The sequence below is a fragment of the Agrobacterium sp. a22-2 genome, assembly GCF_012276985.1.
Taxonomy (GTDB): domain Bacteria; phylum Pseudomonadota; class Alphaproteobacteria; order Rhizobiales; family Rhizobiaceae; genus Allorhizobium.
In genome coordinates this window covers 1-57,671 of sequence record NZ_JAAXMM010000015.1, presented here as the reverse complement: position 1 = coordinate 57,671, position 57,671 = coordinate 1, and the positions used below count along the sequence as shown (strand labels likewise).

The 57,671-nt window shown below is 62.2% G+C and carries 45 protein-coding genes and 2 pseudogenes (1 of these 47 running past the window's edge); 36 read left to right on the top strand and 11 right to left on the bottom strand.

Annotated elements, in window-relative coordinates:
* The 5 genes in view from HFC70_RS21235 to HFC70_RS21215 are tightly spaced (at most 13 nt apart) and all read left to right on the top strand, a layout consistent with a single transcriptional unit that may run on beyond the window.
* Positions 1-803, top strand: partial view of an ABC transporter permease gene (locus tag HFC70_RS21235; protein ID WP_168475296.1) — the 3' portion only. It extends 100 nt beyond the left edge of the window; only the last 803 of its 903 coding nucleotides appear in the window; its start codon lies off the left edge, out of view; the stop codon is at positions 801-803.
* On the top strand, positions 803-2,458 hold the full coding sequence (locus HFC70_RS21230; protein ID WP_168475295.1) for an ABC transporter ATP-binding protein: 1,656 nt from the start codon (positions 803-805) through the stop codon (positions 2,456-2,458). The genes HFC70_RS21235 and HFC70_RS21230 overlap by 1 nt, the downstream gene beginning before the upstream one ends.
* Positions 2,459-2,467: 9 nt before the next feature.
* The gene (locus HFC70_RS21225; protein ID WP_168475294.1) at positions 2,468-3,850 is read left to right on the top strand and encodes a M20 family metallopeptidase; all 1,383 of its coding nucleotides are present in this window, start codon (positions 2,468-2,470) and stop codon (positions 3,848-3,850) included.
* 3 nt (positions 3,851-3,853) lie between these two features.
* The gene (locus HFC70_RS21220; RefSeq protein WP_168475293.1) at positions 3,854-4,675 is read left to right on the top strand and encodes a sulfite exporter TauE/SafE family protein; all 822 of its coding nucleotides are present in this window, start codon (positions 3,854-3,856) and stop codon (positions 4,673-4,675) included.
* A 13-nt stretch (positions 4,676-4,688) separates the two neighbouring features.
* Positions 4,689-6,185 carry an amidase gene (locus HFC70_RS21215; protein ID WP_168475292.1) on the top strand — a complete coding sequence of 499 codons (1,497 nt, stop codon included), beginning with the start codon at positions 4,689-4,691 and terminating at the stop codon, positions 6,183-6,185.
* Between the two features lie 109 nt (positions 6,186-6,294).
* On the opposite strand, the gene HFC70_RS21210 is transcribed toward HFC70_RS21215, so the two are convergent.
* Positions 6,295-8,643 carry a LuxR C-terminal-related transcriptional regulator gene (locus HFC70_RS21210; RefSeq protein WP_168475291.1) on the bottom strand — a complete coding sequence of 783 codons (2,349 nt, stop codon included), beginning with the start codon at positions 8,641-8,643 and terminating at the stop codon, positions 6,295-6,297.
* A 138-nt stretch (positions 8,644-8,781) separates the two neighbouring features.
* Between HFC70_RS21210 and HFC70_RS21205 the strand changes: the two genes are divergently transcribed.
* The 30 genes and pseudogenes from HFC70_RS21205 (at position 8,782) to HFC70_RS21060 (ending at position 46,151) form a co-directional block, all read left to right on the top strand.
* Positions 8,782-9,810 carry an ABC transporter permease gene (locus HFC70_RS21205; protein ID WP_168475290.1) on the top strand — a complete coding sequence of 343 codons (1,029 nt, stop codon included), beginning with the start codon at positions 8,782-8,784 and terminating at the stop codon, positions 9,808-9,810.
* Positions 9,810-10,691, top strand: coding sequence for an ABC transporter permease (locus tag HFC70_RS21200; protein ID WP_168475289.1), 882 nt, complete (start codon positions 9,810-9,812; stop codon positions 10,689-10,691). Before HFC70_RS21205 ends, HFC70_RS21200 begins: the two co-directional genes overlap by 1 nt.
* A gap of 1 nt (position 10,692) precedes the next feature.
* Positions 10,693-12,339, top strand: a complete 1,647-nt coding sequence (gene nikE, locus HFC70_RS21195; RefSeq protein ID WP_168475288.1) for an ABC transporter ATP-binding protein — start codon at positions 10,693-10,695, stop codon at positions 12,337-12,339.
* 17 nt (positions 12,340-12,356) lie between these two features.
* Positions 12,357-13,913, top strand: coding sequence for a hydantoinase/oxoprolinase family protein (locus tag HFC70_RS21190; RefSeq protein WP_168475375.1), 1,557 nt, complete (start codon positions 12,357-12,359; stop codon positions 13,911-13,913).
* The gene (locus HFC70_RS21185; RefSeq protein WP_168475287.1) at positions 13,906-15,039 is read left to right on the top strand and encodes a DUF917 domain-containing protein; all 1,134 of its coding nucleotides are present in this window, start codon (positions 13,906-13,908) and stop codon (positions 15,037-15,039) included. Before HFC70_RS21190 ends, HFC70_RS21185 begins: the two co-directional genes overlap by 8 nt.
* Before the next feature lie 46 nt (positions 15,040-15,085).
* Positions 15,086-16,681, top strand: coding sequence for an ABC transporter substrate-binding protein (locus HFC70_RS21180; protein WP_168475286.1), 1,596 nt, complete (start codon positions 15,086-15,088; stop codon positions 16,679-16,681).
* Positions 16,682-16,848: 167 nt separating this feature from the next.
* Entirely contained in the window at positions 16,849-17,925 is a 1,077-nt protein-coding gene (locus tag HFC70_RS21175) for a DUF917 domain-containing protein (RefSeq protein WP_168475285.1), read from the top strand.
* A pseudogene (locus HFC70_RS21170) lies at positions 17,922-19,457 on the top strand (hydantoinase/oxoprolinase N-terminal domain-containing protein); the annotation flags it as partial. The gene HFC70_RS21175 and the pseudogene HFC70_RS21170, both read left to right, overlap by 4 nt.
* Before the next feature lie 114 nt (positions 19,458-19,571).
* Positions 19,572-20,516 carry an isoaspartyl peptidase/L-asparaginase family protein gene (locus tag HFC70_RS21165; protein ID WP_168475284.1) on the top strand — a complete coding sequence of 315 codons (945 nt, stop codon included), beginning with the start codon at positions 19,572-19,574 and terminating at the stop codon, positions 20,514-20,516.
* 11 nt (positions 20,517-20,527) lie between these two features.
* On the top strand, positions 20,528-21,571 hold the full coding sequence (locus HFC70_RS21160; protein WP_168475283.1) for a dipeptidase: 1,044 nt from the start codon (positions 20,528-20,530) through the stop codon (positions 21,569-21,571).
* Positions 21,572-22,022: 451 nt separating this feature from the next.
* A pseudogene (locus HFC70_RS21155) lies at positions 22,023-23,605 on the top strand (ABC transporter substrate-binding protein).
* Between the two features lie 68 nt (positions 23,606-23,673).
* Positions 23,674-24,654 carry an ABC transporter permease gene (locus HFC70_RS21150; protein ID WP_168475282.1) on the top strand — a complete coding sequence of 327 codons (981 nt, stop codon included), beginning with the start codon at positions 23,674-23,676 and terminating at the stop codon, positions 24,652-24,654.
* Positions 24,654-25,577 carry an ABC transporter permease gene (locus tag HFC70_RS21145; RefSeq protein ID WP_168475281.1) on the top strand — a complete coding sequence of 308 codons (924 nt, stop codon included), beginning with the start codon at positions 24,654-24,656 and terminating at the stop codon, positions 25,575-25,577. The genes HFC70_RS21150 and HFC70_RS21145 overlap by 1 nt, the downstream gene beginning before the upstream one ends.
* Complete coding sequence (locus tag HFC70_RS21140) at positions 25,577-27,421, top strand: ABC transporter ATP-binding protein (RefSeq protein WP_168475280.1); 1,845 nt, start codon at positions 25,577-25,579, stop codon at positions 27,419-27,421. The genes HFC70_RS21145 and HFC70_RS21140 overlap by 1 nt, the downstream gene beginning before the upstream one ends.
* A gap of 73 nt (positions 27,422-27,494) precedes the next feature.
* Positions 27,495-28,256, top strand: coding sequence for a DeoR/GlpR family DNA-binding transcription regulator (locus HFC70_RS21135; RefSeq protein WP_168475279.1), 762 nt, complete (start codon positions 27,495-27,497; stop codon positions 28,254-28,256).
* Positions 28,249-29,544, top strand: coding sequence for a Zn-dependent hydrolase (locus HFC70_RS21130; protein WP_168475278.1), 1,296 nt, complete (start codon positions 28,249-28,251; stop codon positions 29,542-29,544). Before HFC70_RS21135 ends, HFC70_RS21130 begins: the two co-directional genes overlap by 8 nt.
* Positions 29,541-30,506, top strand: a complete 966-nt coding sequence (locus HFC70_RS21125) for a phosphotransferase (protein WP_168475277.1) — start codon at positions 29,541-29,543, stop codon at positions 30,504-30,506. The genes HFC70_RS21130 and HFC70_RS21125 overlap by 4 nt, the downstream gene beginning before the upstream one ends.
* A 14-nt stretch (positions 30,507-30,520) precedes the next feature.
* Positions 30,521-31,456, top strand: a complete 936-nt coding sequence (locus HFC70_RS21120; protein WP_168475276.1) for a phosphotransferase — start codon at positions 30,521-30,523, stop codon at positions 31,454-31,456.
* On the top strand, positions 31,456-32,244 hold the full coding sequence (gene hisN / locus HFC70_RS21115) for a histidinol-phosphatase (protein WP_168475275.1): 789 nt from the start codon (positions 31,456-31,458) through the stop codon (positions 32,242-32,244). The genes HFC70_RS21120 and hisN overlap by 1 nt, the downstream gene beginning before the upstream one ends.
* A gap of 10 nt (positions 32,245-32,254) precedes the next feature.
* Positions 32,255-33,640 carry an ethanolamine ammonia-lyase subunit EutB gene (locus tag HFC70_RS21110; RefSeq protein ID WP_168475274.1) on the top strand — a complete coding sequence of 462 codons (1,386 nt, stop codon included), beginning with the start codon at positions 32,255-32,257 and terminating at the stop codon, positions 33,638-33,640.
* The gene (gene eutC / locus HFC70_RS21105; RefSeq protein ID WP_246735892.1) at positions 33,633-34,427 is read left to right on the top strand and encodes an ethanolamine ammonia-lyase subunit EutC; all 795 of its coding nucleotides are present in this window, start codon (positions 33,633-33,635) and stop codon (positions 34,425-34,427) included. The genes HFC70_RS21110 and eutC overlap by 8 nt, the downstream gene beginning before the upstream one ends.
* A gap of 418 nt (positions 34,428-34,845) precedes the next feature.
* Positions 34,846-36,393: an ABC transporter substrate-binding protein gene (locus tag HFC70_RS21100; protein ID WP_168475273.1), complete on the top strand. Its 1,548-nt coding sequence runs from the start codon at positions 34,846-34,848 to the stop codon at positions 36,391-36,393.
* 89 nt (positions 36,394-36,482) lie between these two features.
* Entirely contained in the window at positions 36,483-37,454 is a 972-nt protein-coding gene (locus HFC70_RS21095; protein WP_168475272.1) for an ABC transporter permease, read from the top strand.
* Positions 37,451-38,290, top strand: coding sequence for an ABC transporter permease (locus tag HFC70_RS21090; RefSeq protein WP_168475271.1), 840 nt, complete (start codon positions 37,451-37,453; stop codon positions 38,288-38,290). The genes HFC70_RS21095 and HFC70_RS21090 overlap by 4 nt, the downstream gene beginning before the upstream one ends.
* A 3-nt stretch (positions 38,291-38,293) precedes the next feature.
* Positions 38,294-39,970 (top strand): ABC transporter ATP-binding protein, encoded by a 1,677-nt coding sequence (locus tag HFC70_RS21085; protein WP_168475270.1) that lies wholly within the window; start codon positions 38,294-38,296, stop codon positions 39,968-39,970.
* Between the two features lie 64 nt (positions 39,971-40,034).
* A complete protein-coding gene (locus HFC70_RS21080) occupies positions 40,035-41,387 on the top strand; it encodes an aspartate aminotransferase family protein (RefSeq protein ID WP_168475269.1) in 1,353 nt (450 codons plus the stop codon).
* A 19-nt stretch (positions 41,388-41,406) separates the two neighbouring features.
* Positions 41,407-42,834: an amidase gene (locus tag HFC70_RS21075; RefSeq protein WP_168475268.1), complete on the top strand. Its 1,428-nt coding sequence runs from the start codon at positions 41,407-41,409 to the stop codon at positions 42,832-42,834.
* Between the two features lie 69 nt (positions 42,835-42,903).
* Positions 42,904-43,980 (top strand): phosphotransferase, encoded by a 1,077-nt coding sequence (locus HFC70_RS21070; RefSeq protein WP_168475267.1) that lies wholly within the window; start codon positions 42,904-42,906, stop codon positions 43,978-43,980.
* Positions 43,981-44,000: 20 nt separating this feature from the next.
* Positions 44,001-45,314, top strand: coding sequence for an aspartate aminotransferase family protein (locus HFC70_RS21065; RefSeq protein ID WP_210259373.1), 1,314 nt, complete (start codon positions 44,001-44,003; stop codon positions 45,312-45,314).
* 99 nt (positions 45,315-45,413) lie between these two features.
* The gene (locus HFC70_RS21060; protein WP_368669769.1) at positions 45,414-46,151 is read left to right on the top strand and encodes a GntR family transcriptional regulator; all 738 of its coding nucleotides are present in this window, start codon (positions 45,414-45,416) and stop codon (positions 46,149-46,151) included.
* A gap of 69 nt (positions 46,152-46,220) precedes the next feature.
* On the opposite strand, the gene HFC70_RS21055 is transcribed toward HFC70_RS21060, so the two are convergent.
* The 8 genes from HFC70_RS21055 to HFC70_RS21020 form a co-directional block, all read right to left on the bottom strand.
* A complete protein-coding gene (locus HFC70_RS21055; protein ID WP_168475372.1) occupies positions 46,221-46,940 on the bottom strand; it encodes an SDR family NAD(P)-dependent oxidoreductase in 720 nt (239 codons plus the stop codon).
* A gap of 112 nt (positions 46,941-47,052) precedes the next feature.
* Complete coding sequence (gene ggt, locus HFC70_RS21050; RefSeq protein WP_168475265.1) at positions 47,053-48,741, bottom strand: gamma-glutamyltransferase; 1,689 nt, start codon at positions 48,739-48,741, stop codon at positions 47,053-47,055.
* A 72-nt stretch (positions 48,742-48,813) separates the two neighbouring features.
* Positions 48,814-49,482: an RraA family protein gene (locus HFC70_RS21045; protein ID WP_168475264.1), complete on the bottom strand. Its 669-nt coding sequence runs from the start codon at positions 49,480-49,482 to the stop codon at positions 48,814-48,816.
* A gap of 30 nt (positions 49,483-49,512) precedes the next feature.
* A complete protein-coding gene (locus HFC70_RS21040) occupies positions 49,513-50,310 on the bottom strand; it encodes an ABC transporter permease (RefSeq protein WP_246735891.1) in 798 nt (265 codons plus the stop codon).
* Positions 50,307-51,179 carry an ABC transporter permease gene (locus HFC70_RS21035; protein WP_168475263.1) on the bottom strand — a complete coding sequence of 291 codons (873 nt, stop codon included), beginning with the start codon at positions 51,177-51,179 and terminating at the stop codon, positions 50,307-50,309. Before HFC70_RS21035 ends, HFC70_RS21040 begins: the two co-directional genes overlap by 4 nt.
* Positions 51,176-52,267: an ABC transporter ATP-binding protein gene (locus HFC70_RS21030; RefSeq protein WP_168475262.1), complete on the bottom strand. Its 1,092-nt coding sequence runs from the start codon at positions 52,265-52,267 to the stop codon at positions 51,176-51,178. Before HFC70_RS21030 ends, HFC70_RS21035 begins: the two co-directional genes overlap by 4 nt.
* A gap of 17 nt (positions 52,268-52,284) precedes the next feature.
* Positions 52,285-53,334: an ABC transporter substrate-binding protein gene (locus HFC70_RS21025; protein WP_168475261.1), complete on the bottom strand. Its 1,050-nt coding sequence runs from the start codon at positions 53,332-53,334 to the stop codon at positions 52,285-52,287.
* A 352-nt stretch (positions 53,335-53,686) separates the two neighbouring features.
* Positions 53,687-54,619 (bottom strand): glyoxylate/hydroxypyruvate reductase A, encoded by a 933-nt coding sequence (locus HFC70_RS21020; RefSeq protein WP_168475260.1) that lies wholly within the window; start codon positions 54,617-54,619, stop codon positions 53,687-53,689.
* A 138-nt stretch (positions 54,620-54,757) separates the two neighbouring features.
* Between HFC70_RS21020 and HFC70_RS21015 the strand changes: the two genes are divergently transcribed.
* Positions 54,758-55,675, top strand: coding sequence for a LysR family transcriptional regulator (locus tag HFC70_RS21015; RefSeq protein ID WP_168475259.1), 918 nt, complete (start codon positions 54,758-54,760; stop codon positions 55,673-55,675).
* 67 nt (positions 55,676-55,742) lie between these two features.
* Here HFC70_RS21015 and HFC70_RS21010 read toward each other — a convergent pair whose 3' ends face one another.
* A complete protein-coding gene (locus tag HFC70_RS21010; protein ID WP_168475258.1) occupies positions 55,743-56,555 on the bottom strand; it encodes a creatininase family protein in 813 nt (270 codons plus the stop codon).
* An 11-nt stretch (positions 56,556-56,566) separates the two neighbouring features.
* Positions 56,567-57,538 carry an ABC transporter ATP-binding protein gene (locus HFC70_RS21005; protein ID WP_168475257.1) on the bottom strand — a complete coding sequence of 324 codons (972 nt, stop codon included), beginning with the start codon at positions 57,536-57,538 and terminating at the stop codon, positions 56,567-56,569.
* Positions 57,539-57,671 lie beyond the last annotated feature (133 nt).

The following is a 57,671-nucleotide window of genomic DNA, read 5'->3' as shown; positions in this document are numbered from 1 at the left end:
TGGTCGGCTTCCTGATCCTGCTGTGTGTTGGCCTTACCGCACTTTTCGCGCCGCTGATCGCCCCATACGATCCCTACAAGCAGGACCTGCTGGCGCGGCTCGCTCCGCCGGTCTTTCTGGGCGGCGACTGGAAGCACCTGCTCGGCACCGATGCGCTGGGCCGGGACTACCTGTCACGGCTGATCTACGGGGCCCGCGTCTCCCTGCTGATCGGCTTTACCGCGGCTCTGATCTCCGCCGTGATCGGTACGACGCTTGGTGTTCTCGGCGGCTATTTCGGCGGCAAGGTCGATGCGGTGGTGATGTTCATCGTCTCGGTACGGCTGGCCTTGCCGGCGACGCTGGTGGCGCTGGCCGTGGTTGCGCTGTTCGGCGGATCGTTGACCGTTGTCGTGTCCGTGCTCGGCTTGCTGCTCTGGGATCGTTTTGCGGTGGTGCTGCGCAGCGCCACGATGCAGGTGCGGCAGATGGACTATATCGCCGCGGCCGAAGTTTTGGGCGCCAGCCTGCCGCGTATCCTGTTCAAGGATGTGCTGCCGAATGTGATGAACCAGCTGATCGTCATCGTCACGCTCGAAATGGCCCATGCCATCATCCTGGAGGCGGCCCTGTCCTTCCTCGGACTTGGCGTTCAGCCGCCGACACCCTCCTGGGGCCTGATGATTTCCGAGGGCAAGGAAATGCTGCTGTTTGAAAGCTGGCTGATCACCATTCCCGGTATTGCTCTGTTCATCCTGGTCTTTTCCATCAACATGCTGGGCGATGGCATTCGCGACGTGACCGCGCCGGAGGGCCGGAACTGATGACCCACGCTGCCACACCCGTCCTGTCGATCCGTAACCTGACCATAGACCTGCCGAAGGGCGGTGATCGCCCGCATGCCGTCAGCAACCTGTCGCTCGACATCCACGAGAAGGAAATCCTCTGCATCGTCGGGGAATCCGGTTCCGGAAAATCGATCACGTCCTTTGCCGCCATGGGTCTCCTGCCGAAAGTCCTGAAGCCGTCGGCAGGCGAAATCCTCTTCGAAGGCCGCGATATACTGAAACTGTCAGAGGCCGAGCATGCCGGCCTTCGCGGCAGCCGCATGGGCATGATTTTCCAGGAGCCGATGAGCGCGCTCAACCCGTGCTACACGGTCGGTAACCAGATCGAGGAAGTCTTCGAGGCGCATGCGCAAATGTCCAAGGCCGAGCGCCGGACTCGAACATTGGCTCTTCTTAAGGAGGTGCGTCTTCCCGATCCAGAACGCCTCTATCATGCCTATCCGCATCAATTGTCGGGCGGCCAACGCCAGCGCATCGTCATCGCCATTGCGCTCGCCATGGAGCCGCGCCTGCTGATTGCCGACGAGCCGACCACGGCGCTCGACGTGACGACGCAGGCGCAGATCCTCGACATGTTCAAGGCGCTGAAGGAAAGCCGCAAGGCCGCCATCCTGTTCGTCACCCATGATTTCGACGTGGTGGCGGAACTCGCCGATCGCGTCCTGGTCATGCAGAAGGGCGTGGTCGTCGAGCAGGGCACCGCCGAACAGGTGCTCAACAGTCCAAGCCATCCTTATACGCGCATGCTGATCGATGCCGTGCCGAAGCGCCATGGCATCAAGGGCCAGCCCGATATGTCAGGGCCGATCGCGCTTAGGGTCGCCGGCATTGAAAAGACCTATTCGACCGCCCGGACGATGTTCAAGCCGGCCCGCAAGGTGCATGCCGTCAGGCCGACGGACTTTACCGTTCTGGAAGGCCAGACGCTGGGCATCGTCGGGGAATCCGGCTCCGGCAAGACGACGCTGGTGCGTTGCCTGATGGGGCTTGTGGAGCCTGACGAAGGGTCGGTCTGGATCGGCAACTCGAGGCTGGAAACGACCACCGCGGCCGGACGCCGCGATTTCCGGAAACATATCCAGATCGTCTTTCAGGATCCCTATGGCTCGCTCAATCCGCGCCGCAAGATTGGCGACCTGCTGGTCGAGGGACCGGTCAATTTCGGCGTGCCGCGCAGCCAAGCCATGGAAAAGGCCCGAGCGCTTCTGAAAATCGTCCGGCTGGAGGAGGATGCGCTCGACCGGTATCCGGCGCAGTTTTCCGGCGGCCAGCGCCAGCGCATCTCGATTGCCCGCGCCCTGATGGTCGAGCCGAAAATCCTGATCGCCGATGAGGCCGTGTCGGCGCTCGACGTTTCCGTGCAGAAGGACGTGCTGAAGCTGCTCGACGACATCCGCAAGGCCGTTGGCCTGACGGTGATCTTCATCACCCACGATCTGCGGGTGGCAGCCGAGATTTCCGACCATATCCTCGTGATGTCGAAGGGCGAGGTGGTGGAATATGGCACGGTCGATGACGTTTTCGGCAATCCGCAACATTCCTATACGCGCCAACTGCTCGCCGCCATGCCCGGCCGCGGCTGGGAAGCGCCAGATATGGCAGCGCTTGGGCCTGCCGACGCAGCGAGGTAAGTGCATTCCATGGACAGAACACAATTGATCGAAGCCGCCGCCCACTATGTCGATGGCGGAGGGCTGGTCGCGGATCTGGCCGCCCTCGTGGCGCGCCGCTCCGTCAGCCAGTCGGAAGGGCGGCGGGAGGACCTCTACGCCTATCTGCAGGAAGACATGCAGCCTCTGCTGTCGGCCATGGGCTTTGCCGTCGAGATTTTCGACAATCCGCGCGACGGCGGCGCTCCGCTGCTGATCGCCAGCCGCATCGAGGACGAGGCCCTGCCGACGGTTTTGGTCTATGGCCATGGCGATGTCTGCAACGGAGAGGCCCATCGCTGGCGGGAGGGTCTTGAGCCCTTCACCCTGATCCGGGAGGGCGACAAGCTTTATGGCCGCGGCACGGCCGACAACAAGATCCAGCATCTCATCAACATCAAGGCGCTGGAACTGCTGATCCGCGAAAAGGGCCGGCTCGGGTTCAATGCCAGGATCATTCTCGAAATGGCCGAGGAGACCGGCTCCTTCGGGCTGCGCGAATTCTTCACCGCCAACCGGGAACGGCTGGCGGCCGATGTGCTGATCGCCTCGGACGGGCCGCGTCTGGCAGTCGACACGCCGACCATGTTCATGGGGTCGCGCGGCGGCATGTCGATCAACCTGATGGTCAATCTGCGGGACGGCGACCACCATTCCGGAAATTTCGGCGGATTGCTGGCCGACCCCGCCATCATCCTGGCCCAGGCGATCGCCACGATCACCGATGCGCGCGGCCAGATCCTTGTCCCAGAATGGCGCCCGACCAGCCTGACGCCCGATATCCGTGCCACCCTGCGTGATCTGCCGCCGCGCCGTCACGATGCCGAATGGGGCGAGAGCGACCTGACGCCGAGCGAGCGCGTCTTCGGTTGGAACTCCTTCGCCGTGCTCGCCATGTCGTCCGGCAATATCGATGCGCCGCAAAATGCCATTTCGGGCACGGCGCGAGCCACCTGCCAGCTGCGCTTCGTCGTCGGCACAGACATCAACGACATCATTCCCGCCCTGCGCCGTCATCTCGATGCCCATGGCTTTCCCATGGTCGAGGTAAGCCCCGCCCGCGGCGAGGCCTTCCGGGCCACCCGCTTTTCGCCGGACCATCCCTGGGTGCGTTTTGTCGAGACTTCGCTGACGCGCTCAGTGGGAAAGCCGCCGCATGTGCTGCCCAATCTGGCGGGTTCGCTGCCCAATGATGCCTTTACCGACATCCTTGGACTGCCGACGATCTGGATTCCGCACTCCCATGCCGAATGCGGCCAGCACGGCCCTAACGAGCATGCGCTGGTGCCGATTGCCCGTGAAGGCATGCAGGTCATGGTAGCGCTGTTCCTCGATATCGCCGAGAACGCCAAAAGCCTGAAGCAGATTGCCTGATCGATGGATTTTGTTCTGCTCTTTGTCTTCCTGGCCGCAACGGGCGCCTTGTCCGGCCTGATTGCCGGCCTGCTCGGGATCGGCGGCGGTGTCGTCCTGGTGCCGGCGCTCTACTATGTCTTCGAGTTCCTCGGCTATGAGAGCGACCGTCTGATGCAGGTCTGCGTCGCCACCTCCGGCGGCACCATCATCTTCAATTCGGCACGCTCGGTTCTGATGCATCATCGGCGCGGCGCGGTCGACTGGTCCGTGCTGAAGCGCTGGGGACCGGCCATTTCTCTCGGTGCGCTGGCCGGGGTGGTCGGTGCCGCTTCGCTGCGCTCGGCCAATCTGTCGGTGATCTTCGGGGTGATCGGCCTGCTGCTCGGGCTCTACATGCTGATCAGCCGGCCCCATTGGAAACTGTCGGACACCCTGCCGGGCCGGGCGCTGGCCAGCGTCTATGGTCTGGTCATCGGCTTTTTCTCGGCGATGATGGGCATCGGCGGCGGCTCCTTCGGCGTGCCGGCCATGACGCTCTACGGCATGCCGGTGCAGAAGGCGGTGGCCACATCCTCCGGCTTCGGACTGTTGATCTCCGTGCCGTCATTTATCGGATTTCTGATTGCCGGCTGGGGCCTTCCGGGGCTTCCACCCTACACAATCGGCTTCGTCAACCTGCCGGCTCTGGTCGTCATCGTCGCCATCTCGACGACCACGGTGTCGCTCGGGGTCCGGCTGGCGCATTACCTGCCGGCCGCCGTTCTCAAGCGGATTTTCGCCGTGTTCATCTCGCTGATGGCTCTCAACATGCTGATCAAGGGCCTCGGCGCTCTCTCGATGTAAAAAAGGTATCGCCATGAGCAAGACCCATCCCGCCGATCTCGATGCGACAGACGCCCGCCGACTGATCGGGCAGCGCCGCCTGTCGCCGGTTGAACTGGCCGAGGCCTGTATCGAGCGCGTCACACAGCTCAATCCTGCGATCAATGCCGTGGTGGCGCAGGATTTCGACCGGGTCATCGCCGAGGCACACCAGGCCGAGCAGAGCGTGATGCGCCATGAGGCGCTCGGTCCGCTGCACGGCCTGCCTTTCGGGGTCAAGGACATGATCGACGTCCAGGGCCTGCCGACCACGTTCGGCTCGGAAATCTTTCGCGACAATATCGCCGCGAAGGACGATGCCATCGTTGCCGCCATGCGCCGGGCCGGCGGCATTCCCCTCGGCAAAACAAACAATCCGGATTGGAGTGCCGGCGGCAATACCCGCAACGCCGTCTATGGCGTCACGGCCAATCCCCACGACACGACAAAAAGTGCCGCCGGCTCGTCGGGCGGTTCGGCAGCCCTTCTGGCCGCCCGCATGGCGCCTTTGGCCACCGGTTCGGACACCGGCGGCAGCCTGCGCAACCCGGCAGCCTTTTGCGGTGTCGTCGGTTTCCGCCCGTCGCCCGGTGTCGTTCCTGGCGATACGCGCGCCATGGCGCTGATGCATCTGTCGACCAGCGGGCCGATGGCGCGCAGCGTCGCCGATGTGGCGCTGATGCTGTCGGTCATGGTGCGCCCCGATCGGCTCGACCCCTATACGGTGGTCGTGGACGGGCAGACGCCGTGGCAGGCCGATCGCTTTGGCCACGGCCGGCGCCCGGATCTGGCGACGCTTCGGATCGCCGTCACCGAGGATTTCGGTTTTGCGCCGACGTCCAGAGTAATCCGCGAGGCTTTCGGCCGGGTGGTGGCGCGGCTTTCCGACCATCTCGGCAGGGTCGAGGAGACCCATCCCGATTGCACCGATGCCGATCGCATCTTTTCCGTTCTTCGCGGCGTGATGTTTCTCGGCCTGCACCACGCGCTGCTGCAGTCCCACCCGGACAAGATCGGCCCGAATGTCCGCGCCAATGTCGAGGAGGGGCTAAGCTATGGCCCGCTCGATATCGCCGATGCGCTGGTGAAACAGGGTCGGTTCTATCGCGACTGGCAGCGGTTTTTCGAAGACCATGATTATGTGCTTTGCCCGGCTGTGACCATCAGCCCGCGCGACTGGCACGAGCTTTATCCAACCGAGATCGACGAGCAACCGACGAAAAACTACTATCACTGGCTGGCCATGGCCTATGCCTCGACGCTGGCCGGCCATCCGTCGATCACCATCCCGGTCGGCCGGGACGCGCTCGGCATGCCCTTCGGCCTGCAGATCGTCGGTCGCCGGCATGATGATGCCGGCGTTCTGCAGGTGGCGGCCGTGATCGAGGAGATCTTTGCGGGCGACCCGGTTTACGGGGTTCCCACTGTCGATGTGGAAACGCTGAAGACGGCTCCAAGACTGGCCGACTGCGAGGGGTTCATGGGTTTCTAAGGCACACCCTTTGAACACCGAACCGGTGTGGGATTTTCCTCTTGGTGACTTGAGTGAGTCCATGCCCCCGTCAGCATCGGCCTGTGATCCTGTCTACGTTTGGGGGGACTTAGAGCCAACCCAGGGCTGTCGCTGCGCGGATTGCTTCGGCGCGGCGGTTGCATCCGAGTTTGCGGAACAGGTTGCCGAGGTGGAATTTGACCGTCACTTCGGAAATGTTGAGGGTGCTGGCGATCCGCTTGTTCGGCATGCCGCCGGCAATCAGCTGTAACATCTGGGTTTCGCGCTGCGATAGGCCGCCATTCAGCGCGCGGGCTTGCGGCGAGTTGACGGATGCGGCGAAGATCGACAGGGCGATACGCACATCCGACGATGTCTCGATGAAGCCCCGGATGCGGTGATCATTGAGCAGAGGTGACAGAAAAATACGCTCCTCCGACAAGACGCCGTTGCATCCGAGGCGGGTCGACGTCTCAAGCGCCGACAGCAGACGGGACCGTGCCGTGGCACTGTCGCCGCGCTGGTGGGCGGTGTAGCTCTGCCATAGAAGCAGGGCCACTCTCTCCCTGTTCGTCACATAGGGATTGCTGATCAGGGCATCGATCTGGCGCGGCAGATACGAGCGCGGTGTCCAGAGATGGGCCGCGTCGCGGATCCAGGCCATGGCATAGGATATCTCGTCGCGGCGGGTGAGACGGGCCAGCTCGTCGGTGGCACTTTCCACCCAGTTTCGACCCATCGGCATGCGGATCGCCGTCAGGGTGGACTGAGCGTCTGCCCAACGGTTGACGTTCTGATAGGCGATGGCGGTGCGGATTTCCATCATGGCATGGAATTGCAGCCGCTCGGACAGATGGATCCATAGACCGTCGAGGAAGCCCGGGCGAATGGTCATCGGGAAATGATCGGCGAGGACCTGCGAGGCATAATGCAGGGCGAATTGCATCAGGCTCGGCCAGATCTCGGCGGCGGCGAAGCTGTCGAAGTCGGCCTGGACGAATTCGACGAGATCCCGCGGCCGGCCGGCTTCATAGGCGATGCAGGCTTCCGCCAGGTGCAGCATACGGAATTCCTGATGCGCATCATGGGGGACCTGTTCCAGCTTGCTGCGCGCATCCTTGGCCGCGCGGCGAGCCAGAAGCGTGTCGCCGCTGATCAGGCGCAGGACGATCTGGTGTAGATGGATGAAGAATTCGAGCAGCGGCTGACCGCCCATGCTGCGCAGGTAGATCAGGGAGCGGGCCGCTGCCGCCTCGGCCTCGCGGAAATTGCGGCGGCGGATCTCGAATTCGAGCAGGGCGTTATAGTACGCGGCCCATTTGGCATGGTCACCCAGCGGATAGTCGGCCATGAACTCGCCGAGCCGGGCGATCATCGCATCGTTGGGCGTCAGATCCTCGCCGATCATCATGTTGAGCCTGAAGGTTCGGGCTGCGAAGGAGAAGCGTGAACCGCGCGCCAGCGCCTTCAGCGGATCGAGGTAATCCGATCCCAGATGTCGACCGAGCAGATGACGCACACGCTGCAACTCGCCCTGCTTGAGCAGGGTCCGGGTGACGGAAAGCAGCACGGTCTCGTTGGTGGCGATCATGTCGTGCGAGAAGCGCATGATGATGGCCTGAAAGGCGGAGAGGCTGCTGCGATAGATCAGTTCGCGTCCCTGCGCACGCTCGAGGATCTGGGCGGCATGCTCCTCATGGCCATGGTCGATCAACAGGGCCATGGCGTCGAGCGACCGACCGGCCTGTTCCCGAGCCGCGGCGATCTCGATGACGGCGCCTTCGGCCTCAAAGATTGCCAGACGCTCGAGGACCGCGGTTTTCAGCAGGCGCAGAAGTTCCGGGTGCTGCTCGGGTGCCCGGGCGAGGAAGGGTGGCAGGATATCTGCCCATTGCGCGCCGGGCGTCGGGGCTTCGAGCCAAATGGACAGGGTGGTGGTCTGGCCCGGAGACAGGTGGCTGAGAATGGTCTCGCGCAGATAGTCGATACAGATGCGGTCGTCCGGGACCGCTGCCAGCGGCAGAAACGCCGGCCAGCCGGCATAACCCTGCAGCAGATGCTCCGCATCTTCGCGCGGCAGGCCCGATAGTTCGTCTGCGGTGAAGGTCAGGTCCGAGGCATCGATCGTTACCGAACCGCGATGCAGGATCTGCCGCGCCAGCCCTGCGATGCGCTGGTCCGGGCGGCAGGCGACGATAACGATATCAACAGCGTCAAGAATCGTCGCGGCAATCCGGGCGGATTTAGCCGAGACCGGCACATCCCAGAGCAGATAACGCCCATGCACGTCATCAAGGCGGGGCTGCAATGCCGTGCAGACCGGTCTGGCCAAGGCCCTGGCGAGCATGCCGAGAAGGGTGGTTTTGCCTGCACCAGCCGGCGCGCGCAGGAAAATCACGCCGGCAGTTTCACGAGCGATGCGATCACAGAGGCGAGGGCGGGGCAGGACCTTGATCATGCGACTTCTATAGGTGAGAAATCGACATCGACCTATACCTTATCGTCAGAAAACTATACCTTCTGGCGGTTGCTCGCATGGCGACGGAAGGGGATGTTCGAGCCTTAGGCAGCTGATGCACAAGGAAACTCCCCGCCGATGCAGCAACATCCGTTGGTCGCAATACTGACCCGGCTTGGCATGTTCATGCTCGTCATGATGGCGCTTTCCATCATGATTTTCGTTCTGGCACGGGTTGTGCCGGGTGATCCGGCGCGCATGGCGCTCGGTCCGGCCGCAACCCAGGAACAGGTTGATGCGTTGCGCCAGCAGATGGGGCTCAATCGGCCGCTGCCGGTGCAATATCTCGACTATGCGAACAGGGCGCTGCAGGGTGATCTCGGGATGTCGCTGGTGTCGCAGCGACCGGTGACCACCGATCTTTCGCAGACGGTCCCGGCGACGGTCGAACTTGTGCTGGTCTCGGTCATCTTCATGTTCGCCGTGGCGATCCCGCTCGGCGTGATCACCGCGCATTACCGCAATCGTATCTTCGACTATGTCGGCCGTTTCCTGTCCTTGACCGGCGTTACGATCCCGAGCTTCCTGTTTGCCATCACCATGCAGCTGATAGCCGCCCGTTATCTGACCGACTGGCCGATCATCGGCCGGCTCGACCATGGGCTGAACTGGCAGGGCGGCCCGACCGGGTTCCTGCTGATCGACGGCACGCTGGCCGGACGGTTTGACGTGGTGCTGAACGCGCTCAAGCATCTGGCGCTGCCGGCCTTCGCGCTGTCGATGGCCGGGATCGGCCAGATCACCCGCATCACTCGATCCTCGATGCTGGAGAACCAGCGCAAGGATCATGTGCTGACGCTGAAAAGCTTCGGCGTTCCGGAACGGGTCATCATCTTCCGTTATCTGCTGAAGCTGTCGTCTATCGCACCGCTGACGATCATGGGGCTCGAGTTTGCCTCGCTGATCGGCAACGCCTTCGTCATCGAGATGATCTTTGCCTGGGGCGGTTTCGCTTCCTATGGCCTGACCTCGATCCTGCAGAAGGATCTGAACGCAGTCACGGCCGTGGTGTTGGTCGCCGGCCTGTTCTTCATCATCGCCAACCTCATCGTCGACGTCGTGATCTCGATCATCGACCCACGACTGCGCCGCAAGGAGGCACGCTGATGGCCGACACGAGAATGCTCGACGCTTCCGACCGCGGACTGAGCTCCAACTACATGATGTGGTATCGCTTCAGCCGCAATCCGGCTGCGGTGATCGGTTCGCTCATCCTGATCTCGATCGTCATCCTTGCCATCTTTGCGCCCTGGCTGACGCCTTATCCGAAGCATGTCGGTGCGGTCGTCGACTTCCGCGCCCGGCATCTGCCGCCTGATGCTGGTCACTGGTTCGGCACCGACAAGGCCGGCCGCGACATCTTTTCGCGCACGGTGTTCGGTCTACGGGTTTCGCTGCTTCTGGTGATCGGCGTTCTCGGGATTTCGGTGCCGGTCGGCACGGTACTCGGCCTGATCGCCGGCTATTTCGGCGGCTGGGTGGAAAAGCTGATCACTGGCCTGACCAATGTCATGCTGGCCATGCCGCCTCTGGTCATGGCGCTCGCCGTGTCCAACCTGCTCGAGCCGACGCTGACCAATGCGATGATCGCCATCACCCTCTTGTGGTGGACCTGGCATGCGCGGCTGATCTACTCGGTGTCGAAGTCGATTGTCTCGGAGGACTATATCGAGGCGGCGCGTCTGGCCGGTGCCGGACCGATCCATATCCTGTTCCGCGAAATCCTGCCGAATTGCCTGGCGGTGATCTCGGTGAAGACGACGCTCGATGCGGCCTTCGTCATCCTGTTCGGTGCAACGCTCAGCTTCCTCGGTTTCGGGGTCAAGCCGCCGACCCCCGATCTCGGTTCCATGGTCGCCGATGGCCGCCAGTTCATGCCGGATTTCTGGTGGGAGGTGCTGTGCCCGGGGGCGATGGTCTTCTACGTGACGCTCGGTTTCAACCTGCTGGGCGATGGCCTGCGCGACATGTTCGATGTGGAGAACTGAGATGGCCGAACCGCTTCTGAGCGTCGATAACCTCAATGTCTCTTTCGCCACCTATGGGCGCAGTCGCCAGGTGCTTCGCGATGTGAGTTTTACCGTTACAGCCGGCGAGCGTGTCGCCCTGATCGGCGAAACCGGATCCGGCAAGTCGGTAACGGCAAAGGCCATCATCGGCACATTGCCGGACAATGCCACGATCGACTCCGGCACGATCCGTTTTGCCGGACAGGATGTGCTGGCGATGCCCCGGGCCAACCGGGAAGCCTTGAAGGGCACTGCCTTCTCGCTGATCATGCAGGACCCGCTTTCGTCCTTCAATCCGGTGTTCAAGATCGGCACGCATCTCGATGACGTGATGCGGTTTGCCGACAAGCGCAATGGCATCCGTGCCTCGAAAGCCGAGCGCCGCGTTCGCATCGCAGCGGTGTTGCGCCGTGTCCAGTTGGCGGATGCCGATCGCGTGATGAATGCCTATCCGTCCGAACTGTCTGGCGGCATGCGCCAGCGCGTGCTGATCGGGCTCGCTCTGCTGCATCAGCCGAAGCTTCTGATCGCCGACGAACCCGGCACCGCGCTCGATGTCACGACGCAGGACGAAATCCTCAACTTGATCAACCTGTTGGTCAAAGAGGAGAACATGGCGCTGCTGATGATTACCCATAATCTTGGCGTGGTTCGCAAGGTGGCGGACCGTGTGGTGGTCATGCATCACGGCGACATCGTCGATACCGGCCCCTGTGCGGAGATCCTCAGCAATCCAAAAGCGGCCTATACGCAGGCGCTTCTGGAGGCGGTGCCGCCGCTTTACGGCCCGCGCGTCACCGACATGGCGCAGAGCCACCACGCGCCGATCGTGACGATCAGGGGGCTGAACAAGGTCTACGGCAAACGTCCGGGATTTCATGCGATCCGCGACGTCGACCTGACGCTGCGCGAAGGCGAGATCTTTGGCCTCGCCGGTGAATCCGGTTCGGGCAAGACCTCCGTCGCCCGCATCATCATGGACCTGTCGCGTGCGACGTCGGGCACGGTTGCGATCGACGCGCCGGCGGCCGGGCGCGGGCGGCGCCTGACGCAGATCGTCTACCAGAATCCCGGCACCTCGCTCAATCCAAAGCGCACCGTCAGGCAGACCCTGAGCCTGCCGCTCGCTTCGATCGGCATGGACGGCGAACGGCGCGAGGCGCGGATGAAGGAATTGCTCGATCGCGTGCGCCTGCCGCAATCCTATCTGGCGAAATATCCGCATGAACTGTCCGGCGGCCAGAAGCAACGTGTGGCGATCGCGAGGGCACTGGCGGCCGAACCGAAGATCCTGATTCTCGACGAGCCGACCGCGGCACTCGACGTTTCGGTACAGAAGACGGTCATCGAACTGTTGGTGCAACTGCGCCAGGATCTCGGCCTGACCTACCTGATGATTTCGCACGATCTGTCGCTGATGCGCAATTTCTGCTCGCGCATCGCGGTGATGCTGCGCGGCGAGATCGTCGAGGAGGGCGTGACGCCTGAGGTCTTTGCCGATCCGAAACACCCCTATACCCGCGCGCTGATCGCTGCGATCCCCGTCGTCACCGACGCGGAAGAACTGCTGAAGCCCGTCGTTACCGAGGAAGAGCGCACGCGTTTCCTTGTCAAGACAACAGCATGAATGAGGAGACACCTGACGTGTATCGCGTGGGGATTGATGTGGGCGGCACCAATACGGATGCCGTCGTTCTGGATGGGAAGTCGGTTCTGGCCGGGGTCAAGGCGTCGACGACCGAGGATGTGACGTCGGGTGTGCTCAACGCGCTGGAGAAGGTGATGGAGGAATCCGGCATCGACCGGACGAAGATTGCGGCCGTGATGATCGGCACGACGCATTTCACCAATGCCGTGATCGAGCGCCGGCATATGGATGAGGTCGCTGCGATCCGTCTCGGCCTGCCCTCCGGCGCCGGCCTGCCGCCGATGGTCGACTGGCCGGACGATCTGCGAGATATCGTCGGCAACCATGGCTATCAGGTCAAGGGCGGCTATGAATTCGACGGTCGCGTGCTGTCACCACTCGACGAAGACGCGATCGTGCGCATTGCCGGGGACATCCGGGCCAAGGGTCTGAAGGCGGCTGCCGTGACCTGCGTGTTCAGCGGCATCAACGACGCGATGGAACTGCGCACCAAGGAGATCCTGCAGCAACAATGCCCGGGGCTTCCGGTGGTGATGTCGAAGGATATCGGCCGCCATGGCTTGCTGGCCCGCGAAAGCGCTGCGATCATGAATGCCAGCCTGCTGTCGCTGGCCGACCGCACGGTTGCCGCCTTCGGCGAGGCGCTGAACGTCGCTGGGATTACATGCCCGTTCTACATCACGCAGAATGACGGAACGCTGATGGCGGCCGACGTGGTCCGCTCCTTCCCGGTGCTGACATTTGCCTCGGGGCCGACGAATTCGATGCGTGGCGCGGCCTTCCTGACCGGCATCAAGGACGCCGTGGTCGTCGATGTCGGTGGCACCACCTCGGATGTCGGCTCATTGCAGCACGGTTTCCCGCGCCAGGCGTCGACGACTGTCGATATCGGCGGCGTGCGCACCAATTTCCGCATGCCCGACGTGTTCTCCATCGGTCTCGGCGGTGGTTCACTGGTGGTCCAAAGCGAGGCTGGGATTACCGTCGGTCCGAAGTCGGTCGGATATCGCGTTCGCACCGATGCGATCTGCTTCGGCGGCACGACGCTGACGGCAACCGATATCGCCGTGGCGTCAAACAAGGCCGATGTGGGCGACCGGGCACTGGTTGCACACCTCAATCGGATGCTGGTCGAGGCGGCGATGCTCAAAATCGACCAGATGCTCGAAGCCTGCGTGGAGCGCAGCCGCGTTTCGTCGACCCCTGTTCCGGTGATCGCCGTTGGCGGTGGTTCGATCCTGATGCCTGACCGGATCGGTGATCTCCAGGTGATCCGGCCGGAGAATTACGCCGTCGCCAATGCGGTCGGCGCGGCGATTGCGCAGATCAGCGGCGAGACGGATCGCGTCTTCTCGCTGGTCGACGGCCGCACGCGCGAAAGTGCGCTGGCCGAAGCGGAAGCCGAGGCGCGCGTGAAGGCGATTGCCGCCGGTGCGCTGGCCGAAACCCTGGAAGTCATCGAACGCGAGGACATGCCGTTGGCTTACCTGCCGGGCAATGCGACCCGCATTCACGTCAAGGTCGTCGGAGAAATGGGAGTTCATCATGGCTGATGTGCGCAAGCTGAAATACGACGAAGCCGACCTGCGCACGCTGACGGTGGAAGATCTCGATGCGCTGGAGATCGGTGCGGGCATTCTCGGCACGGGCGGTGGCGGCAACCCCTACCAGGGCAAATTGCTGGCCCTGCAGGCGATGAAGGAAGGTTATGAGATGAAAATCCTCGCGACCGACCGGATCGAGGGCGACGCCTTGTGCATGTCGATCGGTGGCATCGGTGCGCCGGTCGTCGGTGTTGAGCGCCTGCGTGAGGGCCGCGAGGGCTTGCGCTGCCTGCGGGCCATGGAAGACCTGATCCGTGCACCGATCGATGCCATGGTGTGCGAGGAGATCGGCGGCGCCAATGCCATCAATCCGCTGGTCACGGCGGCGCTCGGCGGACTGCCGATGCTCGATTGCGACGGGATGGGCCGTGCCTTTCCAGAAATGCAGATGACGACGTTTTCGATCTACGGCCATAGCTCGACTCCGTCCGTCATGTGCGACCTGCATGGCAATGCGGTGATCTTCAGTCATGCCGTCTCTGAAGTCTGGCACGAGCGTATGGCACGTGCCTGCGTCGTCGCCCAGGGCGGCGGTGCGATGCTGGCGACCGCGCCGATGCAGGCGCACTACGTGCACCAGTACGGCATTCCAAAGAGCTATACCAAGGCGATTGCGCTTGGCGAGGCGGTGATCCGCGCCCGCAAGGCGCAGGCGGATCCGATCGCGGCCGTCTGCGCACTCGAAGATGGACGGCGCATCTTCAACGGCAAGATCAGTGATCTGAAGCGCCATCTGCGCGGCGGCTTTGCCGTCGGCGACATGGAACTGACCGGTTTCGACGACTGCACCGGCCAGACTGCCAGCGTTGCGATCCAGAACGAGTTTCTGATCTTCCGTCGTAACGGCGAGGTCGAGGTGACCGTGCCCGACCTGATCGTGCTGCTGGATGTCGATACCGGTTATCCGATCACCACGGAAATGCTGCGTTACGGCCAGCGTGTCGCGGTCGTCGCAATTCCCTGCCACGCCCTGCTGCGCACCCCGCGTGCGCTCGATGTCGTTGGTCCTGCGGCATTCGGCTATCCGGAAATCACCTTTTCGCCGCTGCCTGCGCTCGCGCAGAAGGCTGCCTGAACAGCTTCAACACAAGCGGAGAATCCCGCGAAAGAGGAGAACTTGAATGAACGTGCATTCCATCAAATCGCGCCTCGCCATGCTGGCGGTCGGCACTGCCCTTAGCCTGTCGCTGACGTCTGCCGCGGCCGTGTCGGACGACAAGGTCTCGATCGCCGTCAACACGATGCAGATCTTCTCGTCGCTCGATCCGGCCAAGGTGACCGACTATACCGGCTACATGGCGATCGTGAACCTGTATGACGGTCTGACCACCGTCAACCCGTCGGGCGAGATCGTGCCGCATCTGGCAAAGTCCTGGGAAATTTCCCCCGACGGCCTGACCTACACTTTCCACCTGCGCGATGATGCGAAGTTCCAGGACGGCACGGCGCTCAAGGCTTCCGACATCGCCTGGTCGGTGAAGCGCCTGATCGGCATCAACAAGGGCCCGTCCAACCTCGTCGTCGGCCTGATCAAGCCGGAAAACATCACCACACCGGACGATGTGACGGTTGTCTTCAAGCTTGAACGCCAGTTTGCGCCGTTCATGTCGGTTACCCCGATCTTCATGGCCTTGAACCAGAAGCTGATCGAGGCCAACACCACGGCCGAAGACAAGTGGGGCGAAACCTATGTCGGCGAACATTCCGCCGGTTCCGGTCCTTACAAACTGGTCAGCTACAACCGCTCGGCTGATATGGTCATCGACCGCAATGCCGACTATTTCCTCGGCTGGACCAAGGGCAAGCCGATCGACGAAGTGCGCTTCGTTCAGACCAGTGACGATGCCACCGTCAAGGCGCTGGCCGAAAAGGGCGAACTTGGCCTTTCCTCGCATGGTCTCGGTAACGATACCTATGAGGCGATCGGCAAGATGGACGGCTACAAGCTGATCCAGACCCGCACTGCCGGCGGCTTTGTGATCAAGCTCAACACAAAGGTCTATCCGACCGACGACGTGCATGTGCGCCGCGCCATCGCTTATGCAACCGACTACAAGACCATTCAGGAAGTCATCTATCCGGGCTTCGACATGAAGGGACCCTTGTCGGACGCCTTCAAGGACGCCCATAATGACGGCATCGAGCCCGGTGTGTTCGACCTTGAGAAGGCCAAGGAAGAACTGGCCAAGTCGAAATATGCCGGCCAGAAGATTACGCTGGTGAACAGCTATGTCGCCTCGCTCGCCTTCGAGGCGGAAGTGGCGCTGCTGCTGCAGGCCAATCTCGAACAGATCGGCATCACGCTCGACATCAAGCCGGAACCGTGGAACCGCATCGTCGAGCTCTCCGCCAAGCCGGAGACGACGCCGGCCTCGACCCAGGTCAACGTCTCGCCGAGCTACCCTTCGCCGGATTCGATGTTCTACAATCAGTATCACTCCAAGGCTGCCGGCACATGGTGGTCGATGGAATGGTTGCAGAACCCGGAAATCGACGCGCTGATCGACAAGGCACGTGGCGAAACCGATGTGGCTGCCCAGAACGCCACCTACAAGGAGTTGCAGACCAAGATCGCGGAACTGCAGCCCGACGTCTGGGCCGTTGCGCCGAACCGCCGTTACGGTGCCAACAAGTGCCTGCAGGGTTATGCCTTCATTCCGATGCAGAGCTGGGATCTGAACTTCTCCAACTTCCATTGGGATTGCAACGCGAACTGATCCTCGCGTCGAACCAGGAAAAGCCGGTCCCGCCCATGCGGGGCCGGACCCACCCTGTAACAGCGCCGGTTGCCCCGACGACAAAGAGCCAGGCCGCAAAATGTCAGCTTGCAGCATGCCGCACGGTCGATCGATCGCGTGCGGCGTTGCATGAGCGAAGGTGATACATGCTTCAGGAATTCGCCGAAGAAAATATCGAACCACTCGCCACCGGCGCGTGGATCCTGGGAACCGGGGGCGGGGGCAATCCTTATATCTCGACCCTCAATCTCCGTCGCCTTTATGCTGAAGGCCGCCGAGTCCAACTCATGGATCCGATGGCGCTTGAGGATGACGACATGGTGGCGGTCGTGTCGAAGATGGGTGCGCCGCTGGTCGGCCAGGAACGTCTCGGCGATCCCGTCCATCTCGCTCGGGCGGTCGAGGTGATGGAAGACTATCTCGGCAAGCCGTTCCGCGCCATCATGAGCGTCGAGATCGGCGGTTCGAACGCGCTGTCGTCATTTCTCGCGGCCGCCATGCTTGACCGCCCCGTCGTCAATGCCGACGCCATGGGGCGTGCCTATCCCGAAGCGCAGATGACGTCGTTTGCCATCGGCAACCTGCCAATGTTCCCGCTGTCGCTGGTCGATGTGCGCGACAATGAGGTGATCGTGACGCGTGCCGCTTCTTGGAAATGGATGGAGCGCATCTCGCGCAAGGTCTGTACCGAGGTCGGCTCGACGGCCGCCACCTGCAAGGCACCGCGCACCGGGCGCGAGGTGAAGGATTGGGGTATCCATTATACCGTCACCAAGGCGGTCGAACTCGGCCGTGCGGTCATCGAGGCGCGGGCGCGTCACGACGATCCGGTCAGGGCCGTGCTCGATCACGAGGGCGGCAAACAGCTGTTTTGCGGCAAGGTCATCGATGTTGCCCGCGAAACGACCGGCGGATTCCTGCGCGGCACGACGCTGATCGAAGGCATCGACGCCGACAAGGGGACGCGCATGGAACTCGGCTTCCAGAACGAATGGGCCGTGGCGTTTCGCGATGGAAAGCCGGTCGCCATGACGCCCGATCTCATCTGCCTTCTCGACACGGTATCCGGAAGTGCGATCGGCACCGAATCCGTGCGCTATGGCCAGAGGGTGACCGTCGTTGCCCTGCCTGCGCCGGCGCTTTTGACCTCGCCTGCGGGCATCGCGGCCGTCGGCCCCAGGGCCTTCGGTTATGACATTGACTTTACATCGGTATTCTCATGAAACGCATCGGCATTGACGTTGGCGGCACCAATACGGATGCCGTGCTGATTGACGGCGACACGATCCTGTCCTCGATCAAGGTTCCGACCACGCAGGACGTGATGTCGGGTGTGAAGGCGGCGCTCGCGCACGTGACCGGCCCTGTCAGATCGACCGATCGGCCGATCGATGCGGTGATGATCGGCACCACCCATTTCACCAATGCCGTGGTCGAGCGCGCCCGGCTGGAGCGGGTCGCGGCAATCCGCATCGCGCTGCCGACCGGACGGTCGTTGCCGCCGATGTGCGACTGGCCGGACGATCTTCGCGCATCTGTCGATCCGATGATCTTCATGGTGCATGGCGGTCACGAGTATGACGGCAGTCCGCTCGTGGCGATGATTCCCGACGAAATTCGCGAAGCGGCGATGAAGATCCGCGATGCTGGCATCACCTCGATCGCGATCTCGGCCACGTTTTCACCGCTGACCACCGAATGCGAGGTCGGGGCCGCGGAGATCGTCCGTTCTGTGATCCCGGACGCGAAAATCACCCTGTCGCACACGCTCGGCCGCATCGGCCTGCTGGAACGAGAGAATGTGGCACTGCTGAATGCGGCGCTGCAATCGCTCGGTCGCACGACGGTGCACGCGTTTTCGGATGCCCTGCGCGAGGCGGGGGTGACGGCGCCGTTCTATCTGACGCAGAATGACGGCACTGTGGCGCTTGCCGATGTCGCAGCGGCAAACCCGGTGCACAGCTTCGCCTCGGGTCCGACCAATTCGATGCGCGGCGCGGCCTTCCTAACCGGACTGACCGATGGCATGGTCGTCGACGTCGGCGGCACGACGTCGGACATCGGCTGCCTTGTCGGTGGCTTTCCGCGGGAAGCCAACAATATCGTTCATATCGGTGGGGTGCGCACCCTGTTCCGCATGCCGGACCTTCTGCCGATCGCGCTTGGCGGCGGCACGATCATCGATCCGGATACCGGCAAGATCGGGCCACGCTCGGTGGGGTACCGGATCCTGAGCGAAGCTCGTGTATTTGGCGGCGATACGCTGACGACGTCGGACATCGCGGTCGCCGCGGGGCTGATCGAGATAGGCGACCGGGACCGGGTGAAGGACCTTGATCCGGCGTTGGTCAAGGCGAGCCTTGAGCGCATCCGCGCCATGGTCACCGACAGTTTCGACCAGATGAAGACCTCGGCCGAAGACGTCCCTTTGATCGCCGTTGGCGGCGGTGCCTTCCTGATCCCCGACCGGATTGCCGGGGCGTCGGAAGTCCTGCGTGTGGAAAACGCCGGCGTCGCCAATGCGCTGGGTGCTGCGATGGCGCAGGTCTCCGGCGAGGTGGACCAGGTGTTTTCGGGCTTGAGCCGCGACGAGGCCCTGGCGAAAGCCGAGACTGAGGCGCAGGACTCAGCCGTTGCCTCCGGTGCAAGCCGGGCAAGCCTGAAGACGCTTGAGGTCGAGGATATCCCGATCGCCTATCTGCCCGGCGGCGCACGCCGGGTGCGGGTGCGGGTGATCGGCGACATCGCCTTCAACTGGGACGATGCGCCCGGTGCCCACCACCGGGCGTTTGCCAATATGCATTTGCATGAGAGCACGATCAACCCGGATGATGCCGGTCGACCCGTGCCATGACCATTGGAGCAGGACATGAAGAAAATCGCACTGGCCATTCATGGCGGCTGTGGCGTCATGCCGGAAGACAGCATGACGGCTTCAGACTGGGAGGCGGCCCGCAACGATCTGGCGGCAGCGCTCGGGGCCGGTTATGCCGTGTTGCAATCGGGCGGTCGGGCAGTCGATGCGGTCGAAGCCGCCGTCGTGGTGATGGAAAATAGTCCGCATTTCAATGCCGGCCATGGCGCCGCGCTGAACGAAAATGGCGTGCATGAACTTGATGCCTCGATCATGGATGGGGCAACGCTTGGGGCTGGCGCCGTCTCTGCCGCGCTTGCGATCCGCAATCCGATCAAAGCCGCCCGCCGTCTGATGGACGATGGCCGTGCGGTTCTTTTGACCGGTGCGGCTGCCGACCGTTTTGCCGAGGCGAACGGTTTGGCGACGGAGCCGCAATCGTATTTCACCACGCAGAAGCGTGTCGAGGCGCTGGAGGCGATGAAGGCGCATGCCGCCGCCGGGACCGACGGGACCGAAAACGAGAAACATGGCACGGTCGGTGCCGTGGCTCTGGATGCGGCCGGGCATCTGGCGGCCGCGACCTCCACGGGAGGCTATACCAACAAGCCCGAAGGGCGGGTGGGCGACAGTCCGATCATCGGCGCCGGCACCTATGCGCGCGACGGCGTCTGTGCTGTGTCTGGCACCGGCAAGGGCGAGTTTTTCATTCGGCACGTCGTGGGGCATGAAATCGCCAGCCGCATTGCCTATCTTCGGCAGGACTTGAAAACGGCAGCGGGGGCTGTCGTGAACCATGACCTTGCCGTCCACGAGATTGGAGCGGGGCTGGTCGCGATCGATGCGGAAGGCGAGATCGCGGCGCCCTACAATACGCCGGGCATGTTTCGTGGCTGGGTGATCAGCGATGGCAAGGCCTTTGTCGCCACGCATGAGACAATCTACGAGGTCATGGTATGACGGAGGCAAGCATGAGCGATGGCATGACCAAGATTCCGGTCTTTGACGGCCACAACGATATCCTGTCCCGCCTGATGCGCGAAGGACGTGAAGGCGCTGAAGAGCGGTTCCTTACTGGTCAGACGGGTGTGCATATCGATCTGCCACGCGCCCGACAGGGCGGACTGGCAGGCGGCCTTTGCGCGGTCTATGTTCCTTCGCCCGGCATGGCTCTCGATGCCGATGGCGATCTGCCTCGCGTGGAACGACAGTCCGCACTGGATCAGACTGTGGCGCAGGCTGCCTTGCTGCGGCGGATCGAGGCCCGGTCGGACGGAAAGTTCACGATCTGCACCTCGGTCGCCGATATTCACACGGCGATGGAAAACGGCCGCTTTGCCGCGGTGTTCCATATCGAAGGGATCGAGGCGGCGGAACCGGATCTTGATCTCATCCACGTGCTTCACGCCGCAGGTCTGCGCACGCTTGGACCCGTCTGGAGCCGGCCGAACATCTTTGCCCACGGGGTGCCTTTCCGCTTCGGCCACAGTCCGGACATCGGACCGGGATTGACCGACAGTGGGCGCGCGCTCATTCGGCTGTGCAACCAGCTGAAGATCATGGTGGATCTGTCCCACATGAACGATGCGGGCTTTTGGGATATCGCGAAGATTTCGGATGCACCGCTGGTCGCTTCGCATTCGAATGCGTTTACGATCTGCCCGCACAGCCGCAACGTCACCGATCGGCAACTCGACGCCATCCGCGATACCGGCGGCCTGGTCGGTTTGAACTTCGGCGTCAAATTCCTTCATCCCGAGGGCAGGGCAGACAGTTCCATGGATCTTTCGATCATGGTGCGCCATGTCGAATATCTCGTCGAACGGCTGGGCATCGACCATGTCGCGCTGGGTTCGGATTTCGACGGCACCCTGATCTCGAACCGGATCGGCGACGCGACTGGCCTGCCGCACCTGCTCGGTGCGCTCCGGACGGCAGGTTTCGATGACGAGGCCCTGACGAAGATCGCCCATGCCAATTGGCTTGCGGTGCTGAAGCGAACCTGGGGGGCGTGATCGCTGGCGACAGCCGTCGAGAACCCGGTCCAGAGCAAGCATCTCCTCCGCTTCGCTGCCACCTCGCCAAGCCGCACGTTCTTTTGCCGATATGAACTGAAGTACCCTTTGTGTCGTCGGGATCGAGGTGACAACGACCATAGTCGTCTGCCGCCGCTTCCTTCAACGCGCCATCGCAGATCCGCGATCATCGACATTTTCGACCAACCACCCAAGGACATCACGGCGGTCGTTGCGAGTTGTCCCACGATCGCCGATGGACAGGTGCCACTGGCGCGCATTTAAGCGCGGAAGACAATTCCACCTAAAAAATAGTCAAAACCCACATTTCGGTCATTCGTACGCAGCCGAAAGCCAGCGTAAATGGCGCTGGCATGGGATTTGCATATGACTGTTTTGACCGTTGTGACGGTTTTGTGAACTTCGCTTCTACAAGATATAAGGGGAACCGATGACCAACGAACTCAATCGACGCCGCTTTCTGCAGGGCGCCGCCGGCGCTGCGGCAGCTGCCGGCTTCCTGCAGATCGATCCTGATTTCTTCATATCGTCCGCCTATGCGCAGTCCGGCAAGGTCATGACCTTCCTGTCGGCTGAAAACATCACCGGCAACTGGGACCCGACGGCCCATACGACGCTCTCGCAAAAGAACATCGAAGGCTTCGTCATGGGTTTCTTACCCGTTCGCCGATGACGCTCGAAAATCCCGGCGAGGTCGTCTACGAGCTTGCCACCGAGATCAAGTTGCTTGATCCGCACCGCCTGCAGATCAAGCTGCGCGAAGGCATCGTCTTCCACGACGGCAAGCCGTTCAAGGCTGAAGACGTCAAGGCGACCATCGAATATGGCGCGCTACCGGATCGCCCGGCACAGTGGTATCCGGGGCCGACCGAAACGCTGACCATCGAGACGCCCGACGACTACACCGTGATCATCGACACATCAAAGGGCAACTACCCGGCGCATCTCTTCATTTTCCTCGCCTCCTTCCTGCCGATCATGTCGGCCACGGATGTTGCCGGCGGCCCGGGCGGCCCGCTGTCTCAGCGGCTCAACGGGACCGGCCCGTTCAAGTTCGTCGGTCAGAAGGGCAATGACACGGTTATGGAAGCCTTCGACGGCTATTTCAAAGGCAAGCCTGCCATTCCGGGCATCAACTTCACCTTTACCGGCGACTCCACGACACGCATGCTGTCGCTGATGAACGGCCAAGCGTCGATCGTCGAGCGCCTCGAGCCGGAACAGGTCACGACGCTCGAAGGTAACGACAAGATCGCCATCAACAAGGTCGTGTCGGTCGAGAATAAATATCTCTGGTTCCGTTGCTCGAAGAAGCCTTTCGACGATCCGCGCATCCGCATGGCCGCCTGCCACGCCATCGACCGCGACATGATCCTCGAGGTCCTGGGGTCCGCCGGCCACGCATCGAGCAATTTCGTCTCGCCGGTCAAGTTTGGCTATGTCGATCTCGAAAACTATCCGAAATACGATCCTGAAAAGTGCCAGGCGCTGCTCGCCGAAGCCGGCTTCCCCAAGGGCGAGGGCCTACCGCCGCTGGAATATATCACCTCCGTCGGCTTCTATCCGAAGACCAAGGAATATGGCGAAATCATCACCCAGATGCTCAACGAACAAGGCTTCCAGGTCAGTCTCACCGTGCTGGAGCCGGCTGCCTGGAACGAGCAGCTCTATCACCGCCCCGGCGGCGGTCCCGGCCATATGGTCGATTGCGGCTGGTCGACCGGTTCGCCCGAACCGGATCTGGTTCTGCGCACCCATTTCCATTCCACCTCGCACCGCATCTGCGGCATCGAGGACAAGGACATCGATGCCAGCCTCGACAAGGAACGCAACGCAGGCACGCTCGAAGAACGCCAGGCGATCCTGCAGACCGAGACCATGCCGCTGATCGCCTCGAAGATGCCGTCGCTGTCGCTGTTCACCTCGGTGATGATCCACGCGATGCAAAAGGATCTGGCCGGCCTCTACATCTATCCCGACGGATCGATGGACGCCTCCAAGCCTGCGGCTTGATCTCGACCGGACACCGCCGCCGTTGGGCTGGCGGTGTCCGGAGCCTGAACGCTCGCATCGGAGTTGGCATGTTCGTTTTCAATTTTCTGCTACGGCGCCTCGTGCAGGGGGCCGTCATCATCTTCCTGGTTTCGCTGCTGATCTTCACGCTTCTGCGCGTGGTGCCAGGCGATCCCGTGCGCTTGATGGCCGGCGGCATGGCGCCCGAGGCGTTGATCGAAAAGATCGCGACCGACATGGGGCTGCGCGACCCGATCATCGTCCAGTTCGGCCGTTATATGAGCGGTGTCGTCCAGGGCGATCTCGGCGAATCCTTCGTGCGTCCGGCCAATGGCGCGGCGACCGGCGGTGCCAGCTTCAACGATACGACGCGCGGGGAACGCGCCAAGGTCTTCGACCTGATCTTCGACGCCCTGCCGATGACGCTGCAGCTTGCCGCCGTGACGCTGGTGATTGCCATCCTGTTTTCCGCCGTGGTCGGGATTGCCGGGGGACTTGCGCCAGGTCGCTGGCCCGACAAGGTGGCCTTCTACATTTCCTCGATCTTCATTTCGCTTCCGAATTTCTGGCTCGGGATCGTTCTCGCTTTGCTGTTTTCCGTCAAGCTCGGCTGGCTGCCGGCCATCGGCTACCAGGGATTTTCCTATACGTTCCTGCCGGCCATCGTATTGGCGGTGGAACTGTCACCGGTGCTGATCCGCACGCTGGTCAGTTCGGTCTCGGCGCAGATGATGGAGCCTTATGTTGCCGTCGGCCGCGTCCGCGGGCTTGGCCGCCATCGGATCATTGCCAATCATGTCTTGCGCAATGCGTCCGTGCCGCTGCTCAATCTGCTCGGCGTGCAGTTCTCAAGCCTGATCGGCGGCGTGATCATCGTCGAATACATCTTCGACTATCCGGGCCTCGGACTGCTCACCATCAATGCCGTGTTGCAGCGCGACTTTCCGCTGATCCAGGGCATCGCGATTGTCACCAGTGCCATCTTCGTCATGATCAACATTCTCGTCGATCTTGCTGCAACCTCCATCGATCCGAGGCTTGAATATTGATGTCCATGACCTCCGCAACCCCAGTGCCTGCGCGTGCCGTCTCGGCGCGTGCCTCGCAATCCATCGCCCAACGGGTGTTTTCCAAGGCCTCATCGACGCCGGGCTTTCGCATTGGCCTGTCGATCTTCGTCCTGCTCGTGCTTGCCGCAATCTTCTATCCGATGCTGAGCAGCATCGACCCGACCAAGATGGACGTCAAAGCCCGTCTGGTCGCGCCGATCCTTCTCGGTGAAAAATGGAGTTTCGCCCATCCGCTCGGCACCGACCAGATCGGCCGCGACATGCTGGTCCGCTCGCTGGTCGGCCTGCGTTACTCCTTCCTGATCGGCGTTGCCTCGGTCGCGGTCATGCTGTTCATCGGTTGTGCGCTTGGCACCATCGCAGGCTATTTCGGCGGCCGAACCGACGCCATCATCATGCGGCTCACCGATGCGCAGCTGTCGATCCCGATGATCATCCTGGCGATCTCGGTTCTCGGCGTATCGCGCCCGACCATCCCGGCGATCATCCTGGTGCTCGGGCTGTCGAACTGGCCGGTCTATGCCCGCATCATGCGCAGCGTCGTCATGACGGAAAAGCAGCGCGAGTATGTGCGGGCCGCCAAGCTCAGCGGATCGACCAACCTGCGCGTCATTGTCATGCTGCTCCTGCCGCTGCTTCTGCCACCGGTGCTGTTCACCTCAGTGCTCGATGTCGCCCGCATGATGATCTTCGAGTCCATCCTCGGCTTTCTCGGTCTCGGCGTGCAGCCGCCGACGCCGACCTTCGGCAACATCATCGCCGACGGGCGCAAATACCTTCTGAATGCCTGGTGGATCGCCACCATGCCCGGCGTCTTTCTCGGCCTGACGCTGACATCGATCAATCTGATGGGGGCGTCCTTCGAGAAAGCCCGCAATGCGGTTCATGGAGGAGCAGAATGATGACCACTCCACTGCTTGCCGTGAAGAACCTGACTGTAGCCGCGGGACGTGGCGCGGATGCGCCTGTCATCATCGACGCTCTGTCGCTGACCCTGGCACCGAGCGAGATCGTCGGTGTGGTCGGCGCCAGCGGCGCCGGCAAGACCGTACTGTCGAAGGCGATCGTCAACTGGCTGGAAGCGCCGCTTTCCGTCCGGTCAGGGGAGGTGATGTTCGAGGGCAAGAATATCCTGACGATCCCGGAAGACGAGATGCGCGGCCTGCGCCGCCGCATCGCCTATGTCGGCTCCAATCCGATGGGAGCGCTTGATCCGACACTGCCCGTCGGTGCGCAGATCGTCGAGAAGCTGCGTGCCGTCATCCCCGGCACGTCCCGGGCCGAGGCTGAAAAGCGGGTGATTGCGCTTCTGGATGCCGTGCGCATTCCGTCAGCTGCCAGTCGCTTTCACGACTATCCCTCCCAGTTCAGCGGCGGCATGATGCAGCGCGCCCTGATCGTCGATGCGCTGGTGACCAATCCGGCACTTCTGGTGGCCGACAATGTCACCCAGCCGCTCGACGTCACCGTCGCAGCCCAGGTCATCCGGCTGATGAAGGAGCTGGTTGCCGAGTTCAACACGGCGGTGCTCTTCGTCTCGTCGTCTCTTCCGGTTGCGCGCGAAGCCTGTTCGCGCATTCTGGTGATGGAAGCCGGCCGGATTGTCGAGGAACAGATGACCGAGGCGCTGGTTACGACCCCAACTTATGCCTATACGCGCGAACTGGTCGAGCAGACGCCGAAGATCTGGGCCGAGACCGTGCCGATGCCGAAGCTTGCCGATGACCGACAGGTTGTCGTCAGCCTGCGCGATACCTCGCAGATCTATCAGGTGAAGAAGCGCAGCGGCCTGGGCGGCGTCAATCAGGTGCGTGCCGTGCGCAATGTCACCTTCGACATCAGGCGGGGCGACAGCTTCGCCATCGTCGGCGAATCCGGCTGCGGCAAGTCCAGCCTGATGCGCCTTCTCAGCCGGCTAGAACTGCCGAGTTCCGGGCAGGTGCTGTGCAAGGGTGAGGATATTGCCGGGCTGCGTGGCAGCGCGCTGCTGAAATTTCGCAAGACATTGCAGATGGTGCTTCAGGATCCGTTCGGATCTCTGCCGCCGCGCACAGCCGTTGGCCGGATGCTGGAAGATCCGCTGCGCACCCATGGCTGGCGCGATGCCGCAAAGATCAAGGAACGCGTCCTGAAGGTGATGACCGACGTCGGTCTGCTCGAGACGCTTTATGAGGAGCTGCCGCTTGGACTGAGCGCCGGCCAGCGCCAGCGCATCAATGTTGCCCGCGCCCTGGTGCTGGAGCCGGAGATCCTGATCATGGACGAGACCTTGTCGGCGCTCGACCAGGCGGAGCAGTTCAAGCTTCTCGATCTCTTCCAGAAGCTCCAGGTCGAGTATGACCTGACCTACATCTTCATTTCGCACGATCTGGCCATGGTGCGCAAAGTCTGCAACCGCGTTGCGGTGATGTATCTCGGCGAGGTGTTTGAGCTTGCCGACAACGATCGTTTGTTCTTCGATCCCGGCCATCCCTATACAAAGGCGCTGCTGAGCGCCATGCCGACGCTCGAAGAGCGGCGCTATCGTCCGGAGGATTGCCTGCTCGAAGGCGAACCGCCCAGCCCGATCAACATCCCGCAGGGGTGCAGCTTCAAGTCGCGCTGTCCGCATGCCATGGAGATCTGCGGGCAAAGCAGTCCTGTTCTGACCGTTCGCGGGACAACGGATTTTGCCGCATGTCATCTGGTCAAGCCGGTGATCGACGTGGATGGTGGCAAGGTTGCCCTTCGGGCGATCATGGGCTGATCGTGGTTGACCCAGGGCGCAAGCGGCATTGACGGTTTGCCGGATGAAATGGATCGGGGGGAAAGGGAACAGCATGAGTTTTACTGAACATCGACTGAAACTGATTCTGGAAAAGCTCAAGCAGAACCAGCGTGTCAGCGTGAATGCCCTCGTCGCCGAGTTGCAGGTCAGTGCCGAATCGATCCGCCGGGACCTGAAGGAGCTGGAGGCGCGCGGTTATGCCAGGCGCGTCTATGGCGGCGCAGTGGTCGATCAGCAGGAGACCGACCAGCCGTTTGCAGAACGCTTGCGCGTCAGCGCCCGTGAGAAGGCTCGCATCGGCGAGGCCGCCGCCGGTCTCGTCAAGGATGGCATGAAGATCTTCATCGACACCGGCACGACGACGCTGACCTGCCTCAGGCACCTCGAAGAGCGCAAAGACGTGACGATCGTCAGCAATTCGATTGCGGTTGCCGCGCATTTCTTCAACAGGCCGGAGGCGAGCGTCAGGGTTCTTGGCGGGCGGATGCGCGCCGATTATCAGGCGACCTACGGCCACGAGACCGTCGCGGCGCTGAAGGAACATTTTTTCGATCTCGCCATCATTGCCATCAGCGCCGTGCACCCCGAGCGGGGGTTCATGGATTTCGGCGAAGACGAGGCCGTGCTGCGCCGGATTGCCCGCGCCCAGGCCAGCCGCTCGGTGATCGTTGCCGATAGCTCGAAGTTCGGTCGTCTCGGCTCGATACACACGCTTCGGCTCGACGAGATCGATGCGGTGGTGACCGGCGGCGTGCTCTCCAAGGAATTTTCAGACCAATTCAGCCAATCAAATGTGGACATCATACATGCCTGACACGACATCTCCGCACCGTACCGCACCGATCAATCCGGACCGCCTCCAAGGGATGATGGAGGCGATCTCGACCTTTGGCGGTGGACCGGATGGCTCGATGAACCGTTTGACGCTGTCGGAGGAAGACGGCAGGGCCCGCGATTGGCTTGGCTCATGGTTCAAGGCCAACGGTTTTGTCCAGGCGGTCGATGCGATCGGTAATCAGTTCGGTTCGATGGCATTGGCCGGCGCCAACGCACCGGTCGTGATGGTCGGCTCGCATATCGACAGCCAGCCGAACGGCGGTCGCTTCGACGGCCCGCTCGGCGTCATCGCGGCATGCGAGGCGATCCTTGCCGTCAGTGAGCGACTGAAAGCGGAAAACCGTCTGTCCGCCTGCAATTTCAAGGTGGTCAACTGGACCAATGAGGAGGGCGCACGCTTCCAGCCGAGCCTGCTCGGCAGCAGCGTGTTTTCGGGTGCCGCCGATCTCGACTGGGCGCTCGACCGCGTCGATGGCGACGGCATCTCGGTTCGCGATGCGCTCGACGCCATCGGCTACGCCGGTCAGGATAAGGTAGCCATTCCCGATGCGTTGATCGAATTGCACATCGAGGGCGACGTCTGGCTCGACAGAGCCGATGAGACATTTGGCATCTTCACCCGCTTCTGGGGCGCCACCAAATATCGTCTCGCCTTTCTCGGCCGGCAGGCCCATACCGGCGCCACACCGATGGCCGACCGCAAGGACGCCCTGTTGGGTGCTGCATACCTGATGGCCGATCTCAAGGAGTTGGCCGGCTACTATGGTCTTGAGCTGCACACATCGGTGGGCCGTCTCGAAGTCTTTCCGAACTCCCCCAACACCGTTCCGTCTGAAGCGGTGCTGTTCATCGAATTGCGCTCCAGTTCGCCGGAGATCCTGGCGCAAGCCGAAGAGACGATGTTGCAGAAGGTGAAGGAAGCCGCAGAGAGAGCCGGCATCGGCTACGAGGTTCGCTCGATCGATCGGCGCAAGGCGGGCAGCTTTTCCAAGGGGCTGATTGCGCTGGCCGAAACTGCGGCTGCGGCCTATGGCCAGACATCACGCCATCTGGACACGATCGGCGGCCACGATTCCGTCGCCATGTCGGCCGTCTGCCCGGCGGTCGTGCTGGCCGTTCGCAGCCAGAACGGTGTCATCCATCATCCGACCGAATTCACCACGCCGCAGGATCAGGCTTTCGGTACGCAGGTTCTGGCCGACATGCTCTACGCGCTGGCTTGCGACGGCGTCGATACGGTGCAACTCAGTGAGGCGGCTGAATGACGACACCAGCTCCATCGCAGACAGTTGTCGAGGCCCGCGTCGAGGCTGCCATAGCGGCCTTTGCGGATCTCGACCCGGCCACCACCCTCTATCGCCCCGCCTTGCCAGCCGTGGCGTCGCCCTCCTATCACGCTGTCGAATCCGACAGCTTCGACGTGGTGGCGGATGGGGGGAAGAGGCGCCTGTTTCTGAGACTTGGCGCCGACGAAGTCGCCGATCTGGTCAATGACGAGATCGCCTTCCTGGCCGCGACCCGGCTTGCCGATCTCGGTTTTTCACCCCGGCCGCTTGGCCGCAGCGCAGCGCAGCGCGCGGTGTTTTACGCCTCGCTCGACGCGCCATGGCGAGCGGCCAAGATTGACGACCTGATGCAGGACGAACCGGCTGCGCGATTGATCGCAATGCAGAAGACCATCGCCTCGGGTGTGTCCTTCGGCCGGTCCTGGTCGGTGTTCGACGGTATCGACCAGCTCTGGGCATTGCTGCAGGCGGCGGACGCCACGCTGCCCGACGATGCCGGCTGGTTGTTGCGCGCCATGGCGCCGATCCGTGATGCCATTGCCGCCGCCGGCGTCGATCTCAAGCCGGCCCATGGCGATCCTCATTCTTCCAACGTGATGATCGGTCCTCACGGCGCGCTGCAACTGGTCGACTTCGACATGGCCGGTGACATCGACCCCTATTACCAGCTCGGCGTGCATATGAACGAGCTCTTCCAGTTCGAAAGCCAGATGAAGCCGCTGCTCGAGATGCATGATGGTCATGTCTCCGACCGGGCCTTCAATCGTTGTCGCCTTTATGCGGCAGCCGACGATCTCTATTGGGCGCTCCGCGGCAGCCTGTTGGAGATCCGTTCGCCGCGCCGCAGCGTCGAGTTCCTGAAATATGCCCAATGGCGCTTTCTTCGTTGCCGGATGCTGGTCGGGCGGCCGGGTTTCGAAGAACTCATTCGCTCACTATGACGGGAGGGATCACCATGAACGAGATCGGCATGGGCATATCCGAAGCCGAAAGGGCCGTCGAAGCCGCAATCGTCACGGTTGCGGCCTGGAGCGGCAAGCGTTTGCGCTATCGCGCGGTGCTCGGCGGCATCAGCAATACCAATTTCCAGATCGAGGTCGAAGACGACCCGGTTCGCTATTTCCTGAAGGTCCCGGGAAAAGGCACGGAAATGTTCATCGACCGCAAGGCGGCCGTTGCGGCCAGCAAGCAGGCGGAAGAGATCGGCATCGGGCCGATGACCTTCGACTATCTCAATCATCTCGATATCGAGATCGCCGAATTCATCCAGGGCCGCCGGCCCTCGACCCATCGCGACTTCTCGGATCCGGCCATTCGCGGCGAGGCGGTCAGGGCCTATCGGCGTTTTCACCAGGCGCCGGCCTTGCCGCTGACCAAGACCGTCTTCGACATGATCGACGAACACGATGAGCAGGTCAGGCAACTCCGCGGCTACCAGCCGCCGGACCACGCCTGGCTGCGGCGGCAGTATCTTGAGGCGCGCGCGGCGTTAGAGGCCTCCGGGCTCGATCTGGCTGCCTGCTTCAATGACCCGATGCCCGGCAATTTCCTGATCGGCGATGACAAGTCCATCATGCTGATCGATTTCGAATACGCCTCGAACAATGAGCGGCTCTACGACCTGGCGATCTGGAGCGGCGAGATGTTCTTCTCCGAGCAGATCGACCGCGAGATCATCGAGGAATATTTCGGCCGCTACGACACGGCGCATCATGCGCGCTTCATCGTGCTGAAGGCTCTGGCCGACATCAAGTGGAGCACCTGGGCGATGGTGCAGAACCGAATCTCCACGCTCGATTTCGACTTCTACAAATACGGCATTTGGAAACACATGCGCGCCCGCTCGATCATCACGGATCCGCGCTGGCCGAGTTTGCTGAAGACGCTCTGATGACCATGCCGAGAGACGTTCAATCCATGGCGGGTTCCTATCTCGCCTTTGCCAACGAGATGGCCGATACGGTCGGACCTTTGGCGCGGTCGTATTTCCGGACGCCGCTCGACATCATCTCGAAGCTTGACGAAAGTCCGGTCACGGTGGCCGATCGCACCATCGAACTCAAGCTGCGCGAACTGATCACTGCCCGCTTTCCCGAACACGGCATCATCGGCGAGGAGATGGGACCGAAAGCAGGGGACGATCTGACCTGGGTCGTCGATCCGATCGACGGCACGAAGAGCTTCATCACCGGCTTTCCGTTGTTCGGCACCTTGATCGCGCTGGTCCATCGGGACAGACCCTTCTGTGGGCTCATCGATATTCCGGCGACCGGCGAGCGGTGGGCTGCATTGCCGGGGGCGACGCAGTTCAACGGCAAACAATCGCGGACGAGCGGCTGCGAGGCGTTGCAGGATGCCCGATTTTATACGACATCGCCGGATATGTTCACAGGCGCGCAGAAGGAGCCGTTCGAGCGCCTGTCGCGTGCCGCCAAGATCAGGAGGTTTGGCGGCGATTGCTATATCTATGGCCTGTTGGCATCGGGCCATATTGACCTGATCCTCGAGACAGGGCTTTCTCTTTACGACTACATGGCTCTTGTGCCTGTGGTGATCGGCGCGGGAGGCTGCATCACCGACTGGGACGGCAAGGAGCTGACACTGCATTCCAAGGGAGGAGTACTCGCTTCAGCAACGGCCGAACTTCATCGGCAGGCGCTGGAAACCCTTAATCTGTAGGACTCCCATCATGGCATACAGCACGACGATCGAGCGAACCCGGTTTCGCTTCCGCGATCTCAAGGACCTCCTTGCCAAGGCAACACCGGAACGATCGGGCGATCAGCTTGCCGGCATCGCGGCGGCCGGCCCGGTCGAGCGACTGGCGGCGCAGATGGCGCTGGCCGATCTTCCGCTGAAAGCATTCCTGGCCGAGGAGGTCATTCCGTCCGAGTGCGACGAGGTCTCGGCGCTGATTGCCCGGCAGTTCGATGCGTCCGCCTTTGCGCGGGTCAGTTCGTTGACGGTCGGCGAGTTTCGCGAGTGGCTGCTGATGCCTGAGACGGGACAGCGGCAGCTTGAGGCGATCACCTATGGTGTCACCCCGGAAATGCTGGCGGCCGTGTCGAAGATCATGCGCCTGCAGGATCTGATTGCGGTGGCGGCCAAGCGTCAGGTGGTGACGCGCTTTCGCAACACGATCGGTCTTGCCGGACGATTGTCGACCCGCAACCAGCCGAACCATCCGACCGACGACAGCCGCGGCATCGCCGCTTCGGCGATCGACGGCTTGCTGATGGGCTCCGGCGATGCCGTGATCGGCGTCAATCCGGCGACCGACAGTGTCGAGGATTACGTGCGGATCGTCTCGCTGCTCGACGAAATCCGCGACCGCCTGTCGATCCCGACGCAGACCTGCTGCCTCGGACACGTTACGACGGCGATCCAGGCCGCCGAGGCCGGCGCACCGATCGACCTGATGTTCCAATCCGTCGCCGGATCGCAGAAGGCCAATGAGGGCTTCGGCATCAATCTGGCGCTGCTTCAGGAGGCGCAGGACGCCGCGCGTTCGCTGAAGCGTGGGCTTCCCGGCGCCAACCTGATGTATTTCGAGACGGGGCAGGGGGCAGCCCTGTCGGCCGATGCGCATTTCGGCGTGGACCAGCAGACGATGGAAACCCGTGCCTATGCCGTTGCGCGCGCCTTTGATCCGCTGCTGGTCAATACGGTGGTCGGCTTTATCGGCCCCGAATATCTGTTCAATGGCAAGCAGATCATCCGCGCCGGGCTTGAAGATCACTTCTGCGGCAAGCTGCTCGGCCTGCCGATGGGCGTCGACGTCTGCTACACCAACCATGCCGACGCCGATCAGGAGGATATGGATACGCTGCTGACATTGCTCTGCGCGGCCAATGTCAACTTCGTCATCACCGTGCCCGGTGCCGACGATATCATGCTGAACTATCAGTCGCTTTCGCATCACGATGCCGTCTTTTGCCGCGAAACCCTGGGCCGCCCGCCGGCACCGGAGTTCGAGACATGGCTGCGTGACATCGGGCTGACCAATGACGCCGGTGCGCTTTCCGGCGCGCCCGCAATGCTGACGGATTATTTTTCGGGGGCTGCTCTTGTCTAAATTCCACGCCACGGACCTGCAGAACGACTATCATGCGGCACCAGTCGACCTGACCGACATGACCGATGCGCGCGTATCGCTCGGGCGTTTCGGCTCCGGGGCGCCGACCAAGGCGCTGCTGGCCTTCCAACTGGATCATGCGCGCGCCCGTGAGGCCGTCTGGTCGACTGTCGATGAGGCCGGGCTGAGAGGCGAGCTTGAAGCGCTGGGGCTGACGGTCGTGTCGGTCGAAAGCATGGCGCCGGATCGCAGCAGCTACCTGCGCCGGCCGGATCTGGGCCGCAAGCTGTCATCGGCTTCGGTCGAGCGGCTTGCGGCGGTGCCCGATCAAGCCAAAGGCTGCGATGTGGTGATCACGGTTGGCGACGGGCTTTCATCGAGTGCCGTCGATATCAATGCCGTTGCCCTCATCAAGGAACTCGTGGTCCTCTTGCGCGGACGTGGCTTGACGCTCGGACCTCTTGCCGTGGCACGCCAGGCCCGCGTGGCGCTGTCCGACGAAATCGGCGAGATCCTTGGCGCGAAGATGACGATTGCGCTGATTGGAGAACGTCCGGGTCTTTCCGCGGCAGACAGTCTTGGCGTGTATATCACCTACGGACCCCGCGTCGGTACGGCGGATTCCCGGCGCAATTGCGTGTCGAATATACGCGAGGGTGGACTGTCGATGGAACCGGCGGCAGCCACGATCGCCGGGCTTGTCTTCGGCATGGCCAACACCGGAGTGAGTGGTGTGGGCCTCAAGGAAGCATTGGCCAGGCTGGCCGCCAACACGTCGGACGGATGATTCCGTAACCTCCACACTGCCGTAGTCAAGGCGATCGTGCGTGGGGAGGCTCATGCGGGCGTCTATCCCTGCTTCTTCAATCCTGTTTTTGGGAAATGTAAGGCCCAGCGTACCGTTGGCCAGGGCGAGATACGGGGATTTCGCCTGTGAAACCGGGATGGATTGCATGAGCTTTATGCCCCTCTCCGCTGGGTCGTGCTCCGATCCGGCGCAACTCTGCGACCTGTTTTTTCGCATCTGATGAAATTAGATGCACCCCGTCTTCGAGTTCAACTTTTAAGCAGAAAATCTTCCTTCTTGCTTGACAGCCACCGAGAGGTGGAGTCAGGATTGGGCATCGATATATCGGTATATTGCTCACTCGATGTGTCGCAAAGTGACGTCCGCAGGCAACCATAAATCCATAAGGGGAATTTCCATGCGACGACTGCTTTCTGCATCTTTTGCCCTCTTGCTGACCACGACCGCTGCAATTGCGCAGCCCGTTTCCGGCGGGAAGGTCAATCTCATTGTCCAGCCCGAGCCTCCAGGCCTGATGATCGGCATCACGACCAATGGTCCGAGCCTCGCAGTTGGAGGCAACATCTTCGAAAGCCTCCTCAGATACGACGAAAAGCTCCAGCCGAAGCCGGCTTTGGCAAAGAGCTGGACAATTTCCGAAGATGGCCTGATCTACACGTTCGTCCTGCAGGACAATGTCGTCTTTCACGACAGCAAGCCGATGACATCGGCCGACGTGCTGTTTTCCGCCAACGATTTTCTGATGAAGACGCAACCGCGTCATCGCAACACGATGGCCCGTGTGGAAAGCGTCACGGCACCGGACGAGAAGACCGTCGTCTTCAAGCTGAAGCAGCCGTTCGAGCCCTTCATCCGCTCGTTTTCCTTCGGTGCAATGCCGGTCATTCCCAAGCATATCTATGAGGGTACGGACTACGCCACCAACCCGGCCAACGAGAAGCCGATCGGCACCGGCCCCTTCAAGTTCGCCGAATGGAAACGGGGCAGCTTCATCAAACTCGTCAAGAACACGGACTATTACCTGAAGGGCCAGCCCTATCTTGATGAGGTCTTCTACCACATCATCCCGGACGGAGCCGCGCGTGCCGTTGCCTTCGAGACGGGAACCGTGGACATCCTGCCGGGCGGCTCGGTGGAGAATTTCGATATTCCGCGCCTTTCGCAGTTGGCCAACACTTGCGTCACCGAAAAAGGTTGGGAGTATTTCTCGCCGCTGTCCTGGCTATGGCTGAACAATCGGACTGCACCGATGGACAATCCAAAATTCCGGCAGGCGATCATGTACGCGCTCGACCGTGAATTCGCCAGGGACGTGTTGTGGAACGGCTACGGCAAGATCGCAACCGGCCCCTTCTCGTCGAAGCTGCCCTTCTACACCGACGCTACCCCTAAATATGCGCATGATCCGGACAAGGCCAAGGAATTGCTGGCGGAGATCGGCTACGACGGCAAGCCGCTCAAACTGCTGCCGCTGCCCTATGGCGAGACCTGGCAGCGCTGGGCCGAAGCGGTCAAGCAGAACCTCGCAGACGTGGGAATTCCCGTCGAGATCGAATCGACTGATGTCGCCGGCTGGAACCAGCGCACCGCAAACTGGGAATATGACATTGCCTTCACCTTCCTCTACCAGAATGGCGATCCGGCGATCGGCGTGGAGCGCAATTACAAGACCGCGCAGATTTCCAAGGGCTCGCCCTGGAACAATGTCGAAGGTTACAGCAATCCCGAAATCGACACGCTGTTCGACGAGGCTGCGGTGGCGTTTCCCGCATCCGAACGTCAGAAGATCTACGATGTCATCCAGTCCAAGCTTCAGGACGACGTCCCTGTCGCGTGGCTGCTCGAGCTCGGTTTCCCGACGATCTACAATTGCAAGTTCCAGGATGTCGTGACGACCGCAAACGGTCTGGCGGAATCGCTGCGCGACACCTGGATCAAGAACTAGGCACAGGCCAGGTGGAGCTCGTCTTCGCCTGATCGCCCTTGGACGCGGAACTGAGAGCTATTCCAGCAAAAGCTGGCCGGGGAGTATTCATGTTGAGGTTTGTCTCGGGACGATTGCTGAGAGCAGTCTTGATTCTGATCTGCATAACCATCCTCAATTTCTTCCTGATCCATGCCGCTCCCGGAGACCCCGCAGCGGTCATGGCGGGGGAGGCAGGGGAAACCGATGCGATGTTCCTGCAGCAATTGCGCGAACGCTTTGGGCTCGATCAGCCGCTCTACGTGCAGTTGTGGGTGTATGTCTCATCGGTTCTGCAGCTGGATCTCGGTTACTCCTATCGTCAGCAGCTGCCGGTCATCCAGTTGATCGGGGAGCGGTTGCCGGCAACCTTGCTGCTTTCGCTTTCGGCCTTTGTCATCTCGCTGGGGCTTGGGGTGCTGGCCGGAGCCTTTGCATCGGCCAGGCAGGGAAAGTGGGCCGATACGATCATTTCCTTCGTGGCACTGATTTTCTATGCCACGCCGCTGTTCTGGCTTGCCCTGATGGCCGTTCTGCTGTTTTCGGTGCAACTGGGCTGGTTGCCCGGCTTCGGATACGAGACGGTCGGGGCAAACTACACGGGCGTCGTGCGTGCCCTTGATATCCTGCAGCATCTGATCCTGCCGGCCATGACGCTCGGGCTCTTCTTCATGGCCGTGTATGCCAGGATGACACGGGCATCGATGCTGGAAGTCAGCCGGCTTGATTTCGTCAAAACCGCCAGGGCTAAGGGGCTGCGTCCGGGTGTGATCCAGCGCCGGCATGTCTTGCGCAATGCGCTGCTGCCGGTTGTAACATTGGCCGGTCTCCAGGCCGGACAGCTTGTCGGAGGTGCGGTGCTGATCGAGACGGTCTTTGCCTGGCCGGGCATTGGCCGGCTGATGTTCGATGCGCTTTCACAACGCGACTACAACCTTCTTCTCGGCGTGTTCGTCATCTCGGCCGCGATGGTGCTGCTGTTCAACCTCATCACAGACGTGCTCTATCGCCTCGTCGATCCCCGCATCAAGGTGACGTCATGACGGATTTCTGGACGCGTTTTTCGCAAAACCGCGGCGCCGTGGTCGGTCTGATCATTCTGATCGCGGTTATCATTCTCTCGTTCTCCGCACCGTTCATCTTCACGCGCTCGCCCTGGGCCATGGTGCAGCGGCCATTCATTCCGCCCTTCACCATGGATGCCTTCATTCTGGGCACAGATCCGATGGGCCGCGATCTGGCCGCGGGCCTTGCCCATGGTGCCGGCATTTCCCTGCTGGTTGGCTTCGTTTCCACCGTTGTCGCGCTGTTGATCGGCATCCCGATCGGTGCGGTCGCCGGCTATTTCGGCGGCTGGGTGGACGATGTGCTGATGCGCTTTACCGAGTTCTTCCAGAGTGTGCCGAGCTTCGCGCTGGCGGTGGTGCTGGTGGCGATCTTCCAGCCATCGATCACCTCGATCGTCATTGCCATTGCCGTCGTGTCGTGGCCACCCGTGGCACGGCTGTTGCGCGGCGAGGTGATGTCGCTGCGATCGCGAGAATTCGTCGAGGCTGCCATTCTGTCGGGGCAGACCCATGCGACGATCATCTGGCGGCAGATCCTGCCGAATACGCTGTCGCCGATCATCGTGCTGGCCTCGATGATGGTTGCCGCGGCAATCCTGATCGAAAGCTCTCTGTCCTTCCTCGGGCTTGGCGATCGCAACATCATGTCCTGGGGTTATATCATCGGGGCCGGGCGCACCGTCATCCGCCAGGCCTGGTGGGTCAGTTTCTTTCCCGGACTGGCGATCCTGTTGACCGTTCTCGCGCTCAATCTGGTGGGAGAGGGATTGAACGACGCCCTCAATCCACGCCTTGCCCGCAAGGGGAAATAGACCATGCCAGACGTGACCACAGCAGACGCCGTCATCCATCCCGGCGCAGCCCGTGAACAGGATCGCGGCGCGCCGGTTGTTCATATCGACAGGCTCAGCATCGCCTTGCCGCAGGGCGGCGACAGGCAATACGCCATCGATCGCGTCAGCTTCAAGCTGTTCCCCGGCGAAATGCTGTGTGTGGTCGGGGAGAGCGGTTCCGGCAAGTCGATGTCGGCCAATGCGCTGATGGGCTTGCTGCCCGAAGCCGTGCGCGTTGCTGAGGGCCGTATTCTGCTGGACGGCAAGGATATCGTCACCCTGCCGCCCGAGGCGCTTTACGCCATTCGCGGGCGCCGGGTCGCGATGATCTTCCAGGAGCCGATGTCGGCGCTGAACCCGTTGATGAAGGTGTCTGCGCAGATCGAGGAGGTCTTCGAGGCGCATGGGCTCCTGAAGCCCAGGGCACGCAAAGAGAGGGCGCTGGCTCTGCTGGCGGAGGTCGGCTTGCCGGATCCGTTGCGTGCCGCAGACAGCTATCCGTTCCAGCTGTCCGGAGGCCAGCGTCAGCGCGTGATGATCGCCATGGCGCTGGCGCTCGAGCCCGAAGTTCTCGTCGCCGACGAGCCGACCACGGCGCTCGACGTGACCACCCAGGCGCAGATCCTGGCGCTGATCAAGGGCCTGCAAACCACGCGCAACATGGCGGTGATGTTCATTACCCACGACTTCGGTGTCGTGGCCGAAATTGCCGATTACGTGACCGTGATGCAGCTTGGGCGGATCGTCGAGCAAGGCACCGCCGACGAGGTGCTTTTCTCTCCGCAGCATCCCTACACGAAGAAGCTGATCGCAGCCATTCCGCGGGTCGGGCAGGGGATGGCCGGCACGACATCCCGCGAGCCCTTGCTGACCGTGGAAAACCTGTCGAAGACCTATCGCTCGGGCGGCGGCTTGTTCTCCAGGCCGCGATCCGTACAGGCCGTCAAGGATGTGTCGTTCCAGCTGGGGCGGGGCGAGACCCTGGGGATCGTCGGCGAAAGCGGCTCCGGCAAGTCCTCGGTGGGGCGGTGCCTGGTGCGCCTGCAGGATCCGGACGCCGGTCGTGTTCTTCTCGGCGGCCATGACATGGCCCATCTGAAGGGTACGGAACTGCGGGCCATGCGCCGACGGATGCAGATGATCTTCCAGGATCCGTATTCGTCGCTCAATCCGCGCGAAAAGGTTGGGCGTATCATAGCGTCCGGGCCGATCGCCTATGGCGAAGACGAGAGAAAGGCGCTCGCCCGCGCCGCCGGCTTGCTGGAAATGGTCGGGCTGGATGCCAAGGGTGCCGATCGTTTCCCGCATGAGTTTTCCGGCGGACAGCGGCAGCGCATCGGGATAGCCCGGGCATTGGCGCTCGAACCGGAAATCATCATCGCGGATGAGGCCGTCTCGGCCCTCGACGTATCGATCCAGGCCCAGATTCTGGACCTCCTCGACCAGCTCAAGAAGGACCTCGATCTGTCTCTTGTCTTCATCACGCACGACCTGCGTGTCGCGGCCAAGATATGCGACCGGGTGCTCGTCATGCAGAAGGGGGAGGTTGTGGAATCGGGAACCGGTGCCGCGATATTCGGGGCACCCAAACATGCCTATACAAGAAGCCTGATCGAGGCCATTCCCGGTCGGGCGAAGGAAGCATTGATGACGGCGTGAGCCGTCGGTCACCTTGATATCATCTCGGGCCTGAACAGCCTGATCAGCCAATGGAGAGACACCGATGACGATCGTCCCCAATTCGATGGAAGGCCGCGATATCGCCTACCAGATGCATCCGAACGTCAACCTGCGTAAATACGAGAAATCGGGCGGGCTGGTGATCGAGAGCGGTGACGGGATCTACGTCACCGATATCAACGGCAAGCGGTACATCGAAGGCCTTGCCGGCCTGTGGTCGGTGGCACTCGGCTTCGGCGAGAAGCGGCTGGCGGAAGTCGCCAAGGCGCAGATGGAGAAGCTGCCCTACTATCATACCTTTTCCTACAAGACCCATGGCCCGTCGATCGAGCTCGCCGAGATGCTGATCAAGATGGCGCCGGTTCCCATGTCGAAGGTGCATTTCACCTCGTCCGGCTCCGAGGCTAACGATCTTGTCGTGAAGATGGTCTGGTACCGTTCCAACGCGCTCGGCCTGAAGGACAAGAAGAAGATCATAGGCCGCATCAAGGGATACCACGGCGTGACGATCGCCTCCGGGTCGATCACCGGACTGTCGCGCAACCACGACAGCTTCGACCTGCCGCTCGACCGAATGATCCACACATCCTGCCCGTCCTATGTGCATTTCGGCCTGGACGGCGAAAGCGAGGCGGATTTCACCGCGCGTATCTTGAAGGATCTGGAAGACCTGATCCTGAAGGAAGGCCCGGAGACGATCGCCGCCTTCTGGGGCGAGCCCGTCATGGGGGCGGGCGGGGTTCTGGTTCCGCCGGACGGCTACTGGGCCGGCGTCCAGGAGATCCTCAAGAAATACGACATCCTGCTCGTGGCCGACGAAGTGATCTGCGGGTTTGGCCGCACGGGCAAGATGTTTGCCTGCGAGACGCTGGGCATCGAGCCGGATGTGCTTGTTGTGTCGAAGCAGATTTCGTCGTCCTACATGCCGCTGTCGGCCATCCTGATGAGCGACCGTTTCTATCAGCCGATTGCCGATGAATCCGATCGTCTCGGCGTTTTCGGCCATGGCTACACCGCATCCGGCCACCCCGTTGCGACCGCTGTCGGCCTGGAAAACCTGAAAATCATCCAGGAGCGGGATCTGGTCGGTCACGTGGCGCGCCTCGAAGAGCAGTTCCTCGGAGGACTTGCCGAGCTTGCCAAGCATCCGCTGGTGCATTCCTCGCGCGGCCTGGGCCTGATCGGTGCGCTGGAGCTCCATCCCCGGAGCGACGGCAAGCCCGGCGATGCCGCCGCAGCGCTCGCTGCCGCCTGCGAGGAAGAAGGGCTGATCATCCGCAACATTGCCGAGGCGATCTGCTTCTGCCCACCGCTCATCATCACCTCAGAGCAGGTCGACGAGATGTTTGCGGCGGTCAAGCGGGCACTGGACACGTTGCAGGCGGCGCAAGCCTAACGTTTGAGGACATGACGTCATGAGCAGTATGGAAAAGACCGATCTCGGCGAAATGACCGCCGCGCAGCTTTCGGACCTCTTTGCATCGGGCAGGGCCTCTCCGGTCGAAGCGGCGAAAGCATCGCTGGCGCGGATCGAGAGGTTCAACCCGAGCGTTAACGCGTTTGCCTATGTGGTGCCGGAACTGGCGCTGGCGGCGGCCCGGGAGTCCGAGGCCCGCTGGCAGAGGGGCGAACCGCTGAGCCCTATCGACGGCGCGCCGACGACGATCAAGGAACTGACGCCGGTCAAGGGCATCCCCTGGCGCCGGGGTTCGGCGCTGGGCGCAAAGGAGCCATCGCAGACGGAGTACCTGATCATGGAGCGGCTGCGTGCCGCCGGTGTCACCGTGCTCGGCACCACCACCTCTCCCGAATTCGGTTGGAAGGGCGTGACCCATGGACCGGCCTTCGGCAACACGCTCAACCCCTGGCGCACGGATCGTGCCTCGGGCGGTTCGTCCGGCGGTGCGGCGGTGGCCGCAGCGCTCAACATGGGCGTTCTCCACGAAGGTTCGGATGGTGCCGGATCGATCCGCATCCCCGCATCGTTCTCCGGCACCTTCGGGATCAAGCCGAGCTATGGCTGGATCCCCTCCGATACGCCGACCCCGCTATTCGAGCTTGCCCATCGCGGTCCGTTGACCCGCACGGTCGAGGACGCGGCGCTGTTCATGAACGCCACGACCGGGCCGACGGCGCGCGCCATGTACGGCTATTGCCCGACCCCGGTGCCGGATTGGCGAGCATCCATCAGGGGGGCCAGCGTCAAGGGCCTGAAGATCGGCTATAGCCGCAATCTGGGATATGCCGAGGTGCAGCCGGATGTCGCGTCGGCCATCGAGCGTGCCGCCGGCCGGCTGGCCGACATGGGCGCCATCATCGAAGAGGTCGATCCCGGTTTTTCCAATCCGCAGGATGCCCTGCTGGTATTGTGGTACGCTGCGGAAGCCCGCACCGTCGAACTGGCGAAGCCGACCGAGGAGCAGAAGGGGCTGATGGATCCGGGCCTGATTCGCATCTATGAAAAAGGATGCGCCTATACTGCCCGCGATTATGTCGCCGCCGAGCAGGTCCGGGCCGATCTCAAGGTCACCATGGCACGGTTCCACGAACGATACGACGCGTTGATGTTGCCGACCATGCCGGTGACGGCGATCGAGGCGGGTGTCGATTTTCCGGGTGGCAAGCAGGGCAAGGACTGGTCCGACTGGTCGCCCTTCACCTATCCGTTCAACATGACCGGCCAGCCGGCGGTGTCCGTTCCTTGCGGTTTCGATGCCGGCGGGTTGCCGATCGGACTACAATTCGTCGGTCCTCGCTTCCGCGACGATATCGTGCTGATGCTGGCGGCGGCCTATCAGAACGCCTATCCGGAAGAGGTTCTGTCTTCGCCGCGATTGGCGTGAGACTGGGACTGGATTGCGGCAGGCTCGAGAACCGCCGGGAAAATCAAAAAGACTGGGAGAGGGGGAAACATGGCAACCACTGCAGGCGAAGCAAGGACGGATGGCCTTGGCGCTGAACTCAAGACCGGCGTGGCAAGCGTTCCGCCGGATCAGGCGCAAAGGATTGCGCGGGAAAAATACGGACTTGTCGGACAGGTCCGATGGCTGTGGGGCGAAAAGGACAGCAATTATCGGCTGACGCTTGACGATGGCACCCCCTATCTGCTGAAGATCCTCAACCCGGCGGAGCATCCGGCGATGACCAGCATGCACAGCCAGGCGCTCCTGCATGTCGAGGCGGCAGACCCCGATATTCCTGTTCAGAGGATCATCCGCACGCTGGACGGCGAAGCCGATTTCCGCATGGTGGATGACGATGGGGGGACGCGCGGCGTGCGCATCGTCACCTTCGTTCCGGGCGCATCGCAGAAGTCACAGCCCCATTCGCCGCTGCAGCGCTATCGTATCGGCGCGCTGCTTGGCCGGCTGCAGACGGCGCTGGCCGGATTTACCCATGAGGCGGCCCATCACCGCATCACCTGGGACATGACCTATGCCGCTGGCCTTCGTGATCTGCTCGGCGCCTTCGAGAATGCCCAGCAGCGGCTTCGGCTCGAACAGGCGATGGACGACTTCGAAGCCGGCATCCTGCCCCACCTGGATCATCTGCCGGCCCAGGTCATTCATAACGATTTCAACATGGAGAATATTCTCGTCAGCGAGACGGAGCCCGACAGGATCACGGGTATCATCGATTTCGGCGACATGGTGCATGCACCACGGTTGTTCGACGTCGCGGTCGGTGCTGCTTACCAGATGGGCGACGCTGCAGATCCTGTCGGCGCCATGTGCGATTTCCTGAAAGGTTATGCAACGCAAAAGACCCTGAGCGCTCCGGAGGTCGACTTGCTTCTCACCGCCGTGCGGACACGCATGATGATGCGGGTCATCATCCCCGAATGGCGGTCCAGGCTGTTTCCCGAGCATCGGGAACTTTACACACGCAACAGTCCGACGGTGTGGGACCAATTTGCCCGCCTCGACGCAATATCAAACGACGACGCCATGGCGCGTCTGGCAGCCGCCTGCGGCCCAGGGAGAGAGTGATGAAAAAGCCGGCCACCACGATGATCAACGGGTTTGATCCCGCGCGGCTTGCAAGCCTGCCCGAACGGGAGCGGTCGCTGATCGAGCGACGTCAGGCGCTGCTTGGACCGTCCTATCGGCTGTTCTACGAGAACCCGCTGCATCTGGTGCGCGGCGAGGGCGTCTGGCTCTACGACGCCGACGGTAATGCCTATCTCGACGCCTATAACAACGTGCCGTCGGTCGGCCACTGCCATCCGAAAGTGGTCGCGGCGATGAGCCAGCAGGCGGCTGTGCTGAACACGCATACGCGTTACCTCGACGAAAAGATCCTCGATTATTGCGACAAGCTGCTCGCAACGTTTCCAGACGAGCTGAGCCGGGTCATGTTTACCTGCACCGGCAGCGAGGCCGTCGATCTGGCCCTGCGCATCGCCCGCTATTACACCGGCGGGACGGGCATCATCATCACGGAAAATGCCTATCACGGCGTCACGGCGGCGGCAGCGGAGATTTCGCCTTCGCTTGGTCCCAACATGCCGCTCGGAGTGCATGTGATGACCGTGCCAGCCCCCGACGCATATCGGGCCGATGGGCAAGACGTTGAAACCGCGTTTGCCGACAGCGTTGCCAAGGCTATCGCTGCCATGCAGCGCCATGGCATCAAGCCTGCGGCGTTCATTGCCGACAGCATCTTCTCCACGGACGGCATATTCTCGGAGCCACCGGGCTTTCTGAAAATGACGTTGGACATCGTGCATGACGCCGGCGCGCTCTACATTGCCGACGAGGTGCAGCCCGGATTCGGCCGCCTGGGCTCGCATATGTGGGGCTTCCTGCGGCACGACATCGTTCCCGACATCGCCGTTATGGGCAAGCCGATGGGCAATGGCCTGCCGATCGCAGCCGCCGTGATGAAGGCCGAGGTGCAGGACCGTTTCGGCCGCGACATTCGCTATTTCAATACGTTCGGCGCCAATCACGTCTCGATCGCCGCAGCCAATGCCGTTCTCGACATCATCCGCGATGAGGATCTGATGGGCAATGCGCTGTCGACCGGCAACCATATGCTGGCGGGAATGCGCCAGTTGCAGCAGAGTTTCGACTGTATCGGAGACGTGCGCGGCGCGGGCCTGTTTCTCGGCCTGGAATTCGTCAAGGACCGCCAGAGCCGCGAGCCCGATGGCACCCGGGCGCTTGCCGTCGTCAATCGCATGCGCGACCGAAAGGTTCTGATCAGTGCTGCGGGCATTCATGGCAATACCCTGAAGATCCGCCCGCCGCTGCCGTTTGCGAAGGACCATGCCCGCGTCTTCCTCGATACGCTGGAAGAGGTTCTTCGCGAAATGCACTGACCTCTTGTTCTGCGGCCCGTGAGCGGCTCTTGCATCGGTTACAGCCGCGTATAATGCATATATGATAATAGACGGTAATGGTTGCGGACGGGGCTTCAAGTGAACATACATGCTAAGCTGGTGCAGGATGATACGGGGGCCGGCCTGCCGAAGGCGCTTTGGGCCTACAATGTCATTCGCGATGCGATCATCACCATGAAGCTTGCGCCGGGCGAAACCCTCAATGAGAAGGCAATCTGCGCCGAACTTGGCATATCAAGAACGCCTTTGCGGGAGGCCGTCCTTCGCCTCGCCCAGGAAGGGCTGGTGAGCATCGTTCCAAGTGGCGGTACTTTCGTCAACAAGATCGCGATGCGCAAGGTCATCGAAGGCCATCTGGTGCGCTCAAGCCTGGAATTGCGCATGGTGCGGCTGGCGGCGCGCAATTTCGATCCGGTTTACGATAAAGATTTCGACCTCCTGATCTTCCGTCAGCAGGATGCTGCCAAACGTCGCGACGTCGACGAGGCGTTCAAGGTTGATAACGAGTTTCATCAGCTTCTATGCCGGATTGCCGGATTTCCGAATGTCTGGCAGACGATTCATACCGCAACGGGTCAGCTTGATCGGGTGCGTCGTCAAGCCTTTCCGAAGACGGGATATTTTGAGGAAGTCATCGAAGAGCACGTGGCGCTTTATGGCGCCATCAAGCGGCATGACCAGGATGAGGCTGCAAGACTGCTCGAAGCGCATCTCGGCGGCATTCTGGCCGTCGTGGACTATGCTCTCCAGACGAATGCCGATATGATCTCCGGCGAGGATGAAATCGAGCTGTTGAAGGATTTTGCGAAAATGTGACGGCATTTCGCACTCGATGCCTCAGGCGAAAGCGCCTGCTCCGGGCAGGAGGAAACGACGCCGGTCGTTTCACACGTGCTGGCCGCCGTTGATATGGATCTCCGCGCCATTGATATAGGAAGACCGCTCGCTGCAGAGAAACAGGATCGTCTCGGCCACTTCCTGGGTCGTACCCAGCCGCTTCATCGGGACTTCGGCCTCCACGAGCTGGTCGGTTCCCGGCGAGAGGATGGATGTCGCGATTTCGCCCGGTGCGATGGCATTGGCCCGAATGCCCCGCGCCCCGAATTCGTGGGCGAGTTCGCGGGTCAGTGCCGCCAGTCCGGCCTTCGACGCCGCATAGGCGACGCCGGCGAAGGGATGGACCCGTGAACCGGCAATCGACGTGACATTGACGATCGATCCGCCGGCCCTCTCCAGTTCCGGCATGAGGGCGCGGGCCAAAAGGGCGATCGACACCAGATTGACATTCAGAACCTTCGTCCAGACTTCGGCATCCGTTTCGGCGACGCCGAGGCGGCCGCCGTCCGGTGCCTTGGGCGAGATCCCGGCATTGTTGACCAGAGCATGCAAGGCGCAACCGTTCAGGCGTTCGCGAACCGTGGCGGCCAGTCGGTCGATCTGGGTGAGGTCGGCCAGATCGGCCTGGATGTGGCTTTCGCGGGCCGAGGGCCACAGGCAATCCTCAGAAAACGGCTGCCTTGAGACGGTGAGCACACGCCAGCCCTGTCCCAGGAACATCTTCACCGTCGCATGGCCGATACCGCGGCTGGCACCGGTCAGCAGCATGAAGCGGGGAGTCGGTGGCATTGTCTGATTGGATGTCTCGTTCATGGGCTCTTTCCGATTTTCGGGGCGCCGCCGTCGACCTGAATACCGATCGTCGCGAGCAGTTTCCGCCTCACGCCTCTTCTGCGTCCAACGGGGCTTTGTCCGGCCAGAATCGCACGCCCGGCCGCGCAAGGCCACCGCCCAGCGCCACAACCGTGCCATCGGCGCGCCAGCAGGCGGCCCCTGTTGCTGTTTCGCCAAAGGCGATGGCGTTCATCCCACCGCCGATATGGGGCATGACGCGAACCTCGTGGCCGAGCGCCTCAAGCGCTGCAGCCTGCGGCGCATAGGCGTTTTCGATTTCGACTTCCTGACCCTGCGTCCAGATCCTCGGCGCCTCCATGGCCTCCTGCAAGCTCATGCGGTGATCGACGAGATTGACGATCGCCTGCATGGCCGAGGGAAAGATGCGCAGGCCACCCGGCAGGCCGAGGGCGAAGACCGGTGCTCCGTCCTTCATCACGATCATCGGCGCCATCGAGGTCGGCACGCGCTTGCCCGGCTGCACGGAGAGGGCCTGGCCCGGATGGGGATCGAAATTGCTCATGTAGTTGTTGGGGATGATGCCGGTGCCGGGAACTGCGAACCGCGCCCCGAAGAGACCGTTGATCGTGTGGGTGGCGCTGACGATATTGCCGTCGCGATCGGCAACCGTCACATGGGTGGTGTCGTGGCTCTCGTATCCCGGGACACGCGGAGCCGGAAGTCCCGCCGAATTGCGGATCTGCTCACGGCATGTCGCGGCATAGGCCTTGGAGGTCAGCCGTTCCACGGGCACGTCGACAAAGGCCGGATCGCCGGAATACTTCTGGCGATCGGCAAAGGCGATGCGGATCACTTCCGTCATCAGATGCAGGGATTGCGGGCTCCCGAAGCCCAGCTCTGCCAGGTCATAACCCTCAAGCATGTTCAGCATCTGCGTAACGTGCACGCCTGACGAGGCCGGCGGCGGCGGCCCGGCGATCTCAAAGCCGCGATAGCTGCCGATGATCGGCTGGCGCTCGATCGGGCGGTAGTCGCGCAGGTCGGCTTCGGTGATCCAGCCGGCATCTCCGCCGCCGGTCTGCATGCGGGCGGCAAGCGCTGCACCGAGCGGGCCGCCATGCAAGGCGCTCGCCCCGTCGCGCTGGATCAGCGCCAGGCTATCCGCATAGTCGCCCATCACCAGGCGCTGGCCCGGAGCCGGGGCCCGTCCGCCCGGCAGGAGAATGCGGGCGATCTCGGCATCTTGGCTGAGTTCACCGGCGGCCTCGGCAATGGCGCCGGAGAGATAATGGGTCACCGCGAAACCGCGGGCCGCCAGCCGGATCGCCGGCTCCACCACGTCGGCGAACGGTAGTTTGCCGTAGTTTGCCTGCATCTCGCACCAGCCGGCGAGATTGCCGGGCACGGCGACAGACGAGGCGCCGATGATGTTGCGGCGTCCCTTGGCTTCCATGTAGTCGGGCGGCTCGTTGGAAACCGGCTCGTAGATTTCGGCATGCATCGATGCTGCCGCGGTGGACAGGGCATCGATGACTACGTGCCGGCCGTCACTCAGCCGCAGATGCGACAGCCCGCCGCCGGCAATGCCCACCATCATCGGCTCGACCACGGTCAGCGCCAGCAGCGTTGCCACGGCCGCATCGACCGCGTTGCCGCCTGACAGCAGGATCTCGGCGCCAGCCGCAGATCCGAGGGGATGGTTGCTCACCACGATACCGCCGGACCCAGAGGCCGGGTGTTTTTCGCAAGCGAAGGGCAGAGGGGCAGAGGTCACGGCAGGTCTCGCATGGGACGTGTGAAGCAAAGCGGGGGCACGGCGTCGTGTTCCCGGGCTATCTATCATGGCTCAGAGCAATTTCGCCATAACCTTCTCCGTTGCGCCTGAGATGTCACCAAGCTTCACACCGGTTTCGCGAACGCTCGCCTCGCGGGCCTTGCCGCGCAGTTGCGTGTCGATGGCTTTCTGCGCTTCCGTGGCGACTTCGCCCGGGGACAGAACGATGACACCGCTTTCATCGGCCAGCACCGCGTCGCCCGGCATCACGACGGTATTGCCGACGGAAACGGGGATGTTGATGGCGCCGCCGAGATCGTAGAGCCTGGTGGTGATCGGCGAAATGCCGCGGCACCACATCGGGAAATCGGACTGTTCGATCTCCTCGAGATCGGTGCAGGGGCCATCGACCACGGCACCCACCGCGCCGGCGGCCTTTGCCCCGACCGTCACGCCGCCACCCCAGCAGGCATAGCGGTCGTCGTGCAGACGATCGACAATGACGAAGTCGCCCGGACGCAGCAGGCTCAGCAGGTGGTGCAGCAGGGTGGAATCGGGACCGGGGATGGCGATCGTCACCGCCGTGCCGACGACGCGACGCCGCGGGATGAGCGGCTGGATCTGCCGGCTGAGAAAGCCGAAATGCCGCCAGTGGCCGAGCGTGGCCGTCTCGACCTGGGCAAGAAGGGCAAGATCGGCCGCGGCGATCTGTTCGGGCATGGCATTGATTTTATAGGTCATGGGGGTGTCCTGTCTGGGATGGCAAGGAGATTAGCGGCCAAAGGCCTTGGAGAAGCCGATACTGCGTTCGACGATCAGGATGACGGAGAGCGAGATGGTGATCATCAGCACGGCCAGAACGGCGACCATTGGGTCGGTCCGCTCGTCGACATAGCGGTAGATTTCAACCGGCAGGGTCTGCAGCCTGGGGCCGACGATGAAGAGCGACAAGACGATCTCGTCGAAGGACAGGATGAAGGCGATGGCCGAGGAGGCGAAAATGCCGGGCAGCAGCCGCGGCAGGGTAACGGCGGTGAACGCCTTCAAGGGCGGCGCACCGAGCGTCATGGCCGCTTCCTCGACATCCGTGCCGAGATTGCCGAGTGCTGTCTGCAGGATGCGGACACTGAAGGGCAGCGTCATGATCAGATGGGCCAGCACCAGGCCCGGATAGGTGGCAACCAGCCCGGCCGGGGTGAAGACCATCAAGATGCCGAGCCCGAGCATCATGGCCGGCAGGATCAGCGGCGCCAGGATCAGGTTGCGGATCAGGTTGCGGCCGGGAAACTCCAGCCGCACCAGGGCGTAGGCGGCCGGCAGGCCGCAGGCAAGGCTCAAGGCCGCGACGATCACCGCGATCACGAGGCTGTTGCGCATGCCCTGCATGAAGGCGGTGTTGCTGAGCACCGTGCCATACCATTTCAGGCTCCAGCCGGATGGCGGGAATGACAGATAGCTGTCGGCACTGAAGGATATGACGAGAATGATTGCCATCGGCATGAAGACGATGCCGAAGATCATCGCCACGTAGAGACGCGCCAGAACGGAAAGGGTCTTGGTCAGGATCATCGTATCCTCCGCATCAGGATCCGCAGCAGGATGCTCGACAGCGCCATGGCAATGACGAAGAAGGCAAGCATCAGAAAGGCCAGTGCCGCCGCGGTCGGCCAGTCCAGCGACATGAGGGCCAGATCGTAGACTTCGGTCGCCAGCAGGAAGACACGACCGCCGCCCAGCAATGAGGGGGTGATGAAGGACGAAACCGAGAGCACGAAGCCGATGGTCAGCCCGGCCATGATGGCCGGCAGGCTGAGCGGCAGGGTGATCTTCAGGAAGACCATATGCGGCGGCGCGCCGAGCGACATGGCGGCATCGTCGAGCCGCCGGTCGAGCTTGCCCAAGCCTGCGGCAATCGTCAGGAAGATATAGGGCATGATGCTCTCGGACAGGCCGATGACCACGCCGGTGTAATTGTTGACCAGGTGCAGCGGTTCGACCACCAGGCCGGCGGCGCGAAGCAGATAGTTGAGCAATCCGTCGTCGCCGAGCGTGATCATCCAGCCGAACGACCGCACGACGGCGGAAATGAGCAGCGGCGAGGCGGCCAGCACGGTGAGCGGCGTGCGCCAGCGCGATGTCATCCGCGACAGGGACAGCGCCATCGGATAGGCCAGCAGCAGGGCGATGACGGAGCAGGTGAGGGACAGCCGCAGGGTGCGGCCGAGAAGATCGAGGTAATAGCTGTCCTGCAGGATCGTCGCATAGGTCCTGAGGCTGATCGCTTCGGTGATCGCGCCGAAATCGGAGATGTTCAGCGACATGCGGAACAGCCAGGCGATCGGCGCAATGAAGGAGACCGTCAGAACAGCCAGCGCGGGTGCCAGAAGTAGCCAGGGGGTGAAAGGCGTTGAGGTGCCGGGGATCGCGAATCGGCTCATGCGGCAAAGATCCGCATGTCGGAACTCTGCCAGTCGAGCCGGGTTTCGCTGCCCAGTTGGGCGAGTGCCGCCTCCTCGCTGTTGGGCCGCAATTCCGCCACCAGGTTTTGGCCGCCCGGCAGCTCAACCTCCACTTCGATGATGTTGCCGACATAAACGCGACGGGTCACCCGTCCGGTCAAGCCGCCGCCGCCAGCCTTCAGACGGATGGCATGGGGCCGCACCATGACCGACAGTTCGGATCCCTCGGACGCGCCTGGCGGCAGATCCGTCGGGCCGGGAGCCGGCAAGGTCATGCCCTGGTGGACCAACTGAGGAACGCCAGCAGCCTTGGCAAGGACGGCCGGCAGCATGTTGGCGCGACCGATGAAATTGGCGACGAAGGGGGTCGCTGCCCGGTCATAGACCTCGGCCGGCGTGCCGATCTGCTCCAGCCTTCCGGCATTCATCACCGCGATGCGATCGCACATGGTCAGCGCCTCCTGCTGGTCATGGGTGACGAACAGGGTGGTGATGCCGGTGCGGCTCTGGATGTCGCGGATCTCAAAGCGCATCTCGTCGCGCAGGCGCGCATCGAGATTGGACAGCGGCTCGTCGAGCAGCAGGATTTCCGGTTCGATGACGATGGCGCGGGCAATCGCCACGCGTTGCTGCTGCCCGCCCGACAGTTCGGAGGGCCGCCGTGCGGCAAAGCCCTCAAGCCGGACCGCCCGCAAGGCGCTCGCGACACGGGAGGCAAGCTCTTCCTTGCCGACCTTGCGCAGATGCAGGCCGAAGGCGATGTTCTGGGCGACCGACATATGCGGGAAGAGCGCATAGGACTGGAACACCAGGCCGAGATTTCGCTTCCAAGAGGGGCGGGACACGATGTCCTGCCCGTCGATGAGGATCTTGCCTGCGGTTGGCGCAAGAAGGCCGGCAAACATCCGCAGCGTGGTGGACTTGCCGCAGCCGGAGGGACCGAGGAGCCCGATGAATTCGCCCTTGGCTATATCGAAGGACAGGGCATCCACTGCCGGGCGGGCGCCTCCGTAGTCGAATGTCAGGCTGTCGATGCGGATATGAGCGGGAGATGCTGGCAGGTTCATCGGATCATCCTGGCCGTTCAGTTGCCGGCCGAGATGATCTGACGCTTCCAGATCTGGTTCCAGGCGTCGGATTTGGTCGCAGCCCAGCCCCAGTCGAGCGGCAGCATCTTGTCGAGCTGCCCGGCGACCGTGCGGGCCGTCGCCACATCGCTGACCTTCGCCTTGGCGTTGACAGGCGCGTAGAACATCGCCTCGGTAAAGGCGGCCTGGGCCTCAGGCGATAGCGCGTAGTTGATGAACGCCTTGGCGGTCTCGGGGTTCTTGGCGCCTTCGACCAGATTGATGGTGTTGATCTGGAGAATACTGCCCTCTTTGGGGAGCATGACGCCGAGCTTGCCGCCGGATTGGTCGGCATAATACTGACCGCGTGCATTCCAGCCGGTGGCCAGCACATCCGTGCCGTTGATGACCAGCGTATAGGCGTCCGGCTTGGGGTCGAAGGTCTGGACGTTCGGCGCCATTTCCGCCAGCTTTGCGGCGGATGCCGTCACGGACTTGGTGTAGTCCTCGCCGAGCATCGCCGAAGTCATCACCATCAGCCCCGAGCCGAGAATCGAAGGCATGGAGGTGATCGCCATCTTGCCGGCATAGGCCTTGTCCCAGAGCACAGACAGCGAGGTCGGCGGTGTCGGGAAAGCCTCTGTGTTGTAGAGTACGACGAGGTTGTCGAAGGTCACGGCCGGACCATAGCCCTCCTTGACGATGGCCTGCGGCACCAAATCGGCAAGGTTCGGCACGTCGGCGGCGCTCAAGGGTGCGAGCAGGCCTTCCTTGTCGCCGATCAGCGAGGTGGAAACGTCGAAGATCACCACGTCGGTCTGGGGATCGCCCGCCTGGGAGCGCAGATTGCCCAGCATGGCCGAAGACGCACCGACGGGAAAAAAATTCACCTTCACGCCAGGGAACTTTGCCTCGAACGGCTTGATCACCGCCTCCACATATTTGTCCTGGAAGATGCCGGAATAGGCGGTGAGGGTAATGTCGCCCTTCACCTCGGCGGATTGTGCCTGGACGTGGCCGGCAAGGAGTGCTGTCGCCAGAATGGCGGGAAGAAGACATTTATTCATCTGCAAATTCTCCTGTTGGGGCCAAGTCAGAACGGTTGAAAAGTCCAAATTATTCTGACCGCTGCGAAAGGGCTGCGGTACAGCGATATCAGGGGCAGGGCTTTGTCCGCGGTGCTCGATCGGATCTGCGTGGGGGCGGTGGCGTGGGGTCCGCAACGCCCGTTACCCTGCGATGCAACGATTTCAGGGCATCAAAGTCCAATCGAATTTTCTGACTGCCGCCATCAAAGAAATTTGGGTTAAACCTGTGGCCTGCCAATTCGGGCGGTGCGAAAAATGCACGAAAAAGCCCTCCGGGCGGGCAAGCGCCGGAGAGCTGCAATCGGGGCGGGATAAGAGCTTAGGACGGGGCTCAGTAGCCGCGTTTGGCGTCGGCCAGATCCGGGACCGTGCCGGTTTCTTCGAAGATGCGAATGTTTTTCGCGACGATCTTGCTGCCGGTCGGCGCGTCGATCATCGAGGCGATATGCGGCGTGACCGTGATTTTGGGATTGGACCAGAAAGGATGGGTGTCCGGCAACGGCTCGACATGGAAGACGTCGAGGGTTGCGGCGCCGATCTGGCCGGAGTTCAGGGCTTCGATCAGGTCGCTGTCCACCATGTGGGGACCCCGGGCGGCATTGATGATGCTGGCGCCGCGTTTCAGCTGGTTGAAGGTATCGGCATTGAGAATGCCACGGGTGCCGTCGGTCAGCGGCAGCAGGCAGACGAGGATTTCGGTGCCTTCCAGGAAGCTCTGGAAACCGTCCGCGCCGGAATAGCACTGGACGCCTTTCAACTCCTTGGGCGAGCGCGACCATCCGACGACCTGGAAGCCGATCTGCGACAGCAGTTCGGCAGCGGCAGAGCCCAGATTGCCGAGACCCATGACGCCCACACGCCGCTGGGTTGCCGGAGGAACGATGATCTGTTCCCAGCGTTTGCGGCCCTGATTGGCCTCGATGGCCGGCATTTCACGGTGATGGCGCAGCACATGCAGCGCCACATATTCCTTCATCCGTTGGGTCAGATCGGTGCCCACGGTGCGGATGATCGGGACATCCTGCGGCAGGAGCTTGTCGGCCAGCACATGGTCGATGCCGGCGCCCAGGGAAACGATGGCCTTGAGGTTGCTGAAGGGCTTCATGGCGCCGGTGACCGGACGCCAGACCACGGTATAGGTCACGGCGTCAGGGTCCTGGACCTTGTCAAGCGGCTGGATCTCCCAGTCCGGCATGAGATCCCGCAGCATCTGGCACCACCATTCCGTCTTGTCTTCGGCTGGCAGGGAGACAGCGATGGTCATGGGAAATCCTCGATTGGCTCAAGCATGGCGTTTTCTCCATTCACCGCAACTGCGCCTCAAGGTCAAAACAAAAATTCTGGTGTCTTCCATAGAGAATTTTTATGTGGATTTATCGCCGCGTTGCATTAGGCTCGCTCCATGAACTTCAAACAATTGGAAGCCTTTTACTGGCTGACCCGTCTTAAAAGCTATCAGCGCGTGGCCGATCATATAGGCCTGACACAACCCGCTGTTTCCGCACGAATCTCTGGTCTTGAGGAGAGCTTCGGCATACCGCTTGTGGACCGATCCCAGTCCGACTTCACCTTGACCGAACAGGGTCATGAAGTCGCGGAATATGCCGAGACCTTTCTCAACCTTAGCGAAACGCTGACCAGTCGCCTGAAGCTCAAGCAAAAAAGGCGTTATACGATCGGCATCGTCTCGATGGTGACGGTCACCTGGGCCATCACCTTGCGGCACAAGATCGCCAACCTGCCGGATGCGCCGCTGGTCGACTTTTATTCCGGCGCCAATGTCGACCTGCGTCCGCTGGTGAAATCCGGCGCGCTGGACATGGCGTTCGTCACGGGCGAGGCCGGCCTACCGCAGATTGCCGACAGTTTTTCCGTGCTCTATCACGTCGGCTGGGTGGCGCGACCCGATGTCGTCGGCGAGATCACCCGACCGCTGACGCCGGACGAAATCCGCGAACTGCCGCTGGTGCTCTATCCCCATACATCGCCGCTGTTTGCCCCGGTCGCCGAATTGATCGAAGAAACCAAGCGGCGTCCGAACTCCCGCCATACCGGCAATTCGCTCAGCACGATCTGTGACCTCGTCAAAGCGGGATACGGGGCTTCGGCTGTGCCGCTTGCCGCGCTGGAACAGGAGATTTCCACCGGAATGCTGGTCGAAATCCCGACCACGGTGCAATTGGCGCCGCTCGACATCCGCTGCGTACACCAGAACAAGGCGCGCCGGGCCCAGACGGAGGCGATTTTCAAGCTGGCCCGTCAGGCCGCCGAGGAATGGGCGGAAGCGCATCCACGCTATGTGAGCTTCCGACCAACCTGATCCGGCCGGCTTCCTCCTCGATTTCAGGGGCGGCCCTGTCTGCGCGCCGCCCCGTTGCAACCAGATTTCAGGCTGCGAAACGCTTGGACACGTGATCGCGGATGAAGCCCGCACCGATTTCGACCAGACGCGCCGTCAGCGCACTGCCGGTCTCGGCCGAGCAATAGACCGGATCGCCGCCCCACACGCCGTGCGGTGCCGTTTCGATCGCCTCGATCGGCGCCTGCAGACGGGCGCCGGCATATTTGAGGGCCGCAAAACCCGCAACCTCGACACCCATGGCTGTCTGGCCCTTCGGCGGCGACTTGGCCAGGTCCATGCGCAGGATATCGGGATAATAGTGCAGGCCGACGGAGGTCAGGGGATCGCCGCCATGGCCGGACGACTTTGCCGCTGCCTCAGGCCCCAGGATATCCTTCAGCAATTCGTAGCTGACCTGCCACAGATACATGGAGGCGACGAACATGCCATTGGTCTGGCGCCATTTCAGCGAAACGTCGTTGATCGCGGTGACATTGCCGCCGTGTCCGTTGATCACCATGACCTTGGTAAGCTTATGGCGCGCAAGGCAGGCGAACATGTCGTCGAGCACGGCAAACAGCGTCGATTGCGTGAGGGATATGCCGCCATGCGACGAGCCGAAATAGTCGGCACCACCGAAAGGGATGACCGGCGCGATGAAGGTCGGCACCCCTTCGGCGCGGGCGGCGCGGGCAATGTCGAGTGCTACGGCTTCGGCGGCCAGGTAATCGCCCATCGGCGCATGGGTGCCCTGGTCTTCCAGCGAGCCCATGGGCAGCAGGACGACGGCGTCATCGTTGAGATATTGCCGCGCCTCCTCGCTGGTCAGTTCGGCGATCTTGATCTTGGGTGTCAGCATGTCATTTTCCTTTAGAGAAGAATATCGTCTCGGATGCAGGCCGACTGATGCCGATCGCCGACCGTCTTGAGCGGCGGCACCGTGTCGGCACAGGCGGACTGGGCATAGGGACAGCGGCTGCGGAACACGCAGCCGGAGGGTGGATGAAGCGGCGAGGGGATCTCGCCGCTCAGGCGGATGCGGCGGCTTTCGTGATGCAGGCCTGGTTCGGCCGAGATCAGCGCCGCGGTATAGGGGTGTTTCGGCGCGAAATGCACCGCGTCGGCCGGACCGACTTCCATCACCCGACCGAGATAGAGCACCATGACCCGATCGGAGATGAAGCGCACGACGGACAGGTCATGGCTGATGAACAGCAGGGAAATGCCGGTCTTCTGGCGCAGGTCGGCCAGCAGATTGAGCACCTGCGCCTGGATCGAGACGTCGAGCGCCGAGACCGCTTCGTCGCAGACGATGAAGCGGGGCTCCACCGCCAGCGCGCGGGCGATGCCGATGCGCTGGCGCTGTCCGCCGGAGAATTCGTGCGGGCGACGGTCGAGAAAGCTCGGGTCGAGACCGACCAGCCCCATCAGTTCTGTGAGACGGCCCGCGCGTGCGGCTCCCTTGTGCAGACCGTGGGCGTCGAGCGCTTCGGATAGCACGGCGCGAATGGTCTTGCGCGGATCGAGGCTGGCATAGGGATCCTGGAAGATGATCTGCATGCGCCTGCGCAGGTCGCGCAGTTGCGGGCGTGAGATCGTGTTGAGGTCGATGCCGTCGAAGCGCATCGTCTGGCTTTTGGAGCGGATCAGACGCAGGATCGCCCTGCCGATCGTGCTCTTGCCGGAACCGCTTTCGCCGACCAGACCCAGCACTTCGCCAGGCGCGACGCTCAGATTGACATCGTGCAGCACCTGCATGGTGTGCTTGCCGAAAAGCCCGCGCCGACCGACTGGATAGCTCTTGTTGAGGCTCTCGACCTCGAGAAGCGGTGGTGCGCTCATGCGGCTTCCTCCGATGGGTATTCCGGCACATCAGGCATTCCCGGCGCCAGCAGACAGCGTACGGATCGCTGCCCGTCCGCAGATGGCAGAAGGGCGGGCCTTGTTGCCGCACAGGCCGTAACCGCAATCGGAC

Excerpts from the sequence above, each read along its gene's own strand:
- HFC70_RS21035 (WP_168475263.1), bottom strand. The coding sequence starts at position 51,179 with ATGAGCCGATTCGCGATCCCCGGCACCTCAACGCCTTTCACCCCCTGG.
- nikE (WP_168475288.1), top strand. The coding sequence starts at position 10,693 with ATGGCCGAACCGCTTCTGAGCGTCGATAACCTCAATGTCTCTTTCGCC.
- HFC70_RS21225 (WP_168475294.1), top strand. The coding sequence starts at position 2,468 with ATGGACAGAACACAATTGATCGAAGCCGCCGCCCACTATGTCGATGGC.
- HFC70_RS21135 (WP_168475279.1), top strand. The coding sequence starts at position 27,495 with ATGAGTTTTACTGAACATCGACTGAAACTGATTCTGGAAAAGCTCAAG.
- HFC70_RS21130 (WP_168475278.1), top strand. The coding sequence starts at position 28,249 with ATGCCTGACACGACATCTCCGCACCGTACCGCACCGATCAATCCGGAC.
- HFC70_RS21160 (WP_168475283.1), top strand. The coding sequence starts at position 20,528 with ATGAGCGATGGCATGACCAAGATTCCGGTCTTTGACGGCCACAACGAT.
- HFC70_RS21110 (WP_168475274.1), top strand. The coding sequence starts at position 32,255 with ATGGCATACAGCACGACGATCGAGCGAACCCGGTTTCGCTTCCGCGAT.
- HFC70_RS21180 (WP_168475286.1), top strand. The coding sequence starts at position 15,086 with ATGAACGTGCATTCCATCAAATCGCGCCTCGCCATGCTGGCGGTCGGC.
- HFC70_RS21210 (WP_168475291.1), bottom strand. The coding sequence starts at position 8,643 with ATGATCAAGGTCCTGCCCCGCCCTCGCCTCTGTGATCGCATCGCTCGT.
- HFC70_RS21005 (WP_168475257.1), bottom strand. The coding sequence starts at position 57,538 with ATGAGCGCACCACCGCTTCTCGAGGTCGAGAGCCTCAACAAGAGCTAT.
- HFC70_RS21020 (WP_168475260.1), bottom strand. The coding sequence starts at position 54,619 with ATGACCATCGCTGTCTCCCTGCCAGCCGAAGACAAGACGGAATGGTGG.
- HFC70_RS21070 (WP_168475267.1), top strand. The coding sequence starts at position 42,904 with ATGGCAACCACTGCAGGCGAAGCAAGGACGGATGGCCTTGGCGCTGAA.
- HFC70_RS21095 (WP_168475272.1), top strand. The coding sequence starts at position 36,483 with ATGTTGAGGTTTGTCTCGGGACGATTGCTGAGAGCAGTCTTGATTCTG.
- HFC70_RS21075 (WP_168475268.1), top strand. The coding sequence starts at position 41,407 with ATGAGCAGTATGGAAAAGACCGATCTCGGCGAAATGACCGCCGCGCAG.
- HFC70_RS21125 (WP_168475277.1), top strand. The coding sequence starts at position 29,541 with ATGACGACACCAGCTCCATCGCAGACAGTTGTCGAGGCCCGCGTCGAG.
- HFC70_RS21120 (WP_168475276.1), top strand. The coding sequence starts at position 30,521 with ATGAACGAGATCGGCATGGGCATATCCGAAGCCGAAAGGGCCGTCGAA.
- HFC70_RS21055 (WP_168475372.1), bottom strand. The coding sequence starts at position 46,940 with ATGCTGCTGACCGGTGCCAGCCGCGGTATCGGCCATGCGACGGTGAAG.
- HFC70_RS21045 (WP_168475264.1), bottom strand. The coding sequence starts at position 49,482 with ATGACCTATAAAATCAATGCCATGCCCGAACAGATCGCCGCGGCCGAT.
- HFC70_RS21215 (WP_168475292.1), top strand. The coding sequence starts at position 4,689 with ATGAGCAAGACCCATCCCGCCGATCTCGATGCGACAGACGCCCGCCGA.
- HFC70_RS21150 (WP_168475282.1), top strand. The coding sequence starts at position 23,674 with ATGTTCGTTTTCAATTTTCTGCTACGGCGCCTCGTGCAGGGGGCCGTC.
- HFC70_RS21025 (WP_168475261.1), bottom strand. The coding sequence starts at position 53,334 with ATGAATAAATGTCTTCTTCCCGCCATTCTGGCGACAGCACTCCTTGCC.
- HFC70_RS21100 (WP_168475273.1), top strand. The coding sequence starts at position 34,846 with ATGCGACGACTGCTTTCTGCATCTTTTGCCCTCTTGCTGACCACGACC.
- HFC70_RS21230 (WP_168475295.1), top strand. The coding sequence starts at position 803 with ATGACCCACGCTGCCACACCCGTCCTGTCGATCCGTAACCTGACCATA.
- HFC70_RS21065 (WP_210259373.1), top strand. The coding sequence starts at position 44,001 with ATGATCAACGGGTTTGATCCCGCGCGGCTTGCAAGCCTGCCCGAACGG.
- HFC70_RS21220 (WP_168475293.1), top strand. The coding sequence starts at position 3,854 with ATGGATTTTGTTCTGCTCTTTGTCTTCCTGGCCGCAACGGGCGCCTTG.
- HFC70_RS21010 (WP_168475258.1), bottom strand. The coding sequence starts at position 56,555 with ATGCTGACACCCAAGATCAAGATCGCCGAACTGACCAGCGAGGAGGCG.
- HFC70_RS21015 (WP_168475259.1), top strand. The coding sequence starts at position 54,758 with ATGAACTTCAAACAATTGGAAGCCTTTTACTGGCTGACCCGTCTTAAA.
- HFC70_RS21175 (WP_168475285.1), top strand. The coding sequence starts at position 16,849 with ATGCTTCAGGAATTCGCCGAAGAAAATATCGAACCACTCGCCACCGGC.
- HFC70_RS21205 (WP_168475290.1), top strand. The coding sequence starts at position 8,782 with ATGCAGCAACATCCGTTGGTCGCAATACTGACCCGGCTTGGCATGTTC.
- HFC70_RS21200 (WP_168475289.1), top strand. The coding sequence starts at position 9,810 with ATGGCCGACACGAGAATGCTCGACGCTTCCGACCGCGGACTGAGCTCC.
- hisN (WP_168475275.1), top strand. The coding sequence starts at position 31,456 with ATGACCATGCCGAGAGACGTTCAATCCATGGCGGGTTCCTATCTCGCC.
- HFC70_RS21090 (WP_168475271.1), top strand. The coding sequence starts at position 37,451 with ATGACGGATTTCTGGACGCGTTTTTCGCAAAACCGCGGCGCCGTGGTC.
- HFC70_RS21080 (WP_168475269.1), top strand. The coding sequence starts at position 40,035 with ATGACGATCGTCCCCAATTCGATGGAAGGCCGCGATATCGCCTACCAG.
- HFC70_RS21085 (WP_168475270.1), top strand. The coding sequence starts at position 38,294 with ATGCCAGACGTGACCACAGCAGACGCCGTCATCCATCCCGGCGCAGCC.
- HFC70_RS21185 (WP_168475287.1), top strand. The coding sequence starts at position 13,906 with ATGGCTGATGTGCGCAAGCTGAAATACGACGAAGCCGACCTGCGCACG.
- HFC70_RS21140 (WP_168475280.1), top strand. The coding sequence starts at position 25,577 with ATGACCACTCCACTGCTTGCCGTGAAGAACCTGACTGTAGCCGCGGGA.
- HFC70_RS21040 (WP_246735891.1), bottom strand. The coding sequence starts at position 50,310 with ATGATCCTGACCAAGACCCTTTCCGTTCTGGCGCGTCTCTACGTGGCG.
- HFC70_RS21145 (WP_168475281.1), top strand. The coding sequence starts at position 24,654 with ATGTCCATGACCTCCGCAACCCCAGTGCCTGCGCGTGCCGTCTCGGCG.
- HFC70_RS21165 (WP_168475284.1), top strand. The coding sequence starts at position 19,572 with ATGAAGAAAATCGCACTGGCCATTCATGGCGGCTGTGGCGTCATGCCG.
- HFC70_RS21030 (WP_168475262.1), bottom strand. The coding sequence starts at position 52,267 with ATGAACCTGCCAGCATCTCCCGCTCATATCCGCATCGACAGCCTGACA.